Here is a 52,228-nt window from a genome sequence, read left to right on the forward strand (position 1 = left end):
ACCGCATGTTGCCGGGTGAATATGACGGCCTTGATATCGTGGCCGCGCTGCGCTCGCGCGACGACCGCACTCCCGTGCTGGTGCTCAGCGCGCTGAGCAGCCTCGACGAACGCATTCGCGGACTGCGCGCCGGCGGCGACGATTACCTCACCAAGCCTTTTTCCCTCGACGAACTTCTGGCGCGCGTCGATGCGCTGGCGCGACGTGCGAATCCGCAGGGCGAAAGCGAGCGTCTTGCCGTCGGCGACCTTGTCCTGCATCCGCGCATGCGCCGCATCTATCTCGGCGAACGTCAGCTGGCCCTGCAACCCCGTGAATACATGTTGCTGGAATACCTGATCCGCCACCGCGGCGAGGTGGTGACCCGCAAGATGTTGTTGACCGCGGTCTGGGGTTACCACTTCGATCCGGAAACCAATATCATCGACGTGCAGATGAGCCGGCTGCGCAGCAAGCTCGAACGCGAAGGCGTGCCGCCGATCATCCGGACCGTGCGCGGCGCGGGCTTCACCATCGGCACGCCGGACGGCTCCGACGACGATGGCTGAGTTCCGCCACTCCGTAGTGTTCCGCATGTCGGCCAGCTACGGCGTGGTACTCCTGCTCTCCGTCGCCTTGATCTCCGCCGTGTTCTACGTGGGCACTGCGGGTCTGCTAGGTCGCAACATCGATACCCAACTGCGTGGCACGCTTCGCCAGCTGGTGGATACACGCCAGCAGCACGGTGCCGATGCGCTGGTGCGCCAGATCCACGCCCTGCTCAGCGATGATCGCGACATCGACACCGAGATCTACCTGCTGACCGACACGCAAGGGCGCAAGACCATCGGCAACCTCACCGCATGGCCCAGCGCCGCTACCCAACCCGACGGCCTGCGGACTATCCAGGTACAACGCCTTGGCCGCGACGCGTCGAGCCGCCTGCTCGCCTATCGCTTTGCCGATGGCAGCCGCCTGCTGGTGGGGCGCGACATGCACGACGTGCGCGAGCTCGAACGCATGGTGATCGAAGCCCTTGCGCTCGGCGGCGGCCTGGTGATCCTGCTCGCGACGGCGGGCGCCCTGCTCTTCCGCGCCCAGTTGCAACGCCAGCTCAACGCCATCCACCGCGTTACCACCGAAGTGTCCGGCGGACGCCTCGACCGGCGCATCGCCATCGGTGAATCACGCGACGAATTCGCCCGCGTCGCCGGCGACGTGAACGACATGCTCGACCAGATCGAGCGACTCATGGACAGCGCGCGCAACGTCTCCAACGCCATCGCGCACGACCTGCGCACCCCGCTGGGGCGTATCCGCAGCTCGCTCGAACAAGCCCTGCGCTCGCCCCATAAGGAAGACCGCCTGACCTCGGGAGCCGAGGGCGCGATCGCCGAGATCGACAACCTCATCACCCTGCTCGACAAGCTGTTGCAGATCGCCGAGGCGGAATCGGGCGTCCGCCTGCAAAGTTTCGCCCCGGTGCCGATGCGGGAGCTGGTCGAGGACATGGTGGACCTGTACCGCCCCGCCGCCGAGGCCCGGGACATCGCGATCGACGCCGAGGTGGTCGGCGAGCCGGTGGCGATGGCCGACCACCACCTCGTGGCCGGCATGCTCGCCAATCTGCTGGACAATGCCCTGAAGTATGCCGGCGATGGCGCACGGGTCAGGGTAACGGCCGCCCGCGACCAGGACATGGTGGCCCTCAGCATCCGTGACGACGGCCCCGGCATGCCTGAGGATGCCCTCGCCCGGGCCACCGAACGCTTCTTTCGCGTCGACGCCAGCCGCCATCGACCGGGCAACGGCCTCGGCCTCAGTATCGTCGCCGCCGTGGTGGCCCTGCACCGCGGCCGCCTGGTCCTGCGCAACACCTCGCCGGGGCTCGAGGTCTGCCTGCTGTTGCCGATCGCAAACCTTTCCGAATCGTAACTGTGCACGCCTGCGGAGCGCCTTTAAGGTGGTTCGCGTGTCCCCGCGTCTGACTTTCCCCATCGACGCCCCCCTGCCGATATGACGCGGGTGACACCTTCTTTCGCCGGCCTCCGCACCGGCTAACCACCCGGATGATGTCGATATGAAGAACACGGGCGGAAGGCTCGTCACGGCCGCGTGCCTGCTCACTGCACTCGCGCTGGCCATCGGTTTTCGCCACGGCGGCATCGCCACGGCCTCCGCTACGGCGAGCATGCCGGCCAGCGATCTGCAAACCGTGACGATCGACGCCGAGCAGGCGAAACAAGTCCATGTCACCACGACCAGCGAGCGCGACTTCGCGCCAAGCGTGGAGGCCACGGGTCGCGTCGACTTCGACCAGGACCGACTCGCCCAGGTCACCTCGCCCTATGCGGGTCGGGTGCGCGACGTGTTCGTGCGCGCCGGTGCCAGCGTGACGCGCGGCCAGCCGCTGTTCTCTGTGGACAGCCCGGACCTCGCCCAGGCCGAAGGCAGCCTGGTCGGCACGACGGGCGCCCGCGAGCAGGCGCGCGTCGCCTTGAAGCGCGCGAAGGACATGGCGGCCGTGCAGGCCAATGCGCCTCGCGATCTCGAACAGGCCACCGCCGACGAGCAGACGGCGGAAGGCAACTACCAGGCGGCACGCCGCGCCTTGCACCTGTTCGGCAAAAACGATGCCGAGATCGATCGCATCGCCAGCCAGCGCACGGTGGATGGCGTGCTGCGCATCGACAGCCCCATCGCCGGCGTGGTGTCCCAGCGCAACATCGCCCCCGGCGACCTCGTGCAGCCCGGCACCGGCGTGCCGTTCTCCATCGCGGTGCACGACTCTCTCTGGCTGGTGGCCGATGTGGCGGAGACCGACGCCATGCAGGTCCGTGTCGGCCAGCCGCTGCATGCCAACGTCGCGGGCAAGGCGCTCGACGCCACCGTCAGCTACGTGGCCGACAGCTCGGATGCGAACACGCATCGCGTAACCGTCCGTGGCGTCCTCGACGCGCATCCAGAGGGCGTGCGCGCACAGATGCTCGCCGACGTCTCCATCCGTACCGCGACGCCGGAGCGGCATATCGCCGTACCGGAGGACGCCGTAGTCCGCGAATCCGACGGCGGTATGGTGGTGTTCACCACCGATGACGGCCTGACCTTCACCCGCCGCCCGGTGCACCTGGGTGAACCGCGTGACGGTTACTACCCCGTCCTGTCCGGCCTGCCCGGTCATGGTCGTATCGCCGCCGAAGGCGCGCTCTTCCTGAGCAACGCCCTCACGCTTCGCGCCCGCTAGTCACAGGAACGCTCGTGCTCAGAGGTATCGTCGCTTTCGCGCTGACTCGCCGCGCCATCGTCCTGATGGCGCTGGCCGCTTTCGCCGTGGCCGGCCTGGCCGCCTATGCCCGGCTCAACATCGAGGCCTACCCCAATCCCGCGCCCGTGATCCTGGAGATCACCGCGCAGTCGCCGGGCCTGTCCGCCGAGGAGATGGAACGCAGCTTCACGCGCCCGATGGAACTTGGGCTGGCGACCGTGCCCGGCGTGCAGAGCATCCGCTCCACGTCGTTCTACGGCCTGTCGTTCGTCCGCGTGACCTTCCGCTACGGCACGGACTATTACTTCGACTACACGCAGGCCGCGCTCGCCCTGCAGCAGAACGTCAGCCTGCCGAACAACGTGCAACCGCAGATCCAGGCATCCAGCCTGGTCGGCGAGATCATGCGCTACCAGCTCGTCGGTCCGAAGGGCATGAGTCTGACCGAACTGCGCACCTTGCAGGACTGGGTGGTGACCCGCCGCCTGCTTTCGGTGCCGGGCATCGCGCAGGTGGTGACCTGGGGCGGCACGACGAAGGAATACGACGTCGAAGCCGACCTGCATCGACTGCAAGGGTATGGCGTGACGCTGCCCCAGCTGGTCGCCGCCATCAGCAATGCCAATACCAACGTCGGCGGTCGTACGGTCAACATCGGCCAGCAGTCGGTGAACATCCGCGGCATCGGCCTGGTTCGCGATGTCGAGGACATCGGCGAGGTCGTGCTCAGCCAGAACAACGGCAATCCCGTCCGCGTGAAAGACGTCGCCACGGTGAAGATCGGCGCGGTGCCCCGCCTGGGCAAGGCCGGTCGCGACCACCAGGACGACGTGGTCACCGGCATCGTCGTGATGAACCGGACGATGCAGACCAACGACGTCGTCGCCGCGGTGAAGGATGAAGTCGACAAGCTCAACAGCGACGGCACGCTGCCCCATGGCGTCACCCTGCAACCGTTCTACGACCGCTCCACCCTGGTCGGCGTCACCACCCATACGGTGCTACACAACCTCATCTTCGGCTGCGTGCTGGTGTTCCTCATCCAGTGGGTTTTCCTGGGCGACCTGCGCAGCGCCGTGATCGTCAGCGCCAACATCCCCGTGGCGCTGTTCTTCAGCATCATCATCCTCGTGTTGATGGGCGACTCGGCGAACCTGCTTTCGCTGGGCGCGGTGGACTTCGGCATCATCGTCGACTCGGCGGTGATCCTCATCGAGAACGTGTTCCGCAATTTCCAGAAATCGGCGGACGAGCGGAAAACCCTGTTGCACGACAGCGCCCAGGGCGAACTGCGCGAGTACCTGCATGGCCCCGCCGCCCGGGGCTGGACAGATCGCTTGCGCCTGCTCTTCATCAGCACCTTGCAGGTGGACCGCGCCGTGCTGTTCTCCTCGGCGATCACGGTCGCGGCCTTTATTCCGCTGTTCACCATGCAAGGCGTAGAAGGCCAGATCTTCAACCCGATGGCGCGCACCTACGCCTATGCCTTGTCCGGCGCGCTGCTGGTGACCTTCACCATCTCGCCCGTGCTGGCTTCGTTGCTACTGCCGCGCCACATCGAGGAAGTGGAGACCTGGTTCGTCCGCGCCATCCGCCGCGTCTATTCGCCGGCGCTGCGCTGGGCCCTGGAACGCCGCCGCACCACCGTGACCCTGGGTGTGGTGTTCCTCGGTCTGGCCGCCCTGCTCTCCACGCGGGTCGGCACCGAATTCCTGCCGGCGCTGGAAGAAGGCAACCTGTGGATCCGCGCGACGATGCCCACGACGATCTCGCTCGAGGGCGGCGAGGACAAGGTGCACGTGCTGCGCGAGATTCTGCTGAAGCATCCCGAGGTCGTCACCGTCGTCTCGCAGCACGGTCGCCCTGACGACGGCAGTGACGCCTCCGGGTTCTACAACGTGGAGCTGTTCGTACCGCTGAAGCCGCAGGATCAATGGCCGGCCGGCCACACCAAGGACAAGCTCGTCGCGGAACTCACCCATGAGTTCGAGGATGCGCTGCCCGGCGTGGACTTCAATTTCTCGCAGTACATCCAGGACAACATCGAGGAAGGCCTGTCCGGCGTGAAGGGCGCCAACTCGGTGAAGATCGTCGGTCCGGACCTCAACGTGCTGGAAAACCTCGCCGACCAGGTCCAGAACCAGATGAAGCAAGTCCGCGGCGTGGAGAACCTGGGCGTGTTCCATGTGCTGGGTCAGCCGAACCTCAACATCACGGTGGATCGCAAGAAGGCCGCGCGCTTTGGCCTGAACACCGGCGACGTCAATACCGTGGTGCAGGCCGCGGCCGCCGGCACCGAGGCTACCGTGGTGCAGGAAGGCGACCGGCAGTTCCCGCTGGTGGTGCGTCTCGCGCCGGAATACCGAAAGAGCCTGCGCGACATCGGCAACATCCAGGTCAATTACACCCGGACTGACGGCGGCACGGGCTACGTACCGCTGCGCGATATCGCGGATATCACCCTCGATACCGGTGCCTCGTACATCTATCACGAGCGCAACGAACGGTTCGTGCCCGTGAAGTTCAGCGTGCGTGGCCGCGACCTCGGCGGTACGGTGACCGAGGCGCAGGAGCGGATCGCGCAGCATGTCGCGATGCCGCCGGGTTACCACCTCGTGTGGGCTGGCGAGTTCGAGGATCTTCAGCAGGCGAAGCATCGCCTGGCGATCGTGCTCCCGATCGCGATGGGACTGATCCTTGCGCTGCTGTTCGCGCTGTTCAATTCGCTGCGAGATAGCCTGCTCACCCTGGCGGCAATTCCGTTCTCCATCGCGGGCGGCATCGTGGCGCTCTATGTCACGGGGCTGGACCTCAGCGTCTCGGCGGCTATTGGCTTCGTCTCGCTGTTCGGCGTCTCGGTCATGAACGGCATTCTCGTCATCACCTACTTCAACCATCTCGTCTTCGAAGGCCTTACACCGCTAGAGGCGATGTACCGGGCGGCGGAGCAGCGCATGCGCCCGATGCTGATGACCGCCCTGTCCGCGTGCATCGGCCTGCTTCCGGCCGCGTTGTCGCATGGCATCGGCAGCCAGGTGCAGCGCCCGCTGGCCACCGTGGTGGTGGGCGGCATGTTGATCGGCCCGGTGATGCTGCTGGTCGTGGCGCCTGCGCTCCAGGTGATGGTGGTGGAGTGGTCGCAGAAACGCCGGCGTCGCCGCACGGGAGACGCATCATGATGCGCCGTCTCATGCTCGCCTCGGCCATCGCCGCGCTATGCGCTGGCTGCGCGGCCGGCCCTGACTACACGCGCCCGTCCCTGCCTTCGCCGTCCACGTACACCCGGGGTGACACACCCGCCTCGATCGGCGCCGATACCGGCACGACGCAGCGATTCAGCGCCGCGCCGATCCAGGACGACTGGTGGACGATGTTCGGCTCCGCCGCCCTCGACGCACGTGTCCGCCAGGCCCTTGCCCACAACGCGTCGCTAGACGCCGCCAAGGCCGCGCTGGATGCCGCTAGGGAGAATGTGGCGGCGCAACGCGCCACCTATTTCCCTTCCGCGCAGCTCAGCTATGCACCCTCGCGGCAACGCGATGCCGTGGGTACCCTGTCGCCCACGCTTTCGAACAACGCGACCTATTACAGCCTCCACACGGCGCGCCTGGACGTCAGCTACGCACCGGACGTCTTCGGCCTGAACCGGCGTACCGTGGAATCCCTCACCGCCCAGGCAGACGGACAGCGCTACCAGCTGGAAGCCGCGAAGCTCAGCATCGCCACCAACGTGGTCGGCGCCGCGATCACCGAGGCCTCGTTGCAGTCGCAGATCGAAGCGACCCAGGCCGTCATCGCGGATGGCGAGCATGCGCTGGCGATCCTGCGCGACCAGGCTCGCCTCGGTTATGCCTCAGCGATGGACGTGGCCGCGCAGGAAAGCGCCCTGGCGCAGGCGCGCCAGGGCCTGCCCGGGCTACGCAAGCAACTGGCGCAGAATCGCGACCTGCTCGCCGTGCTGTGCGGTGACGCGCCCAGCGATGCGGGCGCGCCGGAGTTCACGCTGGACGGGCTCCATCTGCCGGAGAGCCTGCCCGAGGTCGTGCCCGCGGCATTGGTGGATCACCGCCCCGACGTGCGCGCCGCCGAAGCGGACGTGCATGCGGCGAGTGCGGAGGTCGGCGTCGCGCTGGCCAGCCGCCTGCCGCAGCTGAACCTCACCGCGAGCTACGGCAGCAGCGCCACGACGTTTTCGCGGATGTTCACCGATGACAACGTGTTCTGGTCGCTGGCCGGCAGCGTGACGCAAAGCGTGTTCGACTTTGGTGCGCTCAAGCACAAGCAGCGCGCGGCCGAGGCGGGACTGAGGCAATCCGCGGCGCAGTATCGCGGCGTGGTGCTGGCGGCATTCCAGGACGTAGCGGATACCTTGTACGCCCTGGAAGAGGATGCCCATGCCTATGCCGCGGCGAACGACGCGGAGCGCGCGGCCGAACGCACCATGACGCTCACGGGCGAACAGCAGAAGCTGGGTTATGTCGGGGTGCTCGCGGCGATCAACGCGCGGCAGGCGTGGCAGCAGGCGCGTATCGCACGCATCCAGGCGCAAGCGGAACGGCTATCGGATTCGGCGGCGCTGGTACAGGCGCTGGGCGGCGGCTGGAAAATGTAGGAGCGCGCTTGCGCGCGATCGCGCGCAAGCGCGCTCCTACAGAGATCGTCCCCACGCATATCATGCGTGGGGACGACGCCATCAGGCCTGCTTGTCGGCCGCCGAGCCGTACGACGGCGGGCGGTCGGCGAGGGCCTTGCCGAAGCTCTCGTTGGGCTTGTCGCCCATCACGAAGGTCAGCGTGCCGCCGGCCACGAGCTCGGCGTGCGAGATCCAGGTCTTCGTCCACGGCTGGCCGTTCCAGGTGACGGACTGGATGTACGGACGATCCGCGCCGTTCTCCTTCGCCTCGATGGTCAGCGTCTTGCCACCGCCAAGCTGGATCTGCGCGCGGTCGATCACCGGGCTGCCGAACACGTAGTTCGTGCTCACCGGATCCACCGAGTAGATGCCCATCGCGCTCATGATGTACCACGCGCTCATCTGGCCGCAGTCTTCGTTGCCCGGCAGGCCGTCCGGCTCCGGCAGGTACATCGTGTCGAGCAGCATGCGCACGCGCGCCTGCGTCTTGTGGTGCGAACCGCTGTAGGCATACAGATAGGGCATGTGATGCCCCGGCTCGTTGCCGAACGCGTACTGGCCAACCATGCCCGCGATATCCGGCGGCGCGTTGTCCGGCAGGCGCGGATCGGCCGTGAACAGCTCGTCGAGCTTCTTCTCGAAGGCCTGCTCGCCGCCGAACAGCGTCATGTAGTGATACACGTCGTGCTGGTTGAGGAAGGTGGCCTGCCAGGCGTTCGACTCGGTGAAGTCGCGCCAGCGGTTCGAGTGGCCGATCGAGATCGGGTCGAACGGTTCGATCCACTTGCCGTCGGCGTCGCGCGGGCGGGTGAACTGGGTGTCCTTGTCGAACACGTTCGCGTAGTTGCGCGAACGCTTGCGCAGCAGCTCGGCGTCGTCGGTGTGGCCGAGCGCCTCGGCCATGTGCGCGACGGCCCAGTCGTCATAGGCGTATTCGAGCGTCTTGCTGACGGCCTCGCCTTCCTTATCGCTGGGGATGTAGCCCATCTTGCGGTAGTAGGTGAGACCGAAGTAGTCGTCCTGCATGGCGCGACGACGGAACACCGGCCAAGCCTTGGCATAGTCGATGCCCTTGATGCCCTTGGCCTGCGCTTCGGCCAGCACTACGGCGGAGTGGTAGCCGATCATGCAGACCGTCTCCACGCCCTGCAGCGGCCACACCGGCGCACCGCTGGGGCTTTCCACCGCGAGGCGGACGAGGCCGTCGACGAGGTCGGGCACGCGGTCGGCCTGGTACAGGGTGAACAGCGGATGCTCGGCGCGGTAGGTGTCCCACAGCGAGTAGGTGCTGTAGTTGTGGCGGCCTTCCGGCAGGTTATGCACCGCCTTGTCCATGCCGCGGTAACGGCCGTCGATGTCGCTGAACACGGTCGGCGCGAGCATCGAGTGGTAGAGCGAGCTGTAGAACGTCTTGCGGATCTTGTCCGAGGTGGTGTCGATGTGGATCTTCGACAGCTCGGTGGTCCACTCGGCTTCGGCCGACGCGCGCACGCCGTCGAAGTCCCAACCCGGGATCTCGCCGTCGAGGTTGCGCATGGCACCGTCGATGTCCACGCCCGAGATGCCCACCTTGACCAGCAGCGGCTCCTTCGAGGCGTGGTCGAAATGGATGGCGGCCTTGAGCAGGTCGCTCTTGGCCTCGCTCGTGCCCTTCGGCAGCGCCTTCTCGCCGTCGTACAGGGTGACGGCGCTGAACGGACGCGAGACCTTCATCGCGAAGTAGATCACGCGACCCGAGGCCCACTGGTACACACGGCGACCGCCGACCAGGGTGTCGTTGCCGATCACACGCAGTTCGACGTCGCTGACGCGCGTGGCTTCCTTCGGGTTGTCCTGGAAGCCATGGGTCATGTCCAGGAGCAGATGCGCGTCACCTTCCTTGCCGAAGGTGTAGCGATGGATGCCCGCGCGCAGCGTGGCGGTGAGCTCGGCCAGGATGTCGTGCTTGGTCAGCTTCACGCGGTAGTAGCCCGGGTGCGCCTGCTCGCCCGTGTAGTGCGAACGGAAACCCTTTACGCCGGTCTTGTAGCCCTTGGGGGCCTTCTCGCCGCTGATCTTGGCGGCATCGAAGCGCGACACGTAGTTCACGCCGTCGAAATCGCGATCGCCCGGCTGGAGCAGCACCGGACCCATCGTCGGCATCACCAGGAAGTCGAGCATGTCGGCCGCACCGGTACCGGACAGGTGCGTGTGCGAGAAGCCCATGATGGAGCCGTCGCCCTGGTGGTAGCCGGACGAACCGTCCCACTCCGCGTTATAGGTATCGGGGCTCAGCTGCATCATGCCGAACGGCCGCGTCGCACCCGGATAGGTGTGACCGTGACCGCCCGTGCCGACAAAGACGTCGACGTAGCCCAGGACACCTTCCACGGCGGTGCCGCCGCCGGCGGAAGGCGTATTCACGGCACGCTGCACGCCATGGGCGAGCGCGGAGAGGGAGCCGAGCTGGCCGATGGCGGTGGCCGCTGCCATGCCCTGGAGAAAACGTCGACGTGTAACCATGAATCGCTCCAATGGGCGGCGCGTCAGACGCGCCGCAGTGAATCGGGGTTCGTACCGGCGAGGTGCACGACCAGTTCGCCGAACAACGTGTTTGCCCAGGCGAACCAGCTGCGCGTGTACTTAGCCGGATCGTCCTGGTCGAAGGCTTCGTGCATGAAGCCGGTACCGGCGTGCGTGGTCTTGAGCCAGTGCAGGCACTGGCGGATCTCGGCCACGTCGTCGGTGGTGAAGGCCTTCATCATGATCGACATCGGCCAGATCATGCGCAGGCCTTCGTGGGGGCCGCCGACGCCTTCACCGGCTGTGCCCTTGAAGAAGTACGGATTGTGCGTGCTCCACACCTGCGCACGGGTGCGCTCGTAGCGGGCGTCGCGCGGCGTGCATTCCAGGTACGGCAGCCCGAGCAGACTGGGGACGTTGGCATCGTCCATGAACAGCTGCTGCCCGTAGCCATCGACCTCGTAGGCCCAGTAGTCGCCCTGCTCGCCTTTGATCACGCCGTACTGTTCGATCGCGGCGGCGACCTCGTCGGCCAGCGCGTTGCACTCGCTGGCGAACGCGGTATCACCGTAGAGCGTGCCGTGCATCTGCGCGAGGCGGCGCAGGATAATCACGGCGAATAGATTGCCGGGGATGTTGAACGGATACAGCGTCGCGTCGTCCGACGGGCGGAACATCGCGTGGATCATGCCCACCGGCCGCGTCGGGTTACCGTAGCCGTGCAGGAACTGGCTCTCGGTCGGATGCGGCGACGGGCATTCGAAATGGTAGGGGCCGGGGCCGTCCTTGCGCTGCTGTTCGCGGAAGGTGCGCACGATCAGCTTCGACGCTTCGCGCCAGCTGTCGTCGAACGGCTCGCGGTCGCCTGTGGCCTGCCAGTAGCCATGCGCCAGGCGCACGGGATAGCACAGCGAATCGATTTCCCATTTGCGCTCGGCGACGCCAGGGCGCATGTCGGTGTCGTCGGACTGCGCCCATTCCAGCGTGCTCTTCGCCTTCGGGTCGGGCAGGAAGGCGTTGGCGTAGGGATCGATCGTGATGCAGCGCGCCTGGCGACGGATCAGGCCACGGAAGAGCTTGCGCAGCGCGGCGTCCTTCGCGACCAGCGGCAGGTAGGGCCAGACCTGGGCGGAGGAATCGCGCAGCCACATGGCGTCGATGTCGCCGGTGACGACGAAGGTATCTTCGAAGCCGTCGAGGCGACCGACCTCGACCGTGGTGTCGAGCGTGTTGGGGAAGCAGTTCTCGAACAGCCACGCCAGCTCAGGATCCGCAATCTTCTTCTTGGTGGACGCGATCAGCGCCTCGACCGCCGGGCTGGTGAACTTGCGACGCTCGACCGGCGGGCGCTTGCTGACGAAACGCTGGGCGGCGAACGCGGTACCCACGCCACCGGCAAGGGCCAGGCCGGGGGTCAGCGACATCCATTTGAGCAGGTTACGGCGGCTCGGGTTCAAGGCGTGCTCTCCTTCAGTGCATCGACCAGCGACATGGCCGAAAGGGCCTTGCGCAGCGTGGCGGCGTCGACCTTGCCCTGCACGGCGATCTCGCGGCTTTCGCCGGGCAGCAGGTCGAACGCGTTGTCGGCGAGGCGCACGTCGAGGTCTCCGGTGTCGATCCATACGGCACGGGCCAGGCGCTTGGCCTTCACCGTCACCACCAGACCCTGACCGGACTCGCGCACGTCCCATTGCAGTTCGGGCTTGGGCAGTGCCAGTTCACGCGCCGCGCCCAAATAAAGCAGGTGGCGAGCGACCGGCGTGCCCTGCTCCACCAGTTCGAAGGACACCACGGTGTGCTTCGGGTCGGCGCCCTTGAGCAGGGCCGCGTCGTCGAGCTTCAGCACCGGGGTGCTGGCGAGCGCCGCGGCATGCACCGGCTGGCTGGACTCGCGCAGCAACTTGCCACCCATGTCGTAGACCCGCAGGCGCAACGAGGCGTCGAACGCGGCAGTGCGATCGGACACCGCGAACACGTCGGTCACGCCCTGACGGCGCAGCGGCACCACGTCCACCGGGGCGTAGAAACGCTTCGCATGGAATTGCAGCGCCTTCCAGCGGTTGAAGTAGTCCACGCTGGCCCAGGACGCGCCCGGCCAGACGTCGTTGAGCTGCCAGTAGAGCGAACCCATGCTGCGCGGACGCGCGCTGCGCAGGTGCTCGGCGGCCAGCTCGATGCCTTCGGCCTGCATCACCTGGCTCAGGTAGACGAACGACGGGAAGTCCTTCGGCTCGCCGTATTCCTGGCGGATGTACAGCAGCAGGCGCTGGTTGCCGTCACCATTGGCGAACTTTTGGTGGGCACGCATCACCTTCGATTCCGGCTGCATGTCTTCCGGCTTGGCGAAGGCCTTGATCGTGGCCATCACCGGGAACGACTGCAGACCGTACTCGGACTGGAAGCGCGGCGTGATATCGAGGTAATGCGAAATCGGCTCGGAGCCCGACCAGACCTTCCAGTAGTGGAAGTCGCCGTCGTTCTCGACGTTGGCGGGGCCTTCGTAGTCGGTGCTGGGCGAGCTGGCCCAGTACGGCACCTGCGGCGAGAGGTCCTTCACGACCTTGCGCAGGGTCTTGTCGAAGATCTCGCGCATGCCGTCGTCGATGCGCTTGACCTCGTCGGCGTTCACGAACTTGCGGAAGTCCTGGCGATCCGGCCAGTCGTCCCAACCGGTCTGCACTTCGTTGTTGCCGGCCCAGAGCACGATGGACGGATGGTCGCGCAGGCGCGTGACCTGCTCCACCGCCTCGATGCGGGTGCTCTCGCGGAACGCGGCGTCATACGGCGTAATCGCGCCGCCGAACATGAAGTCCTGCCAGATCATCAAGCCCATGCGGTCGGCCAGGGCGTAGAAAGTGTCGTCCTGGTAGGTGCCGCCGCCCCACATGCGCAGCATGTTCATGTTGGCGTCGTGCGCGGAACGCAGGATCGCCTCCATCCGCTCGGGCGTCACGCGCGAGGGGAAGCTGTCGAACGGGATGAGGTTGGCGCCCTTGGCGAAGATGGGCACGCCGTTGACTACGAAGGCGAAGCCACGGCCCCACTGATCCTTCTCGCGACGCAGCTCGACGCTGCGCAAGCCGGTGTCGCGCTCGGCGCTCGCTACTGTCGCGCCATCGCTGGTGACTTCGGCATGGAATGTATAGAGGTTCGGTTCGCCATAACCGACCGGCCACCAGCGCTGCGGATGGGCGATCGCCACCGGCAGGGCCACGTGGTTTTCGCCCTTGGCCAGCGTGACGCCGCGCTCTTCGTGACCGTGGCTGCCATCGGGCGCCGTCCAGTCCACCTTGAGCATCACCGGGCCACCCTTGTCGGCGCGCACGTCGAACTGCGCTTCGAGCTGGGCGTTGTCGGCGTCGACATGCTGCTGGGCGACATGGAAGTCGGCCAGGCGCATCGCGTCCCAGCTTTCCAGGCGCACCGGCTGCCAGATGCCGGCCGTGACATAGCGCGGACCCCAATCCCAGCCGTACTGGTAGTTGGCCTTGCGCACGTAATTGGAGGTCTGCTTGCCCTTGGGCTCGTCGCCGAAGGCGGAGTCGAACTCGCCCGGCAAGGAATACGGCTGCTTCATCAGCCAGGGCTGCAGGCGCGAGATGGGCGACTGGAAATGGACTTCCAGCGTGTTGCCACTCTTGCGCAGGGTGTCCTTCACGGGCAGGCGCCACTGGCGGAACATGTTGTCCGCTGCGACGAGCTTCTTCCCGTTGAGGGTGACCTCGGCGAAGGTATCGAGACCGTCGAAAACGAGATCGACGTGACCGCGTGCCAGGCTGGCCGCGTCCACGTCGAAGTCGAGTCGGTAATCCCAGTTGGCGAGGCCGATCCATTGCAGGCCGGCCTCGTTGTCCCGCCAGAACGGATCTTCGATCCGTCCCAGCGCCAGCAGGTCCGTCTGGACGGCCCCCGGCACATGGGCCGGTTGCCAGTCCTTGAGGTTCGCATGCGCGTCGGCTTCCGCCCCAGGGGCGAGACGGAAGCGCCAGCCGGCGGAGAGGTCTCTCTCCGTCGGCGGCGTGGCACTGGCCGCTCCAGCGGCAAGCCAGAGCACCAGGGCCAACGACGCGCGGCGCATCACAGTTTCAAGCCCAGCGACACCGTGTAGGTACGACCGTTCTTGTACGCGTTGAGCGGCTGGCTCGGCGTGTTGTCGTACTGGTAGTAGGTTTCGTCGAGCAGATTGGTACCCTCCAGCGACACGCGCATATGGTCGTTGATCTGGTAGCCGATGGAGGCATCCAGTTCACGGAAGATGCCCGTGATCTGCTGCGACTGCAACTGCGCGATCTGGGTGAAGTACGCCGAACGCCAGCTGTAGGTCACGCGAGCGCTCCACGGACCCTGCTCGAAGAACGGCGACAGGTTGAAGGAGTTCTTCGAGTTGTACGGCAGCGGGAAGTCGTTGCTGGTATCCGCATCCGAGTACGTGTAGTTGGCGAGCATGCCGAAACCGTACTTGAAGTTCTGCTGGTAGGTCAGCGACACACCCTTCACCTTGGCCAGGCCGCCGTTGTACGGCACGGTCATCTGGTAGACAGCGTCCTTCTGCGTGGTCACGTCGAACTGGGTCTGCGGCACCACGCTGTTGAGAATGTAGCCCGAGATACGGCGATAGAACAGCTCGGCCGACAGCACGCTGTTTTCGGCGAAGTACCACTCGGCCGAGAAGTCGTAGTTGGTCGACTTGTACGGCTTCAGGTCCACGTTGCCACCGGAACCCTGGAAATGGGTATCGTCGAGGGCGACGTACGGCGTCATCTGCTGGTAGCGCGGACGAGCGATCGTCTTGGCCGCGCCGAAGCGCAGGGTGACGTTCTCGGCAGCGTCGTAGGCGATGTTCAGCGACGGCAGCCAGTCGTGGTAGCTCGTACGCTTGTTCACTGCCGCGTACTGGTTGTTACCGATGCTCTGGTAGCCGTTGACCGTGTCGCGGGTGCGGAAGTAACGCACACCGAGGTTGCCGCGGTAGTCGTCACCCGAGAAGTCGCCCTGGATGTAGAACGCACGGTTCTGCTTGGCGATGCTGTAGGTGGCCTTCGGATCAAGCGCGTAACCGTAGTGATCCTTCTGCGCGTTCACGTAGTCCTTGAGGCCGCGCTTGTTGATCGTCGTCCAGTCGGTCATGTTGCCCGACGGCGACAGACCATCGAGGAAGCCGCTGGGCGTGCCGCCACCGGCGATGGCGGACAGCGGAAAGCCGGTCTTGTCGAGGTCGACGAAGTTGGACGAGTAGGCGTCCTGGCCGTCGAGGTGGTTGGTTGCCTTGATGCCAGTTTCGATCTGGTTGAACGGACCCCAGCTCACGTCGTGCGCGAAGTCGGCCTGGAAGTAACGCTCGCGATCGTAGGTCGGCGCATGGCTGTAGCCACCGCCATTGATCAGCGACGGGGTTCCGCCGTTGTTGAAGTTGATCTGCGGATGCTGACCGTCCAGGTTGAAGTCGTAGCCGCTGTTGTTCTTGAACTGGGCGTTCCAGATGCCTTCCGAACCGCCGGTGGAACCGGTGTAGCCGATCTGGCTCGACGCGGTCCAACCATCGCCGTACCAGTCGGCGCGCAGCTGCGCGGAGCCGGTGTTCACTGTGGAATCGCGCTCGTAACCGTCGAGGTAGGTCGGTGCGCCCGCACCATAGGTACCGGAGGTCGCGATGCCGTTATCGAAGCCCAGCGCGGTGGCGTCCTTGGCATTGTTCGACCATTCGCCGTAATGGCTCTGGTTGAAGTTGTTGAACTTCTCGGTGACGTACAAGCCGGTGAAGTTCAGCTCGAAGCCTTCGTTCGGCTTCCACTGTACGCCGGTCGACACGCCGTCACGCTTGCGCTGCTGCTGGAACCAGGCGGTATTGACGGCCGTCGGGTAGACGCCCTTCTGGTCCGGCGAAACCACGCCCGGATTGAACGTATGCAGCTCCGGATGCGTATCGGTCGGATCGTTGACGCGCTGGTAACCGAAGACCTCGGTGCCCTGGCGATCGATGATGCGGTCCGAATGCATGATCGAACCGAGCACGCCGAAGGTGTTGTCCTGGTTCTTCCAGCTGTAGAGGACCGAGGCGTTCGGCTTGCCGGTGTCGGCGCGGTCGTTGTAGCTGTAGCTGACGGTGCCAGTCAGCGTGTTGGCCTTGAGGTCCAACGGGCGACGAGTGTTGACGATGACCGTGCCGCCGATGCTGCCCTCGTCGATGTTCGCCTGCGGGGTCTTGTAGACCTGGGCGTTACCGATGATTTCCGAGGTGAGCAGGCTGTAGTCGAACGAGCGGCTATCCGGGTTGTTCGGATCGGACGTCCAGTTCGTGGAAGCCAAGGTCTGGCCGTTGAGCAGCAGGCGGTTCAGGGCCGGGTCGGTGCCCAGGATGCTGACCTTGTCGCCTTCGCCGAAGTTGCGGTCGACGCTGATACCCGGCAGGTGGGACAGCGACTCGGCCACGTTGGTGTCCGGGAACTTGCCCACGTCTTCGGCCGAGATGGCTTCGACGATGGAGTCGGAGTTGCGCTTGAGGTCGAGCGACTTCTGCAGGCTCGCGCGAATACCGGTGACGGTGACGCCGTTGAGGTTGGCGGCGTCCTGCGGGGACGCGGCGCCCGGGGCGTTGGCCGAGGGATCGTCCTTCTTCTTGGCAGCGGCGCTGGTCTTCGCGGGCGGGGTCGTCGTGGCCGAGTCCTGCGCCATCACGCTGCCCGTGGCGAACAGCCCGGCCAGGATGGCCATGGATAGTGCGCTGATACGGTGGTTCACATCGATCTCCTGGGGATTGGATCGGATGGCCGGAACAAGTCGCTCGCGCGCACCGGTTCCCCTGCTCCGCTGATTTGGTTTTCGCGAAGCGAACGCCACCGCGCTGGCTCGCGCCAGCGTTCGAAGACGTTCGATTCCTTGAATGTCGCCTGCCCTGTTCCGCTTCGCCGCGCCTCGACATGGGGAGGAGGCGGGCGGCGATAACCCAGTGCCATTGCACCGTTGTTACGCAGCGGATTTTTAGGGCCACTGACAACGTTGTCAACCAATTTTTTAACTCGATCTAAGGATAACCAAATGTGATCAAGCCATTGATTTATCTATAAATCGTGAAAATACCAAAATAGTGCAGTGCGGAAATTCTTAGAGTTGATTTGGATCGATCCATCTTTGATCAAGACGCTCGATATGCGCGTTCAACTCACTGTTTTTATATCCATTTTAGTGATGCACTTGATTCAAAGTGGTACAAACCGCCTTGGACGCGCCTGCTTGCTGCAATGCAGCGAAAAAACATGTGTGGATCCGGCAATCCGTACCTGATCTATCCAACGCGACGCGTCATGAGACCCCTACCGTCCGCAGATTCCAACGAAGTCCAACGCGCGGATAAACGCCCTGTGCACGTTCGTAAGGGATTACGGCGGCAGACAGCGCGCAGTCACCCTGCGAAACGGAATCTGGCGCCATGTCGGATCGATCCCCGATCCGGGACTGAGGCCACCATGAAACGAAGCACCAGGGATGTCTTCCTTATGTCGGCGCTGTCGGTCGCGACGATCGGCCTGCTCGCCGGTTGTCAGCGCCAGGCGCCCGACGACGCGGCGCAACAGCCGCCTCCCGCGCCCGCCCAGAGCAGCGCACAGACGCCACCGCCGCCGGCTTATCAGCCGCCGACCGCGGACCAGCTGTACGCGCTGGTCTCGCCGATCGCGCTGTTCCCCGACAAGCTCGTCGCGCTGACGCTCGCAGCGTCCACGCACCCCGATGACGTGAACGGGGCGCGGGGTTTCCTTGAAGGCAATCGCAACCTGACCGGCTCGGCTCTTATCGACGCGGCCGATTCGCAACCGTGGGATCCGAGCGTCAAGGCGTTGGTGGCTTTTCCGGGCGTGGTCGACCAGCTGGCCACCAACGCCGACTGGACGGCCGCCCTCGGTGCCGCCTACGCCGCGGAACCGACGGACGTGATGAACGCGATCCAGGTGATGCGCCAGCGTGCACGGGCGCACGGCTCGCTGAAGGACAGCGCTCAACAGAAGGTCCAGGTGGTGGAGACCGCGCCGCCGCCCACTGTCGTGGAAGAGCGCCGTATCGTCGAGGCACCCGCGCAGACGATCGAGATCGAACCCGCCGAACCGAATGTCGTCTACGTGCCGCAATACGACCCCGACGTGGTCTACGGCGAGCCGGTGTATTCGCGCGTCTACACCACCGAACGCTGGTACGAACCGCCGGTGAGCCGCGGTGACCTCGTCGCGACCGGGCTGGTGTCGTTCGGCGTCGGCGTGCTGGTCGGCGAGATGTTCTCGCACAGCCACCATGACCACTCCTGGGGCTGGAACGCCTGGAACACCTCATGGGGCGGTCCGCGCGGCGCGCCGTTCTCGCGGCCGGCCGTGGTCTACGACAATCATCCCTACGTCGTTAACCGCAACACGGTGATCAACAACTACACGAACATCAATCGGTCGGTGCACATCGACAACCGCCATAACTTCGGCAATACCAACAACGTCACGAACAACGTGACCAACAACATCAACAACGTCCACAACAACCCGGTCAACAACATAAGCAACGTCCGTAACGAGATCCACAACGGACAGGGACCCGGCCCAGCGGCGACACCTCGGGCCGACTTCGCGCATATGCAGCGTCCGAACTTCAGCCCGGCGATGATGCACGCCACGGCGCCCAATGCCCGTCCTGCGTTGCCAGCGGCCAATGCGTCGCCGTTACGCAACGCGATCGCGGAACCGCACCCGCAACAGATCGCAGGTCCGCAGGCGGGCGCACACCCTATGCCCAACCAGCGCCCGATGCCCGGCCCGACATCGCATATGCCCGAGGCGGCCGCGGCGATGCCGCGCAACGAACACGCGCCTGGGCAGGGGCCGCAACCGCCACGCGAAGCACCGCACATGGCGCCGCGCATGGACATGGCCAACCACCCGCATCAGCAACCCCAGCAGGCGCCGGCACCACACAACATGCCTCAGCCTGAAGCCAGGCCACAGCAACGCTTCGAACCTCAGGCCCAGCCGCGCCACGAGCCGCCGCCGCGCATGCAGCCTCGCGAGGAACCGCGTCCGGAACCGCGCATGCAGCAGCCACGTCCCGAGCCGCGCATGGAGCAGCGTCCTCAGCCCCAGCACGCCGAACCCCGCCCGCAGCAGCACCCGGAACCGCATCACGAGGAGCACCACGACTCGAACAAGGACCAGGACAAGCACGACCATTGATGCGGATGGCTTCGTGGCGGGCTCGTTCGCGGCGCCCGGATGCGCCGTACGCTGAGGCCGCCTTGTAGGAATCGCCGATGCGATCCGTTTCACCTGTAGGAGCGCGCTTGCGCGCGATCCGCGGCAGCGGCAATCTGGCCCGCTACGCGGGATCGCGCGCAAGCGCGCTCCTACAGGGCACTGTGGGATGCCATACGAAAGAGGCCCCGCCGGAGCGGGGCCTCTTTTGTTATCGCATAACGGATATCGTTACTTGCCGCGTGTGCGGCTCGTCGTCGTACGTTTGCGGGCGGCGGTCTTCTTGACTGCCGTTTTCTTCGCTGCAGCCTTGCGCGCCGGGGCCTTCTTCGTCACGACCGCGGCGACAACCTTCTTGGCGGCCGCGCGCTTCTTCGCCGTCTTCTTTGCCGTGGCGCGCTTCTTCGTCGCCGGTGCCGCCGGCTGGGCCGATGCATCCGTCTTCGAACGCGAGGTCTTGCGACCGACCGGCTCGTTGGACGAATGCAGCGGACGCCACGAACGGCCGCCCATCGCGAGCAGCGTATCGGACGAGGCCGGACCCGCACTGCCGGAGGCATAGTTGGGGAAGTCGGCCGGCGTGCGCTGCGCCCAGTCGTCGAGCACCGGCTGCACCGCGCGCCAGCAGGCTTCGACCATGTCGGCACGCTGGAACAGCGTTGCGTCGCCGGTCATGCAATCGTAGAGCAGCGTTTCGTAGCCCACGGCCGGTTCGGCGCGGAACCAGTCGGCATACTTGAAGTCCATGCGTACCGGCGCGAGTTCCACGCGCGGACCGGGGCGCTTCACGTCGAACTGCAACGAGATGCCTTCATCCGGCTGGATCTGCAACACCAGCCAGTCCGGACCGAACGCGTCCATGCCCGTGCCGCGGAACGGGGCGAACGGCGCGGACTTGAAGCGGATCGCGATCTCAGTGGTGCGGCGACCCATGTGCTTGCCGGTGCGCAGGTAGAACGGCACGCCGGACCAGCGCCAGGTGTCGATGGAGAGCTTCATCGCCACGAAGGTCTCGGTGACCGAGTCCGGCGCCACGTCCGGCTCGTCGCGATAGGCGCGCGCCAGCTCGCCGTTCACCGCGCCCGGGCCGTACTGACCACGCACGGCATCTTCCGGAAGAATCGGGCGAATCGCTTCGATCGTCTCCGCCTTGCGGGTACGCACGGCTTCGGCGTCGAACGAGGTCGGCGGCTCCATCGCTACCATCGCCAGCAGCTGGAACAGGTGGTTGGGCACCATGTCGCGCATCGCGCCGGTCTGTTCGTAGAACGAGCCGCGACGCTCCACGCCCACCGTCTCCGCGACGGTAATCTGCACGTGGTCGATGCGGTCGCGGTTCCAGATCGGCTCGAACAGGCCGTTGGCGAAACGGAAGGCCATGATGTTCTGCACCGTTTCCTTACCCAGGAAATGGTCGATGCGGTAGATCTGGTCTTCGCGAAGCACCTTGAGGATGCGTTCGTTGAGCGCGTGGGCCGAGGCGAGATCGTGGCCGAACGGCTTCTCGATGATCACGCGACGCCAATAGCGGCCCTCGGGGCCGCCGTCGTCCACGAGATCCGCGTCGCGCAGCTTCTCGATCACGTCGCCGAAGAAACGTTCCGGCGTGGCGAGGTAGAACAGCACGTTGCCCTGGGTACCACGCTTGCGATCGATGTCGCGCAGGCGGGTGGCGAGGCTCTGGAACGCGGAGGTGTCGTCGAAGTCGCCCGCGTGGTAACTCATTTGCGAACTGAGCCAGCCCCAGGCGTCCTCGTCGAGCTTGCCGCCACCGTTGGCGACATAACGCTCAAGCGCGGTGTGCAGGTTCTTGCGCCAGGCGTTATCACTCATCTTGCCGTGGTTGAAACCGACGACGGCGAAGTTGTCGGACAACAGGCCGGTGCGGCGCATGTTGTACAGCGCGGGCACGACGAGGCGGCTGGTGAGGTCGCCGGCGGCGCCGAAGATCACGACGGTACACGGATCGGCCGGATGAGCCCGCGAGCTGGCTCGCTTCGGTTGGGCTTGGCTCATGCACTAACTCCTTGGGGAACAGAGGATTCGGGGGTGGAGTGGACATCCGCCGTCGCACTGCTGCCACGCGCCAGGCTATAGGCCGCGTTGACCAGCGCGACATGCGAAAAGGCCTGCGGGAAGTTACCCAGCAGACGCTTCGAATGCGGATCGTACTCCTCCGCGAGCAATCCGAGGTCATTGGCGAGGCCGATCAGGCGCGAGAACAGCTCGCGCGCATCGGCCATGCGCCCCTGTTGCACATAGTTTTCCACCAGCCAGAAGCTGCACGGCAGGAACTGACCCTCGCCCGGCGGCAGGCCGTCCACCCCGCTGCGCGTGTCGTAGCGAAGCACGAAACTATCGACGAGCAGATCCTCTTCCACGGCCTTCACCGTGGCGACGATGCGCGGATCGTCCGCCGGCAGGAAATCGGTGAGGGTGACCAGCAGCAGGCTGGCATCCATCTCGGTGGAACCATAGGCCTGGGTGAAGCAGCCACGCTTCGGGTCCACGCCCTTGGCGAGGATGTCGGCCTTGATCTCGTCGGCGATAGTCTGCCAGCGCTTGGCCAGGTGCGGATCGCGGCCACTGAAGTCCTGCTCGGCCGCGCGCTGGAAAGCGAGCCAGGCCATGACCTTCGAATGGACGAAGTGCTGCGATTCGCCACGAATTTCCCAGATGCCCTCGTCGGGCTTGCGCCAGATGCTGGCGAGATGGTCGAGGAAGACCGACTGCACCTCGTCGGAATCCGAAGACAACTCCACGCCGTGCTTCACGGCATGCGAGAACGCGCCAACGAGTTCGCCGAAGATGTCGAGCTGGAACTGCGCCGAGGCCGCGTTACCGACACGAACGGGCCGGGCCCCTTCGTAACCGGACAGCCAGGGCAGTTCGTATTCCTCCAGGCGACGCTCGCCCGCCAGGCCGTAGAGCACCTGCAACTGATCTGGGGAGCCCGCCACCGCGCGGCGTACCCAGTCGCGCCAGGCGCTGGCTTCCTCGTGGTAGCCGGCATTGACCAGCGCGGAAAGGACGAAGGTGGCGTCGCGCGCCCAGCAGTAGCGGTAATCCCAGTTGCGTTCGCCGCCCAACTGTTCGGGCAAGGACGTGGTGGGCGCCGCGACGATGCCACCGGTGGGCAGGTAGCTCAGGCCCTTCAGCACCACCAGCGAGCGGCGGACGATATCGTTCCACTCGCCGACCTCCATGCAACGGCCGGACCAGTCTTCCCAGTACGCGAGGGATTTCTCCAGCGCTGCGACCGGGTCGATGGCGTCGGGAGGCGGCAGGTGCGACGGTCCCCAGGCCAGCACGAAGGGCACGGTCTCCCCGGCCGAGACGGCAAAGCGGGCGATGCTGTGCATGCCCTCGCCTTCCACGGCCACCGGGCTGCGCACCACGACGAGGTCGGGACCGGCCACCGCGGTCAGGGTCTGCTCGTCGACGCGGCTCACCCAAGGTACGGCGTTGCCGTAGTCGAAGCGCAGGGTGAATATCGTCTGGAAATCCACGCGACCTTCGAGGCCCTCGACGATGCGTGTCACGCCGACCTGCTCGCCCGCGAAGGGCATGAAGTCGATCACCCGGGCGCGTCCAGTGGCGGTGCGCCATTCGGTTTCGAGCACCAGGCTGCCGTCGATGTACTGGCGGGTGGAGGTCGCCTCGGGGTCTGAGGGCGCGAGTCGCCAGTAACCGTTGCTTTTGTCGCCAAGCAGGGCGGCGAAGCAGGCGGCGGAATCGAAGCGCGGCAGGCAGAGCCAGTCGATCGAGCCGTCACGGGATACCAGGGCCGCGCTCCGGCAATTGCCGAGCATCGCGTAATCTTCGATCCGGGAAGCCATCGTGTCCTCATTTTTTCGAACGCCAACCCTTTCACGTTAGCGGGCGAGGCGTTAGGAGGACGTGTCGGCGCCTATCGCGGATGCGATCCGCGATACATGGATCAATGGGACGACGTGGCCGTCTTCGGCCCCCGGGCCGCCTCGAACATACTGTGCGCCAGTTCTTCCTCGCCGTAGAGCACCTCGCTGGCACCCAGGCCCGACAGATGGGCCACACATTCCTGCGAATGGGCACGGGCGACGATGGGCAGGTCGGGGCGGAGGGCCCGGGCGGCCCGCACGATCTGGCCACCTTCGAAAGGATCGGGAACGGCCACGATCAGGGCGCGGGCACCGGCAAGGTTCGCCTCGGCCAGCACCGGCGCGGAGGCCGCGTTGCCGATCACCACCTGCGCACGTGCGTCGTCGCGCAAGGTGCGGACGGCATCCTCGTCCGTTTCGATGACCAGGATCGGGGCACCCGCCGAAACAAGTTCGGAAAACACCCGGCGACCGACACGGCCGAAACCGACCAGGACCGTATGGCCCTTCACGTCCGGATGCTCATCCGGTGCGTCGGCATCGTTCTTCGCCACCCACTTGTCGAGCGCAAGGAACAACAGCGGATTGACGAGGATCGAGACGATGGCTGCCGCGAGCAAGACATCGCGGGCCTGTTCGCTAAGCAGACCCTGCGACACGCCGAGGCTGGCCAGGATGAAAGAGAACTCGCCGATCTGCGCCAGGCTGGTGGCAATGGTGAGCGCGGTCTTGGGCGGACGACCGAAGGCGCGCACGATGGCATAGGCCGCCACCGATTTGCCAAAGATGATGATGAAGCAGGCCGCGAGCACGATCCACGGATGCTCGACCAGCACATGCGGATTGAACAGCATGCCGATGGAAACGAAGAACAACACGGCGAACGCATCGCGCAGCGGCAGGGTTTCCTCGGCGGCCTGCTGCGAGAGCTTGGACTCGCCCATCATCATGCCGGCGAAGAACGCACCCAGTTCGAACGACACATCGAACAGCTTCGCCGCACCGAAGGCGACGCCGAGGGCAATCGCGAGCACGGCAAGGCGGAACAGTTCGCGCGAGCCGGTGGCCGATACCGCCTGCAAGGTCCACGGAATGAGGCGCTTGCCAACGATGAGCATCACCGCGACGAACAGGCCGACCTTGCCGATCGTCCAGGCAACGGTACCCAGCAGTGCGGCGGTCGTCGGCGTCTCACCACCGTTTTCCGCGCCAAGGAATCCCCCGATGGCCGGCAGGAGCACCAGCGCCAGCACCATGGCGAGGTCTTCCACGATCAGCCAGCCCACGGCGATGCGGCCGCGGTCGCTGTCGAGCAGGCGACGCTCTTCCATGGCCCGCAGCAGCACGACCGTACTGGCCACCGACAGGGCCAGGCCGAAGACGAAACCCTGCGCCATCGGCCAGCCAAGCGACCAGCCCAGCAGCATGCCCAGGCCGGTTGCCACGCCCATCTGCACGGCCGCGCCGGGGATGGAGATGGCTTTCACGGAGAGCAGGTCTTTCAGCGAGAAATGCAGGCCCACGCCGAACATGAGCAGGATCACGCCGAGGTCGGCCAGTTCCTGCGCGATATGGGCGTCGGCGACATATCCGGGCGTGAAGGGACCGGCGACCACGCCGGCGAGCAGGTAGCCCGCGAGCACCGGCAGACGCAGCCGGTTGGCGATGGCACCGAAGATGAAGGCGAGTACAAGGCCACCGACAATGGTGGCGATGAGTGGCGTGGCGTCGTGCATGGGCGGCTCCCTGAGTCGTCGTTGGCCGCCACCGGGAGGTCACGGCATGCACCCTCGTCATCGTCACGTCGAACGGGCGAACGTATCGAATAGGGGCTAACCCCGAAGGTTTGGGGACGGCCCCGCTTCGATGCAAGCGTCGTCGGCGATTTTTTTCAGGCGTGGCGCGGGGTTGAGAATAACCTCAAGCTCGTAATGTGATGCAAGAGGTCGGCTGCCGTGGGAGCGGACCGTGTCCGCGAACCCTCGACGCGGCTATCGCGAATGAGGCCATGCACAGCATACTGCGGGTATCCCGCGTCATATGCCAAATGCCGGCTGCCGCCGGATCGCGGACACGGTCCGCTCCCACCGAAAAACGGACCGGGATCGGCGGCAGGCCGTTACTCCGCCTGGGTCAGCACCGCCAGGAAGTCCTTGCCGTATCGCTTGAGCTTGTTCTCACCTACGCCGCTGATCGCACCGAGTTCGTCCTCGTCCTGCGGCAGCGAGCGGAGCATCGCCAGCAAGGTGGCGTCGTGGAAGATGACGTAGGCCGGCACGCCGTGGGTGCGTGCCAGTTCGGCGCGCACACGGCGCAGTTCGTTCCACAACGGCATCTCGATCTCCTCGATGCCCAGGGACGCACCCGACGCCGCGGGCGAGGATTTCGTGGTGCGACGGCCGCGCGCGGGACGGGCGTCCTCGCGCAGCCAGACCTTCACTTCGCCCTTAAGCACGGGGCCACTGCGCGACGACAGCCGCAGCGTGCCGTAGCCCTCGGGATCGGCCTCGATGAGCCCGGCGGCCAGCAACTGGCGGAACACCGAGCGCCACTGCGTGGCGTCCATGTCGGTGCCGACGCCGAATACGGTGAGGCGGTCGTGACCCATGTCACGCACGCGGTCGCCGGTTTCGCCACGCAGGATCTCGATGAGATGGCCGGCGCCGTAGCGTTGGCCACTGCGGTAGATGCATGACATCGCCTTCTGCGCAGCGACCGTGGCGTCCCAGGTCTTCGGCGGCACGAGGCAGTTGTCGCAGTTGCCGCAAGGCTGCGGATAGACCTCGCCGAAAGCTTCCAGCAGGAGCTGGCGGCGGCAGCGTGTGGCTTCCGCGTAACCGAGCAGGGCGTCGAGCTTCAGGCGCTCGATGCGCTTGCGGTCGTCGCCGGATTCGGACTGCGAGATCATCTGGCTCATCGTCACGACGTCGCCCAGGCCGTAGACCATCCAGGCTTCGGCGGCGAGGCCATCGCGCCCCGCTCGGCCGGTCTCCTGGTAATAGCCTTCCATGCTGCGCGGCAGGTCGAGGTGGGCGACGAAGCGCACGTCGGGCTTGTCGATGCCCATGCCGAAGGCCACGGTCGCCACCATCACGATGGCGTCCTCGCGCAGGAAGCGCTGCTGGTGACGCATGCGCGTGTCGCCGTCGAGGCCCGCGTGATACGGCAAGGCTTCCACGCCCGCCTCCGAAAGCCAGGCGGCGGTCTCATCCACCTTGCGGCGGCTGAGGCAGTAGATGATGCCGGCCTCGCCACGATGCGCATCGAGGAAGTCGAGCAACTGGCGGCGGCCGTTCTCGCGCGGTGCCACGCGGTAGCGGATGTTCGGGCGGTCGAAGCTGGAGACGAAGCGTCGGGCCTCCTGGAGGCCGAGCCGTTCCACGATCTCCTCGCGGGTGCGCTCGTCGGCGGTGGCCGTGAGCGCGATGCGCGGCACTTCGGGGAAGCGCTCGTGCAGGATGGTGAGCTCGCGGTATTCCGGGCGGAAGTCGTGGCCCCATTGCGAGACGCAGTGCGCCTCGTCGATGGCGAACAGCGCGATGGGGATGCGATCGAGCAAGGCCAGAAAGCGACCGGTAAGCAGGCGCTCGGGCGCGACATAGAGCATGTCGAGCTCACCGGCGACGAGGAGGTCCTCGATCTCGCGCTGGGTGACGGCGTCCAGGCTGGAGTTGAGGTAGCGCGCCTTCACGCCCGCTTCGAGCAGGGCGTCGACCTGGTCCTGCATCAACGCGATCAGCGGCGACACGACGATGCCGGTGCCGTAACGCATGAGCGCGGGAATCTGATAGCACAGCGACTTGCCGCCACCGGTAGGCATCAGCACGAGGGCGTCGCCGCCGCCGGCCACCTCGTCGACGATCGCCTGTTGCTGGCCGCGGAACGCGGGATAACCGAATACGGAGTGGAGGAGGTCGAGAGCCTGGGACTGCATCCGCGAATGCTAGCAAACCACGCCCGGTCTCAGCCGCCCGGCCAGCCCCAGATCGCGCGATCGAGGTCGTGGTCGAGGCCGAACGCGCTCATCGGCACGCGACCGTCCTTCACGGTGACGCCCTCGGCTTTCAGTCGCTTGCATTGCTCGCGGTAACCGCGTGTCCCGGCAGGGATACCGATCTTTCCGTCGGAGCGCAGCACGCGATGCCATGGCAGGTCGGGACGGTTGGGCGCCTCGCCCAGCACCCGGCCGATCAATCGGGCGCGACCGGGGTAGCCGGCGCGGGCGGCGATGGCGCCGTAGCTGGCGACACGCCCACGGGGAATGGCGGCCACGGCCTGGAGGATGCGGCTCGCCCGCAGCTCGCGGGCCTCGTCGTCGTCGAGTTCATCGATCATGGGCGGGACGTGCATGCGAGGGAAACGAACGTGAGCGTACCATCGGGGTCCCGAAAGACGGACCCGACGGCCATGCGTCACTTCGAGGCAATCCGCTCCCACCTGGGCGGCATCCACAAGCTCCGCCAGAACGAGCCCTACGTCATCAGTTTCGACGTGGCCCTGCGCGGCGGTCGGCACCAGGGCATCTACCTGGCCGAACTGGAGGACGACGACGGCCGGCGTTACCTGCGCCTGTCCACGCCCATCGGCCCGCTGGCCGGACTGGACGCCCGGCGCTGCCTGCGTTTCAACTGGGAGCAGCGCACCGGCTACCTGGCCGAGGCCGACCTGGATGGGTCGCCCTATCTGCACCTGTGCGAGAACCGGCCCTACGACTCGCTGGACGAACGCGAACTGGCGCGGTTGATCGATGTGCTGGGGGTCACGGGCGACCAGTTGGAGCAGGTCGTCAACGGCGAGGCTGACGCCCTGTAGGGATCGCGCGCAAGCGCGCTCCTACAACATCCCGCAATCGTCGATGCATCCTGCAACCTGGCGATCAGCGAGGCCCCGCCACGTATCGCGCAACCCACCGATCGGCGATGCCCCGCCGGGTATCCGGTGTAACCCGGCGATCAGCGATGCCCTGTAGGAGCGCGCTTGCGCGTGATTCCCCCAAGGCATCGACCCGTATCAGAAGAACAGGCGCCCCAGCTTCACCAGCCCATAGCCGATACCCGCCGTGATCGGCAGCGTAAGGATCCAGGCCCAGACCATGCGCTCCACCACCGACCAGCGGATGGCATTGAGACGCTTGGCGGCGCCCACGCCCATGATCGAGGCGGACACGTTGTGCGTGGTGGAGACCGGCACGCCCAGCATCGAGGCCGTGAGGATCACGGCCGCCGAGCTGCCCTCGGCCGCGAAGCCGTTGATCGGGTGCAGCTTGACCATCTTGTGGCCCAGGGTCTTGATGATCCGCCAGCCGCCACCGGCCGTGCCGGCCGCCATGGTCAGCGCGCAGACCACCTTCACCCACACCGGGATCGGGAAGCCGCCGGCCGCGTTGGGGTCGTGCGGGATGCGCAGGAAGTCGAGAAAGACCGGCAGGTGGTCGAACTGCCCGGCCGCCGTCGCACCGGCGAGGGCCAGCGCGATGATGCCCATGCTCTTCTGCGCGTCGTTCATGCCGTGCGACAGGCCCATGGCGCTGGCGGAGAGGATCTGCGCCTTGCCAAAGAAGCTGTTCACGAACGGCGTGCGACCCAGGCGATGCAGGAAGCCCTTGCGGCTGGAGAAGAAGCCCAGCAACGCGTAGAGCCCGCCCATGATGAGGAAACCGATCACGAAGCCCAGGAAGGGCGAGACGATCATCGGCACGATCACCTTGGGTAGCACGCCCTTGCCGAGCCACCAGTGCTCCCCGCCCTGCCACCAGATGATCGAATGGAAGTTTCCATCGGACGCCGCCAGGGCGGCACCGCACAGGCCACCGACCAGCGCGTGGCTGGAGCTGGACGGCAGACCCAGCCACCAGGTGATGAGGTTCCAGATGGTCGCACCCAAAAGCGCGCTGATCAGCAGGTGCGAGCCGACATCGACCACGCCGGTGTCGATCAGGCCCGAGGCGATGGTGGCGGCCACGGCCGTGCCCCACAGGGCGCCGGCGAGATTGGTGACGGCCGCCAGCAGGACGGCCTGACCGGGCGTGAGTACCTTGGTGGCGACCACGGTGGCGATGGAATTCGCCGTGTCGTGGAAGCCATTGATGTACGTGAACGCGAGGGCGATCAGGACGACCGCGAGAACCATGCTCATGGGACGGCCGCCGTCAGGAGTTCTTGAGCACGATGGAATAGACGACGTTGCCGACGTCGCGACACTTGTCGACCGCCTTCTCGACCAGCTCGAAGAGATCCTTCGCCAGCACGGCGCGGATCGGGTCGGAGCCTTCGGCGTAGAGGGTGCGGTAGGGTTCGAGCAGCAGGCGGTCGGCCTCGGATTCCAGCGCCTGGAGCTGGTCGCGGAGCTTCTTCACCGGGTCGATCTTCAGGCCGTGGCGGAGCTGGCCGATCATGGCCACCACGACATCGGCGGAGCGCTCCAGCAGGACGGCGCGCTGGCTGAAGTCGATACCCTGGAGGCGCTCGGCGACGATGATGTAGCGTTCGGCGAACTTCTCGATGGTCTTGGGAATCTTGTACAGGGCCGAGTTCAGGGCCTCGATGTCCTCGCGATCCAGCGCGGTCACGAAGGTGTTGACCAGCTCTTCGCCGATCTGGCCGTGCAGGGCCTTCTCGCGGGCGCGGGCGGTGCTGAAGGCCGCCATCACGGGCGTGCGGTCGGGCTGGGTGACCAGTTCCCGCATGGCCTTCGCGCTCTCGCGGGCGGCTTCGGCGCTGGCCTCGAGCAGGCCATAGAACTTGTCGCCCTTACCGAAGATCGTCTGGAGTGAAAACATGGGGTTGCCTGGGGGGACCGTGAATAATATGACCGATATGTTACCGGACACCTTCGTGCGACCGCAGCATCCCCCCGGCACGCCGGGTCTGGTATAAGGCCCGCGCATGTTCACCGAACTCCTGCTGGTCCTGCTCCTTTCCCTCGGCAACGGCTTCTTCGCCCTGTCCGAGATGTCCGTGGTCGCCTCGCGCAAGAGCCGCCTGAAGCAGATGGCACGGGACAGCCGCCGTGCCCGCACGGCCCTGCAACTTGCCGAATCCCCGGAACGCTTCCTGTCCACCGTCCAGATCGGCATGACCCTGATCATCCTGGTCACGGGCGCCTTGGCCGGCGATCGCCTGGCGGAGCACTTCGCCGAGTTGATCCACGGCGACGGCCCGGCCTGGCTAGAGCCGTACATGCGGGTGCTGGGCTGGCTGGCCGGCTTCCTGTTGATGTCGCTGGTGCAGATCGTGATCGGCGAGCTGGTGCCCAAGCGGGCGGCCCTCACCGCGCCCGAGCGCATCGCCTGCCAGATCGCCATGCCGATGCTGGTGATCTCGCGGATCGTGCTGCCCATGGTCTGGCTGCTCAACCACCTTTCCACCGGCATCCTGCGGCTGCTGCGCCTGCATCGGCGCGGTTCCTCGGCGGCGACGGAAGAGGAGATCCGCCTGCTGGTGGCCGAGAGCGCCGAGCAGGGCATCCTCGACAGCGACGAGCGAAACATGGTCAACCGCGTGCTGCGCCTGGGCGACCGCGCCGTCGGCTCGGTGATGACCCCGCGCATGAAAATCGCCTGGCTGGATATCGCCGCCTCCCGCGAGGACAACCTCGAGGTGCTGCGCGCCACCCCGTATTCGCGCTATCCGGTGTACCGCCGCGACGAAAGCGAGGTGGTGGGCACGGTCGAGGTGAAATCACTCATCCGCTCGCTGGAAGGCGGCGAGGTGGACATCTTCGCCCACATCGCCCGTCCGCTCTTCGTGCCCGCCACCGCCCGCGCCCTCGACCTGCTGGAGGCGTTTCGCGACGCCGATACCCAGTTGGCCCTGGCCGTGGACGAATATGGCGATATCGAAGGCCTCGTGACGCTCAACGACCTGCTCTCCGCCGTGGTCGGCGCCACTGCGCCGGGGGCGGACGACATCGACCAGGACGGCCCCATCATCCGTCGCGAGGACGGCAGCTGGCTGATCGACGGTTCCCTGCCCGCCGACGACTTGCGCGAGCTGCTCCAGCTCGACCGCCTACCCAACGAGGAAGAACACGATTTCCGCACGGTGGCAGGCATGGTCACTACCCAGTTCGGCCATATCCCCCATGCCGGCGAAGCCTTCGACTGGCAGGGCCATCGCTTCGAGGTGGTGGACATGGACGGCGCGCGGATCGACAAGGTGATGGTCAGCCCGACGCCATCGGCACACGAGCCCGATCCATTGTAGGAGCTCGCTTGCGCGCGACTCCACCGTCGTTCCCACGCAAAAGCCGATGCAGCGCTCTCGCCTTACTGGTCAACCGAGGCGCTGGGTTCCTGTTTTCACAGGAACGACGGGGCTGGGAGACCGTCGTTCCAGCGAACGCTGGAACCCAGCGCGGGGCGGTCGGTTGTCGCGTCGCGGCTTCCTACGCAAAAGCCGATGCGACGCCCTCGCCATGCTGGCGAACCGAGGCGCTGGGTTCCTGTTTTCACAGGAACGACGAGCACGCGATCCGTCGTTCCAGCGAACGCTGGAACCCAGCGCGATGCGATCGGTTGTCGCGTCGAGGTCCCCTACGCAAAAGCCGATGCGGCGCCCTCGCCCTACTGGCAAACCGAGGCGCTGGGTTCCTGTTTTCACAGGAACGACGAGCGAGTCAATCGCCCTTCTTCGCCATCCCCGCCATGCGCTGCGCATCGGCAAGGATGCCGTGCAGGATGCGCAGCTCGCGCAGTTCGGGACGCGCACGCAGGAACAGCTTGCGCAGTTTCAGCATGATGGTGGTGGGCGAGCGGCCCTTATGGAACTCGATATCGTCGAGGGTTTCGGCCAGATGGGTGAAGAAACGCTCCACCTGCTCGGCATCGGCCGGCACCTCGTCCGGGTCGGCCGGGGCCTCGGGCTCCTTCGCCTGCTCGGCCACCAGGGCCATGCGGATCTCGTAGGCCACCACCTGCACGGCCTGCGAAAGGTTCAACGAGCTGAAATCGTCCACACTGGGGATGCGCACCATCGCGTGGCAGCGCGACAGCTCGTCGTTCTCCAGGCCCGTACGCTCGTTGCCGAAGACCAGGGCCACCTGCTCGCCACGCCGGGCGGCGGCGATGGCCTGGGCGGCGCCCTCGCGCGGGTCCAGCTCCGGCAGGTTCACACCGCGGCGGCGGGCGGACAGGCCCAGCGCGAAGGTCGTGCCGGCCAGTCCCGAGACCAGGTCCTCATGGATGGCCGCGTTGGCCAGCACGTCGTCGGCCCCCGCCGCCAGCGCGGTCGCCTCGGGGTCGGGGAAGCGATGCGGGGCCACCAGGGTCATCCGGTCGAAGCCCATCGTGCGGATGGCGCGGGCGGCCGAGCCGATGTTTCCCGAATGGGAGGTTCGGACGAGGACGAAGCGGAGACGGTCGTGCAGCTCGGACAGGGCCATGCGGATCAAAGGGGCTGTGGGGCGAACCGGAAAGTCTACACCGCCCCTCGGCTTGGGCCTCACCGTCCCCGGTGGTAGACTTCCCGGTCGTTGCGGCCCTGACCGCACCCCCGTTCTTTTGCCAAGCCGATCCCCATGCCAAGACCCGCCGTCAACGTCGCGGCGCGCGCCGCGCGCTCCGCAGGAAACATCATCCTGCGCTATATGAATCGCATCGAGGGCCTCTCGGTCGTCGAGAAGCAGCGTATGGACTTCGCCTCCGAGGTCGATCGCCTCGCCGAAGCCGAGATCGTCAAGGAACTCCGTCGCGCCTACCCCACCCACGCCATCCTGGCCGAGGAATCGGGTCAGATCGGCAAGGGTCCGCTGACCTGGGTCATCGATCCGCTGGACGGCACGCACAATTACCTGCGCGGCATTCCCCACTTCTCCGTATCCATCGCACTGCTCGACAAGGGCGAACCGGTGTACGGCGTGGTCTTCGATCCGCTGCGCGACGAGCTGTTCACTGCCAGCAAGGGTGATGGCGCCTACCTCAACGACCGCCGCATCCGCGTCGGCCGTCGTGACGGCATCGCCGGCGCCCTGCTCGGCACGGGCTACCCGTACCGCGCGCGCAACCACCTCGAATCGCAGCTGGCCATGACCAGCGCGCTGCTGCGCGAAGCCGAGGACATCCGCCGCATGGGTTCGGCCGCCCTCGACCTGGCCTACGTGGCCGCCGGTCGCCTGGACGGCTACTTCGAGCCGGGCCTGAACGTGTGGGATATCGGTGCGGGCGCGCTACTGGTGCGCGAGGCGGGCGGCGTCTACAACGACTTCGCCGGTCGCGAAGGCCTGCCGGAAAGCGGCAACCTCATCGCCGGTAACCATAAGGTGGCGGCGGCGATGACCGAGGTGATCGGGGCCAATGCGACGCCGCGTTTGCTGGGCGTGTCGGAGTAACGAACGCTTATCCCGCGGCGGCCGCCTATCTGGCCCGCTGTCGCGGGATCGCTACATTTGCTTTAGGAGGTTGCGCAGGAACGGCACGGTGACGCGCCGTTGTGCGGCCAGCGTCGCGCGATCGAGGGTGTCGAGCAGGTCGAGCAGCGCGCCCAGGTCGCGCGCGTGGTGGGCGAAGAGCCAGTCGAGGACGGTGTCGTCCAGCTCGATGCTGCGGCCCTTCGCATGCTCACGCAGCACATGGCGGCGCTCGGCATCGTCCATGGGCTTGAGCAGCACCTGGGTCAGCGAACCCAGGCGCGAACGCAGGTCGGGCAAGGCGATGCCCACCGACGAAGGTGCCGCGCTCGCGGCAAACAGCAACGTGCACCCTTCCGCGCGATAGCGGTTGAAGGTGTCGAACAGGGCGTGCTCTGCATCGGCCTCGCCCGCCACGGAATCCAGGTCGTCAATCGCCAGCACGTCGCTGCCGGCCATGCCGCGGATCGCTTCCGCGCGCGGACCACGCAAGACGGCCAGGGGAAGGTACTGCGCCGTGCGACCGGCATCGATCGCCGCCTGGCAGGCGGCGATGAGCAGGTGCGTACGGCCGCTGCCCAGCGGACCGGCCATGAACACCCACGGCGCATCGGCGGACGCCGCCGCCGCGCGCAACGCTTCGACCGCGGCGGCATTGCCAGCGGCATGGAAATGCTCGAAGCGCTGGCGACGCGGCCAGCGCAGGGCGAGCGGGAGTTGCTGACTCGTCATGTATTTCCGTCGTCGGGGAGCATCGGACGTGGCCCCCGGGTATTCACCTTGACGTCGACGTCCACATCGACATCCACCTTCGCCGGATCCGGATCGGGCCTTGCGGCCGGCTCCGTGTAGAGATCGCTCTCCCGGTAACGAGCGAAGACGTAACGCAACAATACCACTACGACCGAGGCCGCAGGCAGGGCCAGCAGCACGCCGAGGAAACCGAACAGGTGACCCCCCGCCAGCACGGCGAAGATCACCGCCACCGGATGCAGGCCGATCTTGCCGCCGACCAGTCGGGGCACCAGCACGTAGCCTTCCAGCAGCTGGCCGACGGTGAACACGACGCAGACCAGGATGATGTGCATCCAGTCGCCATACTGGACCAGCGCGGCGATCATCGCGGCGACGAAGCCGATCATGAAGCCGAGGTAAGGCACGAAGCTCAGCAGGCCGGCGATCATGCCGATCAGCGGACCGATGGAAATACCGACGGCGGTCAAGGCGATGCCGTAGAAAACGCCCAGCGCCAGCATCACCAGCAACTGGCCGCGGACGAAGGCGCCCAGCACCTGGTCGGACTCACGCGACAGGCGCACCACGGTCGGCTCGATCGAGCGCGGCAGCAGTCGCTGAATGTGAGCGATCATCGTGTCCCAGTCGCGCAGCAGGTAGAAGGCCACGACGGGGATCAGCACCAGGTTGGTCAGCCAGGTGATGACGCCCATGCCCGACTGGGTCACCTTGGCGACGGTACGCGCGGCGATGCTGCCGATCGAGCCCATGTGCTCGCGGATCGCCGCCAGCACCTTGTCGGCGTTGAAGGTATCCGGCTCCAGGTGCAGGCGCTGCTGGACCCATGGCAAGGCCGTGCCGCGTGCCCACTCGACGTAGTGCGGCAGGTTCTCGGAAAGGTTTTCGACCTGGTGCGAGATCAACGGCACCAGCAGGAGCAGCACCCCGATGAAGACCACCGCGATCACGGTGAACACGATGCTTACCGCCCACGCGCGCCCCATGCCCAGGCGTTGGAGGCGGTCGGCCAGCGGATCGCCCAGGTAGGCCAGCATCGCCGCGATGGCGAACGGCATGAGCACCGGCGCCAGCAGCCAGATCACGAACACGACGACGGCGGTGAGGCCCAGCAACTGCCAGCGGCGGGAATTATCGTGGGTCATGCGATTCCTTCAGAGGCATGAGGGGCAATCCGCCATCATCCGTAGGCGGAAGTGACGGCACTGTCGCGGATCATGCCCCTTACGGGCGAATCCTGCCGCGTCAGGGAACCCAGCGTACGGCGAGGTCGGCGCCGTCGTGCGCGCCGGCCTCCAGGACATGACCGCCGGAGGCATAGCCCGCGACGATCCGGGCCAGAGGCGCACTGGCACTCACGCTCATCAGGACGCCATCGGGCGACGCCGCCAGGGGAGCGATCGAGCGCACGGCCGGGTCGTTCTGGAAGGTGGACAACAGGCCCGCGTAGTCGGTCGCCGAGCGCAGGCCCGACACCCAGATCTTGCCGCTGGAGCTGCCGCCCTGGGCCGCCGCGAACTGGCGGTCCAGCTTGTCGGCCATGGCATTGGCGCCATTGGTGAGCAGGGAAGCACGGGCTTCGCCGCTGTCGGTCCAACTGCTCGAACGGCCATTGGCCAGCAGGGTCCAGTCGATGCTCTGGTCGGCATTGAGGTGGCCGAGCAGCACGGTGCCGGTGTTGTACTGGCGGGCCACGCTGGCCAGCGCGGCCGCGTCGCCCTTGCCCAGCGCGTCGACATCCACCGCCGCGTCGGCGCGGGGGGTTGCCGTCTGGTAGCCGCGGGTATCGGCCATCTGGGCCAGCGGGGTGATGTCCTGGGTGCCGAGCGCCTTGCCGGAACTGTCGCGGACCACCACCAGCACCGGTGGCTTCGGCGCGGTGACGGAGGCATCGCCCACCGCCAGCACGCGGCGGATGGCGCCGGGGTCGAAGACAATCTCCAGGCTCAGGGGCGCGCCGTTGGCTCCCCCGGTACGGGCGTACTGGTACTGCTGGACCAGGCCACCCGGCTGCTTGATGGCATCGGCGTAGCCCGGCTTGCTGCGCGGGTCCGCCCCGTTGCTGGCGCGGGCGAGCACCTGGGTGAGGCCGTTGGCGAAGGCCTGGTCGCGCACGGCCGCGCTGGTGTCCGCCACCGGCACGGTCACCGTGTAGAGGGGGGCCTGGGCCATCGCCGTGCCCACGAACAGGGACAGGACGATCAGCAGGAGGGCGAAGAGGCGGACTGGGCGCATGGTCGTGACGTCTGCTCTATGAAGGCGGGAAGTCTGCCCAAAGCGTGTCATGGCGTCCATCCAGGGCGCGTGAGAACCCCGGAGGCCGGGCCGCTTGCTGCTATCATGCACGGTTTCCAATACGTGCCGGAACCGTCCATGTCCTCCGATCAGGGCTCCCTCACCTACCGCGACGCGGGCGTCGATATCGACGCGGGCAACGCGCTCGTCGAGCGCATCAAGCCGATGGTCAAGCGCACCTTCCGTCCCGAAGTCATGGGCGGGCTGGGCGGCTTCGGCGGCCTGTTCGACCTCTCCGGCCGTTATAAGGAACCCGTGCTGGTCTCGGGCACCGACGGCGTCGGCACCAAGCTCAAGCTGGCCCACCAGCTCGACCGCCACGACACCATTGGCATCGACCTGGTCGGCATGTGCGTCAACGATGTCCTGGTCCAGGGCGCCGAGCCGCTGTTCTTCCTCGACTACTTCGCCACCGGCAAGCTGCACGTCGATACGGCCGCCGCCGTTGTCTCGGGCATCGCCCGTGGCTGCGAACTGGCCGGCTGCGCCCTCATCGGTGGCGAAACGGCCGAAATGCCGGACATGTACCCGCCGGGCGAGTACGACCTGGCCGGCTTCACCGTCGGCGCGGTCGAGAAGTCGGCCATGAACGACGGTTCGAAGATCGTCGCCGGCGACGTCATCCTGGGCGTGGATTCCTCCGGCCCGCACTCCAACGGCTACTCGCTCATCCGCCGCATCCTCGAGCGTGCCGGTTCGCCGCTGGACAGCGATATCGGCGGCGTGAAGCTGGTCGATGCCCTGATGGCCCCGACCACCATCTACGTGAAGCCGATCCTCGACCTGCTGTCGAAGGTCGACGTCCACGGCATGGCCCACATCACCGGTGGCGGCCTGAAGGAAAACATCATCCGCGTGGTGCCGGACGGCCTCGGCCTGTCCATCGACGCCAGCTCGTGGGAACTGCCGCCCGTGTTCCAGTGGCTGCAGCGCGAAGGCAACGTCGCCCGCGACGAGATGTGGCGCACCTTCAACTGCGGCATCGGCTTCACCGTGCTCATCTCGGCCGACCAGGTCGAAGCAACGCAGGCCGTGCTGAACGGCCATGGCCTTGCCTCGCGGGTCATCGGCACGGTCGTCGCCGCCTCGGGCGACGAGCGCGTCCATATCGCCTGAGTCCGCACGTGGATCGTCCCCTGCGCGTCGCCGCGCTCGCCTCCGGGCGCGGCAGCAACCTCGCCGCGCTCATCGCCGCGCGGTTGCCGGTCGAGTTCGTGCTGGTCGGCAGCGACAAGGCCAAGGCCGGCGCGCTGACCGTCGCCGCCGAGGCCGGCATCCCGACCGTGCATGTGAGCCCCCGCGATTTCGCGGATCGCGTCAGCTTCGATCGCGCCTTGTTCGGCAAGGTCGCCGAGGCGAAGCCCGACCTGCTCGTGCTGGCGGGCTACATGCGCATCATCGACGCGAGCGTGGTGGCCGACTGGGAAGGCCGGGCGATCAATATCCACCCGTCGCTGCTGCCGAAGTACCGGGGTCTGCATACCCATCGCCAATGCCTCGACGCTGGCGACACGGAACATGGCGCCAGCGTGCATTTCGTCACCGCCGAGCTGGACGGCGGCCCGGTGATCGCGCAGGCGCGTATTCCGGTGATGCCAGGGGATACCGAGGACGCCCTGGCCGAGCGGCTCCTGGTCGAAGAGCACCGATTGCTTCCTGCCGTCGTGAAGGCCATCGCTTCGGGCCGACTGGGCTGGTCGAACGGCCCCACCTTCGACAATCAATCCCTATCCAGCCCCCTGTCGCTGCGCACGCTGTTGTAGGAGCGCGCTTGCGCGCGATGGGTGCTGGCGACAACGCCCGAATCAGACGGCATCGCGAACTGGGATCGCGCGCAAGCGCGCTCCTACACGACCCCGGCGAGGGAAGCGTCGACCGGCGTTCAGACGATGTGGCTATATTGAGCCCATGAAGACGCCCACCCTCCTCCGTGCCGGCCTCGCGCTGGCTCTCGCCCTGCCCGTCGCCGCGTTTGCCGCCGATGTGCCGCAGTCCTTCACCGCCACCTATCACGTGCTCCAGGGCGGCAGCCCGATGGGCGATGCCACGCTCACCCTGAAGCCGACCGCCAACGGCCAGTTCGAATACACCAACAAGGCCCAGGGCACGTCCGGCCTCGCCGCAGCGCTCGGGGCCAGCGTGTCGGAGACGTCGGTGTTCACCTGGTCGGGCAAGGTCCCGCAGGCCGTGTCTTATCGCTACGAAATGGCCTCGGCACTGAAGCCGAAAAGCCGTTCGCTGACGATCGAGGGCGGCAACGTGCAGGTGCAGGACAACAAGAAATCGTATAGCTATCCCGCCCAACCCGGCATGGTCGAGCGCAACACCCTGCCGCTCGCCCTTGGCGTGGCGCTGCGTGGTGGTGCGAAGGAAGCCAGCTTCCCGGTCGCCGTGAAACAGGCGGTGGAGCAGCAGGCGTTCAAGGTCGCCGGCAACGAGAAGGTGACGGTGCCAGCCGGCACGTTCGACGCCGTGCGCGTGGCGCGCGCCGATGGCGATGCGGGTTTCAGCGCGTGGTACGCGCCGACGAAGTATCCGGTGCCGGTGAAGCTCGCGCAGAGCGACGGCGGCGACCTGACCCTGGAACTGGTCAAGTTCGAAGGCCGATAAGTCAGGCGCTGTAGGAGCGCGCTTGCGCGCGATCGCGCGCAAGCGCGCTCCTACAGGTGAATCGCCAACCCGATAGACGATTCGCCAATCCGGAAGACAAATCGCCGAGCCGACAAGCGAATCGTCAGCCTGGAAGACACATCGTCAGCCAGGCAGGCGAATCACGAGTTCGAAAAACGAACCGTCAACCCGGCAAACGGCGGATGCGGGCGCCGAGCACGCCGAGCTTTTCTTCGATGTTCTCGTAGCCGCGATCGATGTGGTACACGCGATCGACCGTGGTGTCGCCTTCGGCGACCAGACCCGCGAGCACCAGGCACGCAGAGGCGCGCAGGTCGGTCGCCATGATCGGTGCGCCGCTCATCTTCGGCACGCCGGTGATGATGGCGGTATTGCCTTCCAGGCGGATGTCCGCGCCCAGGCGCTGCAGTTCCAGCGCATGCATGAAGCGGTTCTCGAACACCGTCTCGGTGATGACGCCCACGCCTTCGGCCACGCAGTTGAGCGCGGTGAACTGCGCCTGCATGTCGGTGGGGAACGCCGGATACGGCGCAGTCACGAGGTTCACCGCCTTCGGACGACGACCCTGCATGTCGAGTTCGATCCAGTCTTTGCCCGTGCTGATGTGCGCGCCGGCTTCTTCCAGCTTCTGCAGCACGGCGTCGAGCGTATCGGCACGCGCGCCGCGCGCACGAACCTTGCCGCCGGTCATCGCGGCGCCCACGAGGAAGGTGCCCGTCTCGATGCGGTCGGGCAGCACTTCGTAATGCGCGCCATGCAGGCGCTCGACACCTTCGATCACCAGCGTGGAGGTGCCGATGCCGTCGATCTTCGCGCCCATCGCCATGAGGCAGTGCGCCAGGTCGACCACTTCAGGTTCCTGCGCCGCGTTCTCGATGATGGTGGTGCCTTCGGCCAGCGTGGCGGCCATCAGGATGTTCTCGGTACCGGTGACGGTGACCATGTCCATGACGATGCGGGCGCCCTTCAGGCGGCCGGCCTTCGCCTTGATGTAGCCGTTCTCCACGACCACCTCGGCGCCCAGCGCCTGGAGACCGCGGATGTGCTGGTCGACCGGACGCGATCCGATGGCACAGCCACCGGGCAGCGAGACCTCAGCCTTGCCGTAGCGGGCCACCAGCGGGCCGAGCACGAGGATCGACGCACGCATGGTGCGGACCAGCTCGTACGGGGCGATGCAGGAGTTTTCCGGACGCGGGTCGATGTGCATCTTCATGCGGTCGTCGAGGACCACGCTGACGCCCATGCGGCCAAGCAGCTCGATGAAGGTGGTGACGTCGTGCAGGTGCGGGACGTTGCCGATGCTGACCGGCTCGTCGGCAAGCAGGCAGGAAGCGAGGATCGGCAGGACGGCGTTCTTCGCGCCAGAAATGCCGACCTCACCCTGGAGCGGCTGACCGCCGCTGATAAGGATCTTGGCCATGGAATGGGTTGCCTTGAAAGGAAAGACGTGACGGAAGTCGGGGGCGCGCTCAGCGGCGGCCGGCGGCTTCTTCCGGGGTGAGGGTCTTCAGGCCCAGGGCGTGGATGGCGCCGCCCATGAGGTCGCCAAGCGTGGCGTAGACGAGACGGTGGCGTGCCAGGGGCAGCTTGCCGGCGAACTGGTCCGAGATGACTTCGGCTTCGAAGTGGACGCCGTCGTCACCGCGCACGTCCACCCGGGCGCCGGGCAAGCCGGCTTCGATCAATGCCTGGATGCGGGCAGCGTCCATGGGTTCTCCGGTAAGGGGGTCGCTGCGGCCGGGCGGAGGTTCCGAAACGGAGCCTGAATCGCCGGTCGATGGCAGCGACGATAAAATGAGAATATGTAATGGTAATGGAAATCCGGTGTCGCAGAAATGGACATCCCGGGTTCGCCGCCCCGACCCGGACCCCAGAGGCCGCATGAACGCCCGTACCGCTCCGCACGCCGATCAGCCCCTCGTGAACGCCGATACCGTCGTCCGCAGCGCACGCACCGTCATCGCCACCGAGGCCGCGGCCATTCGGGCGCTCGAGGCCCGCGTGGACGCCGCGTTCGTCACCGCCTGCCAGATGATCCTGCAATGCAAGGGTCGCGTAGTCGTGTCCGGCATGGGCAAGTCGGGCCATATCGCCCGCAAGGTGGCCGCCACCCTCGCCTCCACCGGCACGCCGTCGTTCTTCGTGCACCCGGGAGAAGCCAGCCACGGCGACCTGGGCATGATCCAGCCGGACGACATCCTGCTGGCCATTTCCTATTCGGGCGAAACCGACGAACTGCTCTTCATCCTGCCCGCTATCAAGCGCCAGGGCATTCCGCTGATCTCCATCACCGGCAACCCGAAGTCCTCCCTGGCCAACCAGGCCGAGGTGAACCTCGACGCCAACGTGACCTGCGAGGCCTGCCCGCACGGCCTCGCGCCCACGGCGAGCACCACCGCCGCGCTGGTCATGGGCGATGCCCTGGCCGTGGCGCTGCTGGAAGCCCGGGGCTTCACCTCCGACGACTTCGCCCGCTCGCACCCGGCCGGCAGCCTCGGTCGCCGCCTGCTCCTGCGCATCTCCGACGTCATGCACTCGGGCGCCGACGTGCCGCGCGTATCGCTGGGTGCCTCGCTGAGCGAGGCGCTGGTCGAAATGACCCGCAAGCACCTGGGCATGACCGCCGTGGTGGATGCCGAGGACCGCCTGCTGGGTGTGTTCACCGACGGCGACCTGCGTCGCGCCCTCGACGACGAAGGCGTGGACCTGCGCGGTGCCACGGTGGCCCAGCTCATGACCCGCGGCCCGAAGACCATCGGTCCCGACAAGCTCGCCGGCGAAGCCGCCCAGGTCATGGAGCGCCATGGCATCCACTCGCTGCTTGTCGCCGACGATGACGGCCGCGTGGTCGGCGCCCTGAACATCCACGACCTGCTGCGCGCCCGCGTCGTCTGACGCCCTCGCGGCGCCGGCTCCCCGTCCCCTTATTCTTCCGACCATGGCCTATACCCACTACACCCCGATTCCCGCCGATGTCGCCGAACGCGCCGCCCGTGTGCGCGTGGCGGTCTTCGACGTGGACGGCACCCTCACCGACGGCCGCCTCTGGTACGCCGAGGACGGCCGCGAGACGAAGGTCTTCCACGTCCATGACGGCCTCGGCCTGAAGCGCCTCCAGGAAAATGGGGTCAAGGTCGCCATCATCACCGCCCGGATCAGCCACCCGGTGTCGCTGCGTGCCGAGGAACTCGGCATCCAGCACGTCTACCAGGGGCAAAAGGACAAGCGCGCCTGCCTCAAGGAACTGCTCGACGCCCTGCGGCTGACGCCCGAGCAGGCCGCCTTCGTGGGCGACGACCTGCCCGACCTGCCCGCCATGGGCATCGCCGGCCTGGCGGTCGCCACCGCCAACGCCCACCCCTGGGTGGCCGAGCGCGCCCACTGGCGTACGCGCCTGTCCGGCGGCTACGGCGCCGCCCGCGAGGTGGCCGACATGATCCTCGCCGCGCAGGGCAAGGCCGAAGCCGAGCGGGATCGCTGGCTGTGAGCGTGCTCAATTTCTTCAAGGACCGCAGCACTGCAGGCATGGCCGGCATCCTGGCCGTCGCCCTCGGCGCGAGTGTCCTGCTGTATTACTGGGTCGCCCCCGAGAAGAAAGTGCAGGATTTCATCGGGCCGCCGCGCTCGGGGTATGTCCTCACCAACTTCCACCTCGACTCCTTCAACGAGGAAGGCAAGAACGCCTTCACCCTGATCGCGCCCCACCTGGAGCGCCGCGAAGGCGACGATTCGCTCTACATCAATGCGCCGGACTTCGTGCTGCCGTCGGTCAAGGAACCGACCGCGCCGCCGTGGAAGGGCCATTCCGAATACGGCTGGGTCAACAAGGACGGCACCCTGCTCAAGTTGCAGGGCAAGGTCCACATGGACCGCATCGCCTTCGAGACCAACCCGCCCGCCAGCATCGACACCTCCGAGGTCACCGCGTGGCCGAAGGAGAACCGCCTGGAAACCGCCGAGGCGGCGCGTATCGTGCAGGGAACCTCTACAATGGACGGCGTCGGCATGCGCGCCAACCTCGATACCAAGCATTTGGAGCTACTCGATGCAGTCCACACCGTCTACATGCCGCGCAAGCGCTAAGGTTGTCCTCGCGACGCTCGGCGTGGCGCTCCTGGCGAGCGGCACCGTCGTCGCCAAGCAGTCCGACCGCCAGCAGCCGATCAACGTCACCTCGACCTCGTTCGACGGCACGCAGCAGCAGCCCAACGGCAAGACGCCCGGCCACGTGATCTGGACCGGCAAGGTCGTGCTCACGCAGGGCACCCTGACGGTCACCGGCAACAAGGCCACCGGCTACCTCGACGGTGACAACCAGCTCACCCGCGTGGTCGTGGACGGCAACGCCACCATGAAGCAGCAGGACGAACAAAACCTGTGGATGCGCGGCAACGCCGACAACATCGACTACACGCCCGACAACGGCGATGCGAAGAACAGCTCCAGCGGCGTTGCCGTGCTCACGGGCCACGCCCACGTCGAAAAGGAAGTCGATCCGGCCGATCGCAAGAAGCTCAACCAGAGCAACGGCGACAAGCTCACGTACAACACCACCTCCAGCACGATGACCGGCGAAAGCAACGGCTCGGCTCCCGTGCACATGATCTTCCAGCCGAAGCAGCAGCCGGCCGCCGCCCCTGGCGCCGCTCCCGCCAAGCCCGCCACGCCGCCGGCCGCGCCGGCGCCCCAGACGAAGAAGCCCTGACACGATGCTTTCAGCCCAAGGCCTGCAAAAGCGCTTCCGTGCGCGCCAGGTGGTCCGCGATTTCGCCTTCTCCATCCGCGAAGGCGAAGTGGTGGGCCTGCTCGGCCCCAACGGCGCGGGCAAGACCACCTGCTTCTACATGGTGGTAGGCCTGATCCAGGCGGACGGTGGCGAAATCAAGCTCGACCAACAGGACATCACGGGCCTGCCCATGCACGCGCGCGCCAAGCTCGGCATTGGTTACCTGCCGCAGGAAGCCTCGGTGTTCCGTCGCCTGAGCGTCGCCGACAACATCCTGGCGGTGCTCGAACTGCGCGAAGGCATGACGCAGAAGCAGCGCGAAGACGAACTGGAAAGCCTGCTCGACGAACTCAAGATCACGCACATCGCCGAACAGAAGGGCATCAGCCTTTCCGGTGGCGAGCGCCGTCGTGTCGAGATCGCCCGTGCGCTGGCCGCGCGTCCGCGCTACATGCTGCTCGACGAACCCTTCGCGGGCGTCGACCCCATCTCCGTCGGCGAGATCCAGCGCATCGTGCGCCACCTCAAGGAGCGTGGCATCGGCGTGCTCATCACCGATCACAACGTGCGCGAGACGCTGGGCATCTGCGACCGTGCCTACATCCTCAACGACGGCGTGGTGCTGTCGCGCGGTACGCCCCAACACATCCTTGCCGACGAAAAGGTTCGCGAGGTGTACCTGGGACGTGAATTCCGCATCTGATCCGACGCGTTTCCGGCCGGAATGCCCGTTCTTGCCGAATGCTGGCCGGGGGGCACGCAAGGGGTTACGATGGTTCCGGCACCCTGATCAACGCAAGGCATGAAACCCGGACTTCAGTTTCGCCTCCATCAGCAGCTCACGCTGACACCGCAGTTGCAACAGGCCATCCGCCTGCTGCAACTGTCGCAGCTTGAGCTCGAGGCCGAACTCCGCCAGATCGCGGAAGGCAACCCCCTGCTCGAGTTCGCCGAGGACGCCGAGCCCGAACCCGAACCCGCCGCCGAGGAAGGTTTCCAGGCGAACGAATTCACCCATCGCGACGAGGCGCCCGCCAAGGCCGCGAAGGACGACGATTCTGCCGCCCCGCCCTCGGACGAACACACCCCCGAATGGGGCGACGACGACCGCTTCCATGGCGAAGCCAGCGACTACGCTGGCGCCTCGTCGCGTGCCAGCGGCGGCGACGAGGATGGCTTCGAACCGCAGAACGCGGCACCGGAAAGCCTCCAGCAACACCTGTCATGGCAGCTGAATCTGTCGCAGTTCTCACCGCGTGAGCACGCGATCGCGACCGCGATCATCCACGCGCTCGACGAAGACGGCTACCTGCGTGATGGCGTCGACGCCGTGCAGGCCGCCCTTCCCGCCGAACTGGGCGCGAACGCCGAGGAAATCGAAGCCGCACGCCAGCGTGTGCAGCGCTTCGATCCCACCGGTATCGCCAGCCTCGACCTGCGCGACTGCCTGTTCTGCCAGCTGTCACAGTTCAGCGACGATACCCCGCATCGCGATCTCGCCATGCGCATCGTCAACGAAGAGCTTGAGCTACTGGCGCGCAACGACATCACGAAGATCGCCCGCAAGCTCAAGGCCACGGAAGACGAGGCTGCCACTGCCGCCGCATTGATCCGCTCGCTCGATCCGCGCCCCGGCGCCGCGCTCGATGCCACGCCGGTCGAGTACGTGGCGCCCGATGTCTACGCCCGCCGTGAGAACGGTCGCTGGCAGGTCAGCCTCAATGCCGACGCGCAGCCGCGCCTGGGCCTCAACCAGCATTACTGCGACCTCATCGCGCGTGCACGCGGCGACGACGCCACGTGGATGAAAGGCCAGTTGCAGGAAGCCCGCTGGCTGCTGAAGAGCCTGCAATCGCGCGCCGAAACGCTCACCAAGGTCGCCGAGGTCATCGTCCGCCGGCAGAGCGCCTTCCTCGACTACGGCCCCGAGGCCATGCACCCGCTGGTGCTGCGCGAGGTGGCCGAGGAAGTGGGCATGCATGAATCCACCATCTCGCGCGTCACCACGCGCAAGTACATGCATACGCCGCGCGGCACATTCGAACTGAAGCATTTCTTCTCCAGCGGCGTGGCCACGGAGGACGGCGGCAGCGCGTCCGCCACGGCCATCCAGGCCATGCTGCGCAAGCTCATCGGTGGGGAGGACCCACGTAAGCCCTTGTCCGACCAGTCCCTGGCCGAGGAACTGCAGCGCCGCGGCATCCAGGTCGCGCGGCGCACCGTTGCCAAGTACCGTGAGGCGCTTCGCATTCCCAGCTCAAGCGAACGCGTCCGCGCGGGTTGAACCGGCGCGGGGAACCCCCAGAGAGGTAACAGGTCCTACCGAAAAGATGCTTTCAAGGGATGGCACTCCGCCATTCCGATCTCGCTGCCCCAGGGGCGGCAACCTCAGCAAGAAGGAGGCGTCATGCAAATCCAGATCAGCGGCCAGCACATCCAGGTCACCCCCGCCCTCCGCGAACGCGTGGAGCAGCAAATCGGCCGCTTCGAACGCCTTTTCGACAACATCACCGGACTAGACGTCGTCCTCTCCGTGGACAAGGCCGAGCACAAGGCCGGTGGCACCCTGCACTGTTCGGGCACCCGGCTGCATGCCGAGGGTCACGCCCGCCTCCAGGACGGCACGATCAGCGATCGCATGTACGCCGCCATCGACGAGATGATCACCAAGCTCGCCGAACAGCTGAAAAAGCATAAGGAAAAGCTCAAGGATCACCACAACGCCGAGGGTCGCGAGGCCCGCGAGGCCAGCGCGGCCGGCTGATCGGCCCCTTCCGGGCCCGCCCGCGGTACCCCCGGGCGGACCCGCAGCACGCTTGATGGCACAATAGGCAGGCCGGCGCCCATGCGCCGGCTTCGTCTTCCTGATGGAACCATCGCGTGGAACGGCTCACCGCCAGACAACTCTTCGACGGAGTACACGAGCGCATGGCGCTGCGCTGGGCCGCCGGCATGCGCGGCGAGTCGCGCGTCCTGGAGCCCAACGCCAAGCAGAGCCGGCGTCCGTCGCTGGTCGGCTACCTCAACGTGATCTACCCCAACAAGGTGCAGATCATCGGTACCGAGGAGCTGAACTACCTCGACAGCCTGGACTCCCGCCAGCGCTGGGAAGCCATCCACAAGATCGCCGCCTACCAGCCCGCCGCGCTCATCGTCACGAAGGACCAGTCCGTTCCTTCCGACCTGCGCGAGGTCGCCGAGGAAACCGACACTCCGTTGTGGCAGAGCACCAAGCGCGGCCATGAGCTGCTGACCTACCTGCAATACCACCTCGCCCGCACGCTCGCCCCGCGCATCACGCTGCACGGCATGTTCCTCGAGGTGTTCTCCATCGGCGTGCTCATCACCGGCGAGCCGGGTTCGGGCAAGAGCGAACTGGCGCTGGAACTGATCAGCCGCGGCCATCGCCTGGTCGCCGACGACGCCACCGAATTCACTCTGATCGCCCCCGACGTCATCGACGGCGCCTGCCCCGAGCTGTTGCAAGACTTGCTCGAAGTACGCGGCCTGGGCGTGCTCAACATCCGCGAGATGTTCGGCCACACGGCGGTCAAGCCATCGAAGTACCTGCGCCTGGTGATCCACCTGAAGCCGCTGCGCAACGGCGAAGAAACCGACGCCATGACCCGCCTCACCGGCGATGTCAGCCGGCGTAACGTCCTCGATGTGGACGTGTCCAAGATCACCATCCCCGTCGCCCCCGGCCGCAACCTCGCGGTGCTGGTCGAGGCCGCCGTCCGCAACCATGTGCTCAAGAGCAAGGGCATCGACCCGGCACAAACCTTTATCGACAGGCAGGCGCACCAGATGCGCCGCTTCTCGCCCTGGTGACCTGACGTGAATGATGTCGTGATGCAACCTATCGTCGAACCCGACGCCATCCACCTCGTGGTGCTCACCGGCATGTCCGGGGGCGGCAAGACCGTCGCCCTGCGCGCGCTGGAAGACCTCGAGTTCTACTGCGTCGACAACATGCCCGCCGAGCTGATTCCCCAGCTGGTGGCTGCCGTCAGCCAGGGCGAACATGGCCCGCGCCGGCGCATCGCCGTGGGCGTGGACGTGCGCAACCGTCGCGTCGACCTGCAACGCATGCCCCACGTGCTGTCCGAGCTGTCCACGCTTGGCGTGCACGTGCACCTGATCTTCCTCGACAGCCGCGACGACGTGCTGATCAAGCGCTACTCGGAAACCCGGCGCCGCCATCCGCTGGCCGCCGAGCGCCTGTCGCTGGCCGACTCCATCGCCGAGGAGCGCCGCCTGCTGCGCCCACTGGTCTCCATCGCCGAAAAGGTGATCGACTCCAGTGACCTCAACGTGCACCAGTTGCGCCGCCTGTTCGCCACCGGCTACGCCGCCGCCAGCGACGGCACCACCCTGCTGTTCGAATCCTTTGCCTACCGCCGCGGCCTGCCGCCGGATGCCGACTTCGTCTTCGACGCCCGCTGCCTGCCCAATCCCCACTGGGACCCGCGCCTGCGGCCGTTCTCGGGCAAGGACCTGCCAGTGCGCGAATTCCTCGACGCCAATCCGCTGGTAGGCGAGTACTATGACGACGTCGCCCGCTGGCTGGACACCTGGTTGCCGCGCTTCGAGGGCGACGACCGCAGTTACGTCACGGTCTCGATCGGATGTACGGGCGGGCGCCACCGCTCGGTGTACCTGGTGGAGCGGCTGGCCCGGCATTTCCGTTCCGAACGCGGCAACGTACTGACTTTCCATCGCGAGCTAGAGTGACCATGACCCAGCCCCAGTTACAGCGAGCATCCGGGCGATGAGCGTCGGCGTCCTCCTCATGACCCATGAAGCGGTCGGCAAGGCCCTGATTTCGGCCGCCCACCACGTCATGCCCAAACTGCCCCTCTCGGTCGACGCCGTCGAGGTGCCGCCCAGTGCCGATCCGGACGTGATGCGCGGTCTCACCGCCAAGCACGCTCGCGATCTGGACACCGGCGAAGGTGTGCTGGTGCTGGCCGACCTCTACGGCGCCACGCCCTGCAACATCGGCCTTTCCCTTGGCGAACTGGGGGTTCGCCTGCGCTGCGTCTCCGGGCTCAACCTGCCCATGCTGCTGCGCGTCCTCAACTATTCGGAAAAATCGCTGCCCGAACTGGCCGAGATCGCGGCCACCGGCGGTCGCGGGGGGATCTTCATCGATCATGCTTGAACAGGACATCACGGTTTCCAACCGCCTGGGCCTCCACGCCCGCGCCTCCGCCAAGCTCGTCCAGCTCGTCTCCGGCTTCAAGTCGACGGTGCACCTCATCAGCAAGGGACGCGAAGTCAACGCGCAGAGCATCATGGGCGTCATGATGCTGGCCGCCGGACTCGGCACCCCGCTGGTCATCCGTGCCGAGGGGGCGGATGAAGAAGCCGCCCTCGCCGCCGTCGTGAAGCTGTTCAACGACAAGTTCGACGAAGGCCAGTGACCATGCACCACGCCATTCCCGAGAGGCCTTCATGAGACATGTGCTGACCGGTACGCAAGCCGCACGAGGCATGGCCCTCGGACGGGCGCGTCTGGTCCAGCCGAGCATCTTCGCGGTCGACACGAGGATGCTCGACGAGGCCGAGGTCGGCCCCGAGATCGAACGCCTGCACAAGGCCATCGACACCGCCCGCACCGAGCTGCATGAACTACGCGGCAAATTGCACGGCGCCCTCGCCCGCGAAGTGGGCGACTTCATCGACGCGCACAGCCTGCTGCTCAATGATGAGGAATTGCTTCGCGGCCTCGACGAACTGGTTGCGGTAGGCCACTACACCGCCAGCGCGGCCTTGAAGATGCAGCGTGATCGCCTCGCCGCCGTCTTCGACGCGATGAACGATCCCTACCTGAAGAGTCGCGGCGAGGACATCGATCAGGTCATCGGTCGCGTCATGTCCGCCTTGCAGCAACAGTCCAGTCGCGAGGAACGCAAGATCGCCTCGCGCGTCGGCGAGATCGTGGTGAGCGACACCGTCGCCCCCGCCGACCTTGCCAGCATGGCCGGACAGGGCCTGCTCGGCGTCATCGGCAGTGCCGGCAGTGTCTATTCGCACAGCGCCATCCTCGCCCGCAGCTTCAACCTGCCGATGCTCGTCGGCACGAAGGACGCCCTGGCCACGATCAACGACGACGACCTCGTACTGATCGATGGCGAGCACGGCGAAGTCATCGTCCATCCGACGGCGCAGGACCTCACCCGTTACCGCCAGTGGCAGCGTCAGGCCGCCGCCGAGGGCCGTCGACTGGCCGCCCTCGCTTCCGCGTCCACGCTCACCCGCGACGGCGCACATATCCGCCTTTACGCAAACGCCGAACTGCCGAGCGACATCACGCTAGCCCGTGCGCGCGGCGCCGATGGCGTGGGCCTGTACCGTTCCGAATTTCTGTTCCTCCGCCAGCGCGGCCTGCCTTCCGAAGAAGAACAGTTCGTGGCCTACCGCGACCTGGTCCTCGGCATGGGCGGCCAGCCGGTCACCATCCGCACGCTCGACCTCGGCGCCGACAAGGCCGACGCGGCGGGCCTCGCCATCCGTGGTGAGGACAACCCGGCGCTGGGCGTGCGTGGTATCCGCCTGTCGCTGCGTTATGCCGACATCTTCAGCGTGCAGTTGCGCGCGATCCTGCGTGCGGCCTGTTACGGCCCGGTGCGCGTGCTCATTCCGATGGTCACGCACGTCGGCGAACTGATCGCCGTGCGCACGCTGATCAAGAAGGCGCGCGAAACGCTGGCGACGCAGGGCCAGGAGCTGCCGGAGCGCCTCGACATCGGCGCGATGATCGAAGTACCCGCCGCGGCGATCGGCATTGGCCCGATTCTCGAAAAGGCTGACTTCCTCGCCATCGGCACCAACGATCTCGCACAGTACGTGCTGGCCGCCGACCGCAACAACGACGCGCTGGAAGGCATCTACGATCCGTTGCAGCCGGCGTTCCTGCGTCTTATCGCGCATGTGATCGCCGCAGGTCGCCGGGCGAAGAAGCCGGTGAGCCTGTGTGGCGAAATTGCGGGCGATACGCAGTTCACCGCCCTCCTCCTGGCCATGGGCCTGGAGGAATTCAGCATGCATCCGGGGCAGTTGCTCCAGGTGCGCGACCGCCTTGCCTCGCTCGACTGCAAGGCGTTGCGTCGTGCGGCACCGAGACTGTTCCGTGCGTATACGCGTGATGACGTGGAGGCGCGGTTGCTTGAGGTGGTGCAGGGGCAGGATGGGTGTCCGGATAGCCAGGTGGTGGGGCGGGGGTGAGGTTCGCTCTGCGCTTTGGGATCGGTTAACCGCGTTGCGGTTCGTGTTTTTTACGGCTTGCGCCGTACAGCCGCTTCGTAGGTTTGGCTCGCCTTCGGCATCGCGCGCGGCGCTCGGGCGTGGCGGGGGAGCCGTCGGGCCGCCGCCGGGGCGCGCCGGCTCCGCCGTCCCTCGGGAAAGGTTGGCCGCTGCGCGGCCCGTGTTTTATGGCTTCGCCCCTTCGGGCTCGGGCAGGTGGTCGAGGTTCCTCGACTCGGCATCCTGCCTCGGCGAGGAATGGCGGTCTTCCTGACCGCCACCGCTGCGCGGCCTTTTTCGCCCACCTACCCTCGGCTCCTCAAGTCGCGCCCCGGCGGCGGCCCGACGGCTCTCCGGACGGTGCGGCACCCTGGCCCGCTATCGCGGAACCACTGTAGGAGCGCGCTAGCGCGCGATCCGCGGCAGCGGCAATCTGGCCCGCTACGCGGGATCGCGTGCAAGCACGCTCCTACACGGGCTCTCGCGTTACCCACTCGTCGTCGCAACCCGCCGTTCTTCTGTAGGAGCGCGCTTGCGCGCGATGGGTGCTCGCGGCAACCTGGCATCGCGCGCAAGCGCGCTCCTACAGTTCGGGTTCCCGAGAAATGAACCACATCCAGATCGCGCCCAGCGTCGAGCCGATCAGCAAGGCGCCGGAGAATTCCAGCCAGTTATCCGGCCATTCGTATTGGTGGGGACGTAGATCATAGCGACCGGCGAAACTGCCTAACGCGAAGGCCGCGACGATAAAGGCGATCAAGGAAATCC

At 66.4% G+C, this 52,228-nt stretch carries 42 protein-coding genes (1 of these 42 running past the window's edge); 24 read left to right on the plus strand and 18 right to left on the minus strand.

Annotation, left to right across the window (positions count from 1 at the left end; genetic code table 11):
• The 5 genes from GAK28_RS02050 to GAK28_RS02070 form a co-directional block, all read left to right on the plus strand.
• A protein-coding gene (locus GAK28_RS02050; protein ID WP_291774361.1) for a response regulator transcription factor crosses the window boundary here: on the plus strand, positions 1 to 548 show its 3' portion. It extends 43 nt beyond the left edge of the window; only the last 548 of its 591 coding nucleotides appear in the window; its start codon lies beyond the left edge, outside the window; the stop codon is at positions 546 to 548.
• Entirely contained in the window at positions 541 to 1,914 is a 1,374-nt protein-coding gene (locus tag GAK28_RS02055) for a HAMP domain-containing sensor histidine kinase (RefSeq protein WP_291774364.1), read from the plus strand. Before GAK28_RS02050 ends, GAK28_RS02055 begins: the two co-directional genes overlap by 8 nt.
• A 145-nt stretch (positions 1,915 to 2,059) precedes the next feature.
• Positions 2,060 to 3,223 carry an efflux RND transporter periplasmic adaptor subunit gene (locus GAK28_RS02060; RefSeq protein ID WP_291774367.1) on the plus strand — a complete coding sequence of 388 codons (1,164 nt, stop codon included), beginning with the start codon at positions 2,060 to 2,062 and terminating at the stop codon, positions 3,221 to 3,223.
• 14 nt (positions 3,224 to 3,237) lie between these two features.
• Positions 3,238 to 6,423, plus strand: coding sequence for a CusA/CzcA family heavy metal efflux RND transporter (locus GAK28_RS02065; protein WP_291774369.1), 3,186 nt, complete (start codon positions 3,238 to 3,240; stop codon positions 6,421 to 6,423).
• Positions 6,420 to 7,856, plus strand: coding sequence for an efflux transporter outer membrane subunit (locus GAK28_RS02070; RefSeq protein ID WP_291774371.1), 1,437 nt, complete (start codon positions 6,420 to 6,422; stop codon positions 7,854 to 7,856). The genes GAK28_RS02065 and GAK28_RS02070 overlap by 4 nt, the downstream gene beginning before the upstream one ends.
• 81 nt (positions 7,857 to 7,937) lie before the next feature.
• Here the strand turns inward: GAK28_RS02070 and GAK28_RS02075 are convergent, their stop codons facing one another.
• Genes GAK28_RS02075 through GAK28_RS02090 form a run of 4 tightly spaced genes read right to left on the minus strand, consistent with a single transcriptional unit; the run spans position 7,938 to position 17,117 of the window.
• Positions 7,938 to 10,379, minus strand: coding sequence for a GH92 family glycosyl hydrolase (locus tag GAK28_RS02075; protein WP_291774373.1), 2,442 nt, complete (start codon positions 10,377 to 10,379; stop codon positions 7,938 to 7,940).
• Between the two features lie 23 nt (positions 10,380 to 10,402).
• A complete protein-coding gene (locus GAK28_RS02080; protein ID WP_291774499.1) occupies positions 10,403 to 11,803 on the minus strand; it encodes a glycoside hydrolase family 125 protein in 1,401 nt (466 codons plus the stop codon).
• Between the two features lie 29 nt (positions 11,804 to 11,832).
• The gene (locus GAK28_RS02085) at positions 11,833 to 14,457 is read right to left on the minus strand and encodes a glycoside hydrolase family 2 protein (RefSeq protein WP_291774376.1); all 2,625 of its coding nucleotides are present in this window, start codon (positions 14,455 to 14,457) and stop codon (positions 11,833 to 11,835) included.
• Positions 14,457 to 17,117, minus strand: a complete 2,661-nt coding sequence (locus GAK28_RS02090; RefSeq protein WP_291774378.1) for a TonB-dependent receptor — start codon at positions 17,115 to 17,117, stop codon at positions 14,457 to 14,459. The genes GAK28_RS02085 and GAK28_RS02090 overlap by 1 nt, the downstream gene beginning before the upstream one ends.
• Before the next feature lie 725 nt (positions 17,118 to 17,842).
• On the opposite strand from GAK28_RS02090, the gene GAK28_RS02095 reads away from it, so the two are divergent.
• On the plus strand, positions 17,843 to 19,582 hold the full coding sequence (locus tag GAK28_RS02095; protein WP_291774380.1) for a DUF3300 domain-containing protein: 1,740 nt from the start codon (positions 17,843 to 17,845) through the stop codon (positions 19,580 to 19,582).
• 249 nt (positions 19,583 to 19,831) lie between these two features.
• Here GAK28_RS02095 and zwf read toward each other — a convergent pair whose 3' ends face one another.
• The 5 genes from zwf to GAK28_RS02120 form a co-directional block, all read right to left on the minus strand.
• Complete coding sequence (gene zwf, locus GAK28_RS02100; RefSeq protein ID WP_291774383.1) at positions 19,832 to 21,616, minus strand: glucose-6-phosphate dehydrogenase; 1,785 nt, start codon at positions 21,614 to 21,616, stop codon at positions 19,832 to 19,834.
• The gene (locus GAK28_RS02105) at positions 21,613 to 23,439 is read right to left on the minus strand and encodes a glycoside hydrolase family 15 protein (protein ID WP_291774385.1); all 1,827 of its coding nucleotides are present in this window, start codon (positions 23,437 to 23,439) and stop codon (positions 21,613 to 21,615) included. Before GAK28_RS02105 ends, zwf begins: the two co-directional genes overlap by 4 nt.
• A 101-nt stretch (positions 23,440 to 23,540) precedes the next feature.
• A complete protein-coding gene (gene ybaL / locus GAK28_RS02110) occupies positions 23,541 to 25,196 on the minus strand; it encodes a YbaL family putative K(+) efflux transporter (RefSeq protein ID WP_291774388.1) in 1,656 nt (551 codons plus the stop codon).
• A gap of 383 nt (positions 25,197 to 25,579) precedes the next feature.
• Positions 25,580 to 27,394 (minus strand): DNA helicase RecQ, encoded by a 1,815-nt coding sequence (gene recQ / locus GAK28_RS02115; RefSeq protein WP_291774391.1) that lies wholly within the window; start codon positions 27,392 to 27,394, stop codon positions 25,580 to 25,582.
• Positions 27,395 to 27,423: 29 nt separating this feature from the next.
• A complete protein-coding gene (locus GAK28_RS02120) occupies positions 27,424 to 27,795 on the minus strand; it encodes an MGMT family protein (RefSeq protein WP_291774394.1) in 372 nt (123 codons plus the stop codon).
• Between the two features lie 72 nt (positions 27,796 to 27,867).
• On the opposite strand from GAK28_RS02120, the gene GAK28_RS02125 reads away from it, so the two are divergent.
• On the plus strand, positions 27,868 to 28,272 hold the full coding sequence (locus GAK28_RS02125; RefSeq protein WP_291774397.1) for a hypothetical protein: 405 nt from the start codon (positions 27,868 to 27,870) through the stop codon (positions 28,270 to 28,272).
• A 198-nt stretch (positions 28,273 to 28,470) separates the two neighbouring features.
• Here GAK28_RS02125 and GAK28_RS02130 read toward each other — a convergent pair whose 3' ends face one another.
• Both GAK28_RS02130 and GAK28_RS02135 read right to left on the minus strand, forming a co-directional pair.
• Positions 28,471 to 29,595 carry an inorganic phosphate transporter gene (locus GAK28_RS02130; RefSeq protein WP_291774400.1) on the minus strand — a complete coding sequence of 375 codons (1,125 nt, stop codon included), beginning with the start codon at positions 29,593 to 29,595 and terminating at the stop codon, positions 28,471 to 28,473.
• Between the two features lie 13 nt (positions 29,596 to 29,608).
• Positions 29,609 to 30,238, minus strand: coding sequence for a pit accessory protein (locus GAK28_RS02135; protein WP_291774403.1), 630 nt, complete (start codon positions 30,236 to 30,238; stop codon positions 29,609 to 29,611).
• A 106-nt stretch (positions 30,239 to 30,344) separates the two neighbouring features.
• Here GAK28_RS02135 and GAK28_RS02140 point away from each other — a divergent pair, with 106 nt between their 5' ends.
• The gene (locus GAK28_RS02140; protein ID WP_291774406.1) at positions 30,345 to 31,664 is read left to right on the plus strand and encodes a hemolysin family protein; all 1,320 of its coding nucleotides are present in this window, start codon (positions 30,345 to 30,347) and stop codon (positions 31,662 to 31,664) included.
• Positions 31,665 to 32,076: 412 nt separating this feature from the next.
• Here GAK28_RS02140 and GAK28_RS02145 read toward each other — a convergent pair whose 3' ends face one another.
• Positions 32,077 to 32,841 (minus strand): RNA methyltransferase, encoded by a 765-nt coding sequence (locus GAK28_RS02145; RefSeq protein WP_291774408.1) that lies wholly within the window; start codon positions 32,839 to 32,841, stop codon positions 32,077 to 32,079.
• A 135-nt stretch (positions 32,842 to 32,976) separates the two neighbouring features.
• On the opposite strand from GAK28_RS02145, the gene GAK28_RS02150 reads away from it, so the two are divergent.
• Positions 32,977 to 33,786, plus strand: coding sequence for an inositol monophosphatase family protein (locus GAK28_RS02150; protein ID WP_291774411.1), 810 nt, complete (start codon positions 32,977 to 32,979; stop codon positions 33,784 to 33,786).
• 51 nt (positions 33,787 to 33,837) lie between these two features.
• Here the strand turns inward: GAK28_RS02150 and hda are convergent, their stop codons facing one another.
• The 3 genes from hda to GAK28_RS02165 all read right to left on the minus strand — a co-directional run bounded on the left by hda (position 33,838) and on the right by GAK28_RS02165 (position 36,792).
• The gene (hda, locus tag GAK28_RS02155; protein ID WP_291774413.1) at positions 33,838 to 34,536 is read right to left on the minus strand and encodes a DnaA regulatory inactivator Hda; all 699 of its coding nucleotides are present in this window, start codon (positions 34,534 to 34,536) and stop codon (positions 33,838 to 33,840) included.
• Positions 34,533 to 35,702: an AI-2E family transporter gene (locus tag GAK28_RS02160; RefSeq protein ID WP_291774416.1), complete on the minus strand. Its 1,170-nt coding sequence runs from the start codon at positions 35,700 to 35,702 to the stop codon at positions 34,533 to 34,535. Before GAK28_RS02160 ends, hda begins: the two co-directional genes overlap by 4 nt.
• Positions 35,703 to 35,802: 100 nt before the next feature.
• On the minus strand, positions 35,803 to 36,792 hold the full coding sequence (locus tag GAK28_RS02165; protein ID WP_291774418.1) for a DUF2066 domain-containing protein: 990 nt from the start codon (positions 36,790 to 36,792) through the stop codon (positions 35,803 to 35,805).
• A 138-nt stretch (positions 36,793 to 36,930) separates the two neighbouring features.
• On the opposite strand from GAK28_RS02165, the gene purM reads away from it, so the two are divergent.
• From purM to GAK28_RS02180, 3 genes are all read left to right on the plus strand, one after another.
• A complete protein-coding gene (gene purM, locus GAK28_RS02170; RefSeq protein ID WP_291774420.1) occupies positions 36,931 to 37,968 on the plus strand; it encodes a phosphoribosylformylglycinamidine cyclo-ligase in 1,038 nt (345 codons plus the stop codon).
• A gap of 8 nt (positions 37,969 to 37,976) precedes the next feature.
• Positions 37,977 to 38,615 (plus strand): phosphoribosylglycinamide formyltransferase, encoded by a 639-nt coding sequence (purN, locus tag GAK28_RS02175; protein ID WP_291774423.1) that lies wholly within the window; start codon positions 37,977 to 37,979, stop codon positions 38,613 to 38,615.
• Between the two features lie 145 nt (positions 38,616 to 38,760).
• Positions 38,761 to 39,462, plus strand: coding sequence for a DUF3108 domain-containing protein (locus GAK28_RS02180; RefSeq protein ID WP_291774426.1), 702 nt, complete (start codon positions 38,761 to 38,763; stop codon positions 39,460 to 39,462).
• Positions 39,463 to 39,646: 184 nt separating this feature from the next.
• Here GAK28_RS02180 and murA read toward each other — a convergent pair whose 3' ends face one another.
• On the minus strand, positions 39,647 to 40,906 hold the full coding sequence (gene murA / locus GAK28_RS02185) for a UDP-N-acetylglucosamine 1-carboxyvinyltransferase (protein ID WP_291774428.1): 1,260 nt from the start codon (positions 40,904 to 40,906) through the stop codon (positions 39,647 to 39,649).
• A 49-nt stretch (positions 40,907 to 40,955) separates the two neighbouring features.
• A complete protein-coding gene (locus tag GAK28_RS02190) occupies positions 40,956 to 41,195 on the minus strand; it encodes a BolA family protein (RefSeq protein ID WP_291774429.1) in 240 nt (79 codons plus the stop codon).
• A 172-nt stretch (positions 41,196 to 41,367) separates the two neighbouring features.
• On the opposite strand from GAK28_RS02190, the gene GAK28_RS02195 reads away from it, so the two are divergent.
• From GAK28_RS02195 to ptsP, 12 genes are all read left to right on the plus strand, one after another.
• The gene (locus GAK28_RS02195; protein WP_291774431.1) at positions 41,368 to 42,381 is read left to right on the plus strand and encodes a KpsF/GutQ family sugar-phosphate isomerase; all 1,014 of its coding nucleotides are present in this window, start codon (positions 41,368 to 41,370) and stop codon (positions 42,379 to 42,381) included.
• A gap of 43 nt (positions 42,382 to 42,424) precedes the next feature.
• Positions 42,425 to 42,973 (plus strand): HAD-IIIA family hydrolase, encoded by a 549-nt coding sequence (locus tag GAK28_RS02200; RefSeq protein ID WP_291774433.1) that lies wholly within the window; start codon positions 42,425 to 42,427, stop codon positions 42,971 to 42,973.
• A complete protein-coding gene (gene lptC, locus GAK28_RS02205) occupies positions 42,970 to 43,569 on the plus strand; it encodes an LPS export ABC transporter periplasmic protein LptC (protein WP_291774436.1) in 600 nt (199 codons plus the stop codon). The genes GAK28_RS02200 and lptC overlap by 4 nt, the downstream gene beginning before the upstream one ends.
• A 22-nt stretch (positions 43,570 to 43,591) precedes the next feature.
• Positions 43,592 to 44,191: a lipopolysaccharide transport periplasmic protein LptA gene (lptA, locus tag GAK28_RS02210; protein ID WP_291774439.1), complete on the plus strand. Its 600-nt coding sequence runs from the start codon at positions 43,592 to 43,594 to the stop codon at positions 44,189 to 44,191.
• A 4-nt stretch (positions 44,192 to 44,195) separates the two neighbouring features.
• Positions 44,196 to 44,915, plus strand: a complete 720-nt coding sequence (gene lptB / locus GAK28_RS02215; RefSeq protein WP_291774442.1) for an LPS export ABC transporter ATP-binding protein — start codon at positions 44,196 to 44,198, stop codon at positions 44,913 to 44,915.
• Positions 44,916 to 45,014: 99 nt separating this feature from the next.
• Complete coding sequence (locus GAK28_RS02220; protein WP_291774445.1) at positions 45,015 to 46,496, plus strand: RNA polymerase factor sigma-54; 1,482 nt, start codon at positions 45,015 to 45,017, stop codon at positions 46,494 to 46,496.
• A gap of 123 nt (positions 46,497 to 46,619) precedes the next feature.
• Entirely contained in the window at positions 46,620 to 46,976 is a 357-nt protein-coding gene (gene raiA, locus GAK28_RS02225; protein WP_291774448.1) for a ribosome-associated translation inhibitor RaiA, read from the plus strand.
• A gap of 116 nt (positions 46,977 to 47,092) precedes the next feature.
• Positions 47,093 to 48,043 (plus strand): HPr(Ser) kinase/phosphatase, encoded by a 951-nt coding sequence (gene hprK / locus GAK28_RS02230; protein ID WP_291774451.1) that lies wholly within the window; start codon positions 47,093 to 47,095, stop codon positions 48,041 to 48,043.
• Between the two features lie 21 nt (positions 48,044 to 48,064).
• The gene (gene rapZ, locus GAK28_RS02235; RefSeq protein WP_291774454.1) at positions 48,065 to 48,946 is read left to right on the plus strand and encodes an RNase adapter RapZ; all 882 of its coding nucleotides are present in this window, start codon (positions 48,065 to 48,067) and stop codon (positions 48,944 to 48,946) included.
• Positions 48,947 to 48,983: 37 nt separating this feature from the next.
• Positions 48,984 to 49,376 carry a PTS fructose IIA subunit family protein gene (locus tag GAK28_RS02240; protein WP_291774458.1) on the plus strand — a complete coding sequence of 131 codons (393 nt, stop codon included), beginning with the start codon at positions 48,984 to 48,986 and terminating at the stop codon, positions 49,374 to 49,376.
• Positions 49,369 to 49,638: an HPr family phosphocarrier protein gene (locus tag GAK28_RS02245; protein ID WP_291774461.1), complete on the plus strand. Its 270-nt coding sequence runs from the start codon at positions 49,369 to 49,371 to the stop codon at positions 49,636 to 49,638. The genes GAK28_RS02240 and GAK28_RS02245 overlap by 8 nt, the downstream gene beginning before the upstream one ends.
• Before the next feature lie 31 nt (positions 49,639 to 49,669).
• A complete protein-coding gene (ptsP, locus tag GAK28_RS02250) occupies positions 49,670 to 51,442 on the plus strand; it encodes a phosphoenolpyruvate--protein phosphotransferase (RefSeq protein ID WP_291774464.1) in 1,773 nt (590 codons plus the stop codon).
• A 601-nt stretch (positions 51,443 to 52,043) separates the two neighbouring features.
• Here the strand turns inward: ptsP and GAK28_RS02255 are convergent.
• Positions 52,044 to 52,228: hypothetical protein (locus GAK28_RS02255; RefSeq protein ID WP_291774467.1), on the minus strand; the 185-nt coding region annotated here is incomplete at its 5' end.

It is taken from the genome of Luteibacter sp., assembly GCF_009912395.1.
In the GTDB taxonomy this organism is placed as follows: domain Bacteria; phylum Pseudomonadota; class Gammaproteobacteria; order Xanthomonadales; family Rhodanobacteraceae; genus Luteibacter.

Bases quoted from the DNA above. Each gene is read 5' to 3' on its own strand.
- GAK28_RS02055 (WP_291774364.1), top strand. From the start codon at position 541: ATGGCTGAGTTCCGCCACTCCGTAGTGTTCCGCATGTCGGCCAGCTAC.
- GAK28_RS02060 (WP_291774367.1), top strand. From the start codon at position 2,060: ATGAAGAACACGGGCGGAAGGCTCGTCACGGCCGCGTGCCTGCTCACT.
- GAK28_RS02070 (WP_291774371.1), top strand. From the start codon at position 6,420: ATGATGCGCCGTCTCATGCTCGCCTCGGCCATCGCCGCGCTATGCGCT.
- GAK28_RS02075 (WP_291774373.1), bottom strand. From the start codon at position 10,379: ATGGTTACACGTCGACGTTTTCTCCAGGGCATGGCAGCGGCCACCGCC.
- GAK28_RS02080 (WP_291774499.1), bottom strand. From the start codon at position 11,803: ATGTCGCTGACCCCCGGCCTGGCCCTTGCCGGTGGCGTGGGTACCGCG.
- GAK28_RS02085 (WP_291774376.1), bottom strand. From the start codon at position 14,457: ATGCGCCGCGCGTCGTTGGCCCTGGTGCTCTGGCTTGCCGCTGGAGCG.
- GAK28_RS02095 (WP_291774380.1), top strand. From the start codon at position 17,843: ATGAAACGAAGCACCAGGGATGTCTTCCTTATGTCGGCGCTGTCGGTC.
- zwf (WP_291774383.1), bottom strand. From the start codon at position 21,616: ATGAGCCAAGCCCAACCGAAGCGAGCCAGCTCGCGGGCTCATCCGGCC.
- GAK28_RS02105 (WP_291774385.1), bottom strand. From the start codon at position 23,439: ATGGCTTCCCGGATCGAAGATTACGCGATGCTCGGCAATTGCCGGAGC.
- ybaL (WP_291774388.1), bottom strand. From the start codon at position 25,196: ATGCACGACGCCACGCCACTCATCGCCACCATTGTCGGTGGCCTTGTA.
- recQ (WP_291774391.1), bottom strand. From the start codon at position 27,394: ATGCAGTCCCAGGCTCTCGACCTCCTCCACTCCGTATTCGGTTATCCC.
- GAK28_RS02120 (WP_291774394.1), bottom strand. From the start codon at position 27,795: ATGATCGATGAACTCGACGACGACGAGGCCCGCGAGCTGCGGGCGAGC.
- GAK28_RS02125 (WP_291774397.1), top strand. From the start codon at position 27,868: ATGCGTCACTTCGAGGCAATCCGCTCCCACCTGGGCGGCATCCACAAG.
- GAK28_RS02130 (WP_291774400.1), bottom strand. From the start codon at position 29,595: ATGAGCATGGTTCTCGCGGTCGTCCTGATCGCCCTCGCGTTCACGTAC.
- GAK28_RS02135 (WP_291774403.1), bottom strand. From the start codon at position 30,238: ATGTTTTCACTCCAGACGATCTTCGGTAAGGGCGACAAGTTCTATGGC.
- GAK28_RS02140 (WP_291774406.1), top strand. From the start codon at position 30,345: ATGTTCACCGAACTCCTGCTGGTCCTGCTCCTTTCCCTCGGCAACGGC.
- GAK28_RS02145 (WP_291774408.1), bottom strand. From the start codon at position 32,841: ATGGCCCTGTCCGAGCTGCACGACCGTCTCCGCTTCGTCCTCGTCCGA.
- GAK28_RS02150 (WP_291774411.1), top strand. From the start codon at position 32,977: ATGCCAAGACCCGCCGTCAACGTCGCGGCGCGCGCCGCGCGCTCCGCA.
- hda (WP_291774413.1), bottom strand. From the start codon at position 34,536: ATGACGAGTCAGCAACTCCCGCTCGCCCTGCGCTGGCCGCGTCGCCAG.
- GAK28_RS02160 (WP_291774416.1), bottom strand. From the start codon at position 35,702: ATGACCCACGATAATTCCCGCCGCTGGCAGTTGCTGGGCCTCACCGCC.
- GAK28_RS02165 (WP_291774418.1), bottom strand. From the start codon at position 36,792: ATGCGCCCAGTCCGCCTCTTCGCCCTCCTGCTGATCGTCCTGTCCCTG.
- purM (WP_291774420.1), top strand. From the start codon at position 36,931: ATGTCCTCCGATCAGGGCTCCCTCACCTACCGCGACGCGGGCGTCGAT.
- GAK28_RS02180 (WP_291774426.1), top strand. From the start codon at position 38,761: ATGAAGACGCCCACCCTCCTCCGTGCCGGCCTCGCGCTGGCTCTCGCC.
- murA (WP_291774428.1), bottom strand. From the start codon at position 40,906: ATGGCCAAGATCCTTATCAGCGGCGGTCAGCCGCTCCAGGGTGAGGTC.
- GAK28_RS02190 (WP_291774429.1), bottom strand. From the start codon at position 41,195: ATGGACGCTGCCCGCATCCAGGCATTGATCGAAGCCGGCTTGCCCGGC.
- GAK28_RS02195 (WP_291774431.1), top strand. From the start codon at position 41,368: ATGAACGCCCGTACCGCTCCGCACGCCGATCAGCCCCTCGTGAACGCC.
- GAK28_RS02200 (WP_291774433.1), top strand. From the start codon at position 42,425: ATGGCCTATACCCACTACACCCCGATTCCCGCCGATGTCGCCGAACGC.
- lptB (WP_291774442.1), top strand. From the start codon at position 44,196: ATGCTTTCAGCCCAAGGCCTGCAAAAGCGCTTCCGTGCGCGCCAGGTG.
- GAK28_RS02220 (WP_291774445.1), top strand. From the start codon at position 45,015: ATGAAACCCGGACTTCAGTTTCGCCTCCATCAGCAGCTCACGCTGACA.
- raiA (WP_291774448.1), top strand. From the start codon at position 46,620: ATGCAAATCCAGATCAGCGGCCAGCACATCCAGGTCACCCCCGCCCTC.
- rapZ (WP_291774454.1), top strand. From the start codon at position 48,065: ATGCAACCTATCGTCGAACCCGACGCCATCCACCTCGTGGTGCTCACC.
- GAK28_RS02240 (WP_291774458.1), top strand. From the start codon at position 48,984: ATGAGCGTCGGCGTCCTCCTCATGACCCATGAAGCGGTCGGCAAGGCC.
- GAK28_RS02245 (WP_291774461.1), top strand. From the start codon at position 49,369: ATGCTTGAACAGGACATCACGGTTTCCAACCGCCTGGGCCTCCACGCC.
- ptsP (WP_291774464.1), top strand. From the start codon at position 49,670: ATGAGACATGTGCTGACCGGTACGCAAGCCGCACGAGGCATGGCCCTC.